Source organism: Virgibacillus halotolerans (assembly GCF_016908515.1).
In the GTDB taxonomy this organism is placed as follows: Bacteria; Bacillota; Bacilli; order Bacillales; family Amphibacillaceae; genus Virgibacillus_M; species Virgibacillus_M halotolerans.
The window spans coordinates 1-57,671 of record NZ_JAFBEA010000014.1; the positions used below are offsets into that span (position 1 = coordinate 1).

Annotated in this window: 46 protein-coding genes and 1 riboswitch (1 of these 47 running past the window's edge); of the genes, 33 read left to right on the forward strand and 13 right to left on the reverse strand. The window is 39.7% G+C overall.

Annotated elements, in window-relative coordinates; genetic code table 11:
- The first annotated feature begins 1,190 nt into the window (after window positions 1-1,190).
- From ilvB to allD (JOC34_RS20720), 10 genes are all read left to right on the forward strand, one after another.
- Window positions 1,191-2,915: a biosynthetic-type acetolactate synthase large subunit gene (ilvB, locus tag JOC34_RS20675; RefSeq protein WP_205138697.1), complete on the forward strand. Its 1,725-nt coding sequence runs from the start codon at window positions 1,191-1,193 to the stop codon at window positions 2,913-2,915.
- On the forward strand, window positions 2,912-3,430 hold the full coding sequence (ilvN, locus tag JOC34_RS20680) for an acetolactate synthase small subunit (protein ID WP_205138698.1): 519 nt from the start codon (window positions 2,912-2,914) through the stop codon (window positions 3,428-3,430). Before ilvB ends, ilvN begins: the two co-directional genes overlap by 4 nt.
- 53 nt (window positions 3,431-3,483) lie before the next feature.
- On the forward strand, window positions 3,484-4,527 hold the full coding sequence (gene ilvC, locus JOC34_RS20685) for a ketol-acid reductoisomerase (protein ID WP_205138699.1): 1,044 nt from the start codon (window positions 3,484-3,486) through the stop codon (window positions 4,525-4,527).
- Entirely contained in the window at window positions 4,514-6,064 is a 1,551-nt protein-coding gene (locus tag JOC34_RS20690; protein WP_205138700.1) for a 2-isopropylmalate synthase, read from the forward strand. Before ilvC ends, JOC34_RS20690 begins: the two co-directional genes overlap by 14 nt.
- Window positions 6,065-6,132: 68 nt before the next feature.
- Complete coding sequence (leuB, locus tag JOC34_RS20695; RefSeq protein ID WP_205138701.1) at window positions 6,133-7,239, forward strand: 3-isopropylmalate dehydrogenase; 1,107 nt, start codon at window positions 6,133-6,135, stop codon at window positions 7,237-7,239.
- Between the two features lie 17 nt (window positions 7,240-7,256).
- The gene (leuC, locus tag JOC34_RS20700) at window positions 7,257-8,663 is read left to right on the forward strand and encodes a 3-isopropylmalate dehydratase large subunit (protein WP_205138769.1); all 1,407 of its coding nucleotides are present in this window, start codon (window positions 7,257-7,259) and stop codon (window positions 8,661-8,663) included.
- Between the two features lie 12 nt (window positions 8,664-8,675).
- On the forward strand, window positions 8,676-9,260 hold the full coding sequence (gene leuD / locus JOC34_RS20705) for a 3-isopropylmalate dehydratase small subunit (protein WP_205138702.1): 585 nt from the start codon (window positions 8,676-8,678) through the stop codon (window positions 9,258-9,260).
- 87 nt (window positions 9,261-9,347) lie between these two features.
- Window positions 9,348-10,295: a threonine ammonia-lyase gene (ilvA, locus tag JOC34_RS20710; RefSeq protein WP_205138703.1), complete on the forward strand. Its 948-nt coding sequence runs from the start codon at window positions 9,348-9,350 to the stop codon at window positions 10,293-10,295.
- Window positions 10,296-10,603: 308 nt separating this feature from the next.
- On the forward strand, window positions 10,604-12,211 hold the full coding sequence (locus tag JOC34_RS20715; protein WP_205138704.1) for an esterase/lipase family protein: 1,608 nt from the start codon (window positions 10,604-10,606) through the stop codon (window positions 12,209-12,211).
- A gap of 540 nt (window positions 12,212-12,751) precedes the next feature.
- Window positions 12,752-13,801, forward strand: a complete 1,050-nt coding sequence (allD, locus tag JOC34_RS20720; protein ID WP_205138705.1) for an ureidoglycolate dehydrogenase — start codon at window positions 12,752-12,754, stop codon at window positions 13,799-13,801.
- A 112-nt stretch (window positions 13,802-13,913) separates the two neighbouring features.
- Here the strand turns inward: allD (JOC34_RS20720) and JOC34_RS20725 are convergent, their stop codons facing one another.
- Window positions 13,914-14,780: an alpha/beta hydrolase gene (locus JOC34_RS20725; RefSeq protein ID WP_205138706.1), complete on the reverse strand. Its 867-nt coding sequence runs from the start codon at window positions 14,778-14,780 to the stop codon at window positions 13,914-13,916.
- Between the two features lie 282 nt (window positions 14,781-15,062).
- On the opposite strand from JOC34_RS20725, the gene fdrA reads away from it, so the two are divergent.
- The 5 genes from fdrA (at window position 15,063) to JOC34_RS20750 (ending at window position 20,764) form a co-directional block, all read left to right on the forward strand.
- Entirely contained in the window at window positions 15,063-16,811 is a 1,749-nt protein-coding gene (gene fdrA / locus JOC34_RS20730) for an acyl-CoA synthetase FdrA (RefSeq protein ID WP_205138707.1), read from the forward strand.
- A gap of 94 nt (window positions 16,812-16,905) precedes the next feature.
- Window positions 16,906-18,168, forward strand: coding sequence for a YlbE family protein (locus tag JOC34_RS20735; RefSeq protein WP_205138708.1), 1,263 nt, complete (start codon window positions 16,906-16,908; stop codon window positions 18,166-18,168).
- A 14-nt stretch (window positions 18,169-18,182) separates the two neighbouring features.
- The gene (locus JOC34_RS20740; RefSeq protein ID WP_205138709.1) at window positions 18,183-19,079 is read left to right on the forward strand and encodes an oxamate carbamoyltransferase subunit AllH family protein; all 897 of its coding nucleotides are present in this window, start codon (window positions 18,183-18,185) and stop codon (window positions 19,077-19,079) included.
- Window positions 19,079-20,017 carry a carbamate kinase gene (gene arcC / locus JOC34_RS20745; RefSeq protein ID WP_205138710.1) on the forward strand — a complete coding sequence of 313 codons (939 nt, stop codon included), beginning with the start codon at window positions 19,079-19,081 and terminating at the stop codon, window positions 20,015-20,017. Before JOC34_RS20740 ends, arcC begins: the two co-directional genes overlap by 1 nt.
- Window positions 20,018-20,302: 285 nt before the next feature.
- Window positions 20,303-20,764 carry a hypothetical protein gene (locus JOC34_RS20750; RefSeq protein ID WP_205138711.1) on the forward strand — a complete coding sequence of 154 codons (462 nt, stop codon included), beginning with the start codon at window positions 20,303-20,305 and terminating at the stop codon, window positions 20,762-20,764.
- Between the two features lie 547 nt (window positions 20,765-21,311).
- Here the strand turns inward: JOC34_RS20750 and JOC34_RS20755 are convergent.
- The 8 genes from JOC34_RS20755 to rfbA form a co-directional block, all read right to left on the reverse strand.
- Complete coding sequence (locus JOC34_RS20755) at window positions 21,312-22,406, reverse strand: branched-chain amino acid aminotransferase (protein ID WP_205138712.1); 1,095 nt, start codon at window positions 22,404-22,406, stop codon at window positions 21,312-21,314.
- A 143-nt stretch (window positions 22,407-22,549) separates the two neighbouring features.
- On the reverse strand, window positions 22,550-24,244 hold the full coding sequence (locus JOC34_RS20760) for a DUF6044 family protein (RefSeq protein WP_205138713.1): 1,695 nt from the start codon (window positions 24,242-24,244) through the stop codon (window positions 22,550-22,552).
- Window positions 24,207-25,337, reverse strand: coding sequence for a dTDP-4-amino-4,6-dideoxygalactose transaminase (gene rffA, locus JOC34_RS20765; RefSeq protein WP_205138714.1), 1,131 nt, complete (start codon window positions 25,335-25,337; stop codon window positions 24,207-24,209). Before rffA ends, JOC34_RS20760 begins: the two co-directional genes overlap by 38 nt.
- Before the next feature lie 4 nt (window positions 25,338-25,341).
- Window positions 25,342-25,698 (reverse strand): EamA family transporter, encoded by a 357-nt coding sequence (locus JOC34_RS20770; protein ID WP_205138715.1) that lies wholly within the window; start codon window positions 25,696-25,698, stop codon window positions 25,342-25,344.
- A 3-nt stretch (window positions 25,699-25,701) separates the two neighbouring features.
- Window positions 25,702-26,391: an N-acetyltransferase gene (locus JOC34_RS20775; RefSeq protein WP_205138716.1), complete on the reverse strand. Its 690-nt coding sequence runs from the start codon at window positions 26,389-26,391 to the stop codon at window positions 25,702-25,704.
- Between the two features lie 63 nt (window positions 26,392-26,454).
- Entirely contained in the window at window positions 26,455-27,390 is a 936-nt protein-coding gene (locus JOC34_RS20780; protein WP_205138717.1) for a glycosyltransferase family 2 protein, read from the reverse strand.
- Entirely contained in the window at window positions 27,360-28,403 is a 1,044-nt protein-coding gene (gene rfbB / locus JOC34_RS20785; RefSeq protein ID WP_205138718.1) for a dTDP-glucose 4,6-dehydratase, read from the reverse strand. Before rfbB ends, JOC34_RS20780 begins: the two co-directional genes overlap by 31 nt.
- On the reverse strand, window positions 28,396-29,331 hold the full coding sequence (gene rfbA / locus JOC34_RS20790; RefSeq protein WP_205138719.1) for a glucose-1-phosphate thymidylyltransferase RfbA: 936 nt from the start codon (window positions 29,329-29,331) through the stop codon (window positions 28,396-28,398). Before rfbA ends, rfbB begins: the two co-directional genes overlap by 8 nt.
- Before the next feature lie 1,049 nt (window positions 29,332-30,380).
- Between rfbA and JOC34_RS20795 the strand changes: the two genes are divergently transcribed.
- From JOC34_RS20795 to JOC34_RS20825, 7 genes are all read left to right on the forward strand, one after another.
- Window positions 30,381-31,397 (forward strand): ABC transporter ATP-binding protein, encoded by a 1,017-nt coding sequence (locus JOC34_RS20795; protein ID WP_205138720.1) that lies wholly within the window; start codon window positions 30,381-30,383, stop codon window positions 31,395-31,397.
- Entirely contained in the window at window positions 31,384-32,316 is a 933-nt protein-coding gene (locus JOC34_RS20800; RefSeq protein ID WP_205138721.1) for an ABC transporter ATP-binding protein, read from the forward strand. The genes JOC34_RS20795 and JOC34_RS20800 overlap by 14 nt, the downstream gene beginning before the upstream one ends.
- A 7-nt stretch (window positions 32,317-32,323) precedes the next feature.
- Window positions 32,324-33,286: an oligopeptide ABC transporter permease gene (opp4B, locus tag JOC34_RS20805; protein ID WP_205138722.1), complete on the forward strand. Its 963-nt coding sequence runs from the start codon at window positions 32,324-32,326 to the stop codon at window positions 33,284-33,286.
- Between the two features lie 28 nt (window positions 33,287-33,314).
- The gene (locus tag JOC34_RS20810; RefSeq protein ID WP_239544641.1) at window positions 33,315-34,217 is read left to right on the forward strand and encodes an ABC transporter permease; all 903 of its coding nucleotides are present in this window, start codon (window positions 33,315-33,317) and stop codon (window positions 34,215-34,217) included.
- A 156-nt stretch (window positions 34,218-34,373) separates the two neighbouring features.
- On the forward strand, window positions 34,374-36,212 hold the full coding sequence (gene opp4A, locus JOC34_RS20815) for an oligopeptide ABC transporter substrate-binding protein (protein WP_205138723.1): 1,839 nt from the start codon (window positions 34,374-34,376) through the stop codon (window positions 36,210-36,212).
- 204 nt (window positions 36,213-36,416) lie between these two features.
- The gene (locus tag JOC34_RS20820; RefSeq protein ID WP_205138724.1) at window positions 36,417-37,313 is read left to right on the forward strand and encodes a chemotaxis protein; all 897 of its coding nucleotides are present in this window, start codon (window positions 36,417-36,419) and stop codon (window positions 37,311-37,313) included.
- Between the two features lie 53 nt (window positions 37,314-37,366).
- Window positions 37,367-38,350 carry a Gfo/Idh/MocA family protein gene (locus JOC34_RS20825; protein WP_205138725.1) on the forward strand — a complete coding sequence of 328 codons (984 nt, stop codon included), beginning with the start codon at window positions 37,367-37,369 and terminating at the stop codon, window positions 38,348-38,350.
- A 99-nt stretch (window positions 38,351-38,449) separates the two neighbouring features.
- Here the strand turns inward: JOC34_RS20825 and JOC34_RS20830 are convergent, their stop codons facing one another.
- On the reverse strand, window positions 38,450-39,301 hold the full coding sequence (locus JOC34_RS20830; protein ID WP_205138726.1) for a TPM domain-containing protein: 852 nt from the start codon (window positions 39,299-39,301) through the stop codon (window positions 38,450-38,452).
- Between the two features lie 126 nt (window positions 39,302-39,427).
- A riboswitch (PreQ1 riboswitch) is annotated at window positions 39,428-39,475 on the forward strand.
- Window positions 39,476-39,544: 69 nt separating this feature from the next.
- On the opposite strand from JOC34_RS20830, the gene queF reads away from it, so the two are divergent.
- From queF to JOC34_RS20865, 7 genes are all read left to right on the forward strand, one after another.
- Window positions 39,545-40,033, forward strand: a complete 489-nt coding sequence (gene queF / locus JOC34_RS20835) for a preQ(1) synthase (protein ID WP_205138727.1) — start codon at window positions 39,545-39,547, stop codon at window positions 40,031-40,033.
- Between the two features lie 276 nt (window positions 40,034-40,309).
- Complete coding sequence (locus JOC34_RS20840; protein ID WP_205138728.1) at window positions 40,310-41,248, forward strand: threonine ammonia-lyase; 939 nt, start codon at window positions 40,310-40,312, stop codon at window positions 41,246-41,248.
- A 263-nt stretch (window positions 41,249-41,511) separates the two neighbouring features.
- Window positions 41,512-42,993 (forward strand): allantoin permease, encoded by a 1,482-nt coding sequence (gene allW / locus JOC34_RS20845; RefSeq protein WP_205138729.1) that lies wholly within the window; start codon window positions 41,512-41,514, stop codon window positions 42,991-42,993.
- A gap of 26 nt (window positions 42,994-43,019) precedes the next feature.
- Window positions 43,020-44,384 carry an allantoinase AllB gene (allB, locus tag JOC34_RS20850; protein ID WP_205138730.1) on the forward strand — a complete coding sequence of 455 codons (1,365 nt, stop codon included), beginning with the start codon at window positions 43,020-43,022 and terminating at the stop codon, window positions 44,382-44,384.
- A 465-nt stretch (window positions 44,385-44,849) separates the two neighbouring features.
- A complete protein-coding gene (locus JOC34_RS20855) occupies window positions 44,850-46,187 on the forward strand; it encodes an allantoinase (RefSeq protein WP_205138731.1) in 1,338 nt (445 codons plus the stop codon).
- A gap of 287 nt (window positions 46,188-46,474) precedes the next feature.
- A complete protein-coding gene (locus JOC34_RS20860) occupies window positions 46,475-47,731 on the forward strand; it encodes an MFS transporter (RefSeq protein WP_338062705.1) in 1,257 nt (418 codons plus the stop codon).
- Window positions 47,732-48,054: 323 nt separating this feature from the next.
- On the forward strand, window positions 48,055-49,467 hold the full coding sequence (locus tag JOC34_RS20865; protein ID WP_239544644.1) for a YfcC family protein: 1,413 nt from the start codon (window positions 48,055-48,057) through the stop codon (window positions 49,465-49,467).
- Between the two features lie 41 nt (window positions 49,468-49,508).
- On the opposite strand, the gene JOC34_RS20870 is transcribed toward JOC34_RS20865, so the two are convergent.
- Entirely contained in the window at window positions 49,509-51,158 is a 1,650-nt protein-coding gene (locus JOC34_RS20870) for a PucR family transcriptional regulator (protein WP_205138733.1), read from the reverse strand.
- 304 nt (window positions 51,159-51,462) lie between these two features.
- Here JOC34_RS20870 and JOC34_RS20875 point away from each other — a divergent pair, with 304 nt between their 5' ends.
- The 4 genes from JOC34_RS20875 (at window position 51,463) to allD (JOC34_RS20890) (ending at window position 56,297) form a co-directional block, all read left to right on the forward strand.
- A complete protein-coding gene (locus tag JOC34_RS20875; RefSeq protein ID WP_205138734.1) occupies window positions 51,463-52,791 on the forward strand; it encodes a uracil/xanthine transporter in 1,329 nt (442 codons plus the stop codon).
- Window positions 52,792-53,083: 292 nt separating this feature from the next.
- On the forward strand, window positions 53,084-54,313 hold the full coding sequence (gene allC / locus JOC34_RS20880; RefSeq protein ID WP_205138735.1) for an allantoate deiminase: 1,230 nt from the start codon (window positions 53,084-53,086) through the stop codon (window positions 54,311-54,313).
- Window positions 54,314-54,361: 48 nt separating this feature from the next.
- Window positions 54,362-55,129, forward strand: a complete 768-nt coding sequence (allE, locus tag JOC34_RS20885; RefSeq protein WP_205138736.1) for a (S)-ureidoglycine aminohydrolase — start codon at window positions 54,362-54,364, stop codon at window positions 55,127-55,129.
- Between the two features lie 118 nt (window positions 55,130-55,247).
- Window positions 55,248-56,297 carry an ureidoglycolate dehydrogenase gene (allD, locus tag JOC34_RS20890; RefSeq protein WP_205138737.1) on the forward strand — a complete coding sequence of 350 codons (1,050 nt, stop codon included), beginning with the start codon at window positions 55,248-55,250 and terminating at the stop codon, window positions 56,295-56,297.
- A 60-nt stretch (window positions 56,298-56,357) separates the two neighbouring features.
- Here the strand turns inward: allD (JOC34_RS20890) and JOC34_RS20895 are convergent, their stop codons facing one another.
- Window positions 56,358-57,143 (reverse strand): HAD family hydrolase, encoded by a 786-nt coding sequence (locus JOC34_RS20895; RefSeq protein ID WP_205138738.1) that lies wholly within the window; start codon window positions 57,141-57,143, stop codon window positions 56,358-56,360.
- Window positions 57,144-57,295: 152 nt separating this feature from the next.
- Window positions 57,296-57,671: the 3' end of a M3 family oligoendopeptidase gene (locus JOC34_RS20900; RefSeq protein WP_205138739.1), read on the reverse strand. It continues 1,322 nt past the right edge of the window; 376 of the gene's 1,698 nt are visible here — the last part of the coding sequence; the start codon falls outside the window, past its right edge; the stop codon is at window positions 57,296-57,298.

The following is a 57,671-nucleotide window of genomic DNA, read 5'->3' on the forward strand; positions in this document are numbered from 1 at the left end:
ATTTACGTGAATGAGATCTTTTAGACATACAAAAACTCCCCTTAAGGAAAACAGATTTTATTTTTTAATCTGTCTACCTTAAGGGGAGCATATCATAATGACTGGGGTCTTTTTATCGCAGTTTGGCGGGTAGTAAAACCCCCACCTCAAAAATATAGGTAACCAAAAATTCTAGGTGGGGGATAAACTGCCCGCACAAGCCCTGCAAGTAGGGAACAAAGACGTTGCCACCTCCAGTGGCAACGTCTTTGAAACCCACGTTGTGTGGGCCTCAAACTAATATTCAGTGGGAGAGGCAGACTAAAATCGCGACATCCTGGGACTGCACCACAGGTTCGTCCCACCGAAGACATTTGTCGCAACGTCTGGGACTGCGCTAACGCTCGTCCCACCGAAAACCTTTGCACTAGCACATCCTGTGCGTCGAAACTCCCATTGAATGTAGTTTCACTTTATGTAACTCCGTATTTAGAACAAAAAGCTCGCCCCAAAAAAACTCATTTGCTAAATTGCGGTAAAAATCAAAATGTAATATAAATGTAATATTAAAATATTTAAAAATCAATTCATGATCATGTAGCCGTTGTAATCGCATACATTAAATTTAACTAATTCAAACTATCAAAAAACTTTAAAAAGGCTGTTGACCAAAAGGGAAATCCGTTATATGATAACCAACAATATTAATAAACCAAAACAGTCCTACTTTTTAAAAAGCAAACGTTAGACTCAATTATCAAAATCTTATAATAAGCATTTCGATAAATGCTCGCTAAAGTATCTGACTAAATAATATAATTCGATGACGGGAAAAAAGGAATATGTACCATTGTATTTTCAGAGATCCGGGGTTGCTGGAAGCCCGGAAATACAACATATTCTGACATCATCCCTGAGTGCGGAGTTGAACGGTTCAAACCCATTAGACTTTGCCAGGTGCATAACTTTGCACCTGTTATCAAACCAGGCTGTACGTTAGCCTCCTAAGGCAGTATTCGTGAGAGTACTGCAAACCCGGGTGGTACCGAGAAATGATAGACCCTTTTCTCCCCTACAATTCTGATTTTATGCAGATTTAGAGGGGCGAGAAGGGTCTTTTTATTTGCAGTTAGAAAGTATAAAACTTTCCAACTGCGTAAGCTAAAGCTGAATTTTCTAATTAATTTGATTACCAAAGGAGGCAAGTAGTAATGAAGGTTGAAGCAGAACATGAAATGGAAGTTACGAAAGAATTGAAAACAGGGTCTGATCTACTCATTGAAACATTGGTTGATCAAACGGTAGATACCATATTTGGCTATCCAGGTGGTGCTGTTTTACCCATTTACGATGCGCTCTATCGCAGTGAAGCACCATTTCAGCATATTTTGTCAAGGCACGAACAAGGAGCGATTCACGCAGCAGAAGGCTATGCACGCGTAACAGGTAAACCTGGGGTCGTATTTGCAACTTCGGGTCCAGGGGCAACAAACTTAATTACAGGCATTACGGATGCGATGATGGATTCATTGCCATTGGTTGTCTTTACTGGGCAGGTTGCAAAAAGTGTTATCGGCACAGATGCATTTCAGGAATCAGATATTATTGGCATCACGACACCGATTACAAAGTATAACTACCAAGTGAATCATTTATCCGATTTACCGAGAATCGTGAAAGAAGCATTTCATATTGCTTCAACAGGACGCCCTGGGCCGGTGTTGGTAGATATACCGAAGAATATTTCCTCGGAAATTGTATCCGGAGAATTTGACAGTGACTTTTACTTACCGGGATATCAGCCGACTGAAAAGCCGAATCCACTGCAGATCGTGAAACTGGCAGAAGCATTAAGCCGTTCGAAAAAACCATTACTACTGGCTGGCGCTGGCATTATCGCAGCAAAAGGTTCGGAAGCGTTACTTGCATTTGCTGAAAAATATCAGCTCCCTGTAACAAATACATTACTTGGGTTGGGCAGCTTTCCGGGAACAAATCCATTATCATTGGGGATGGCTGGGATGCACGGATCATACGCCGCGAACATGGCGATTTATGAATGTGATTTACTGATTAACATCGGCGCCCGGTTTGATGATCGTTTAACAGGGAATTTGGAACATTTCGCACCGCAGGCAAAGGTTGCTCATATTGATATCGATCCAGCAGAAATCGGTAAAAATATACCAACTGAGATTCCGGTCGTAGCGGATGCTAACGCAGCATTGGAAGCATTATTAAGAAGTGATGTTAAAATGCCTGACCACCAAGTGTGGAAGGAAAAAATAGAAAAGAATAAAATCAATTATCCGTTATGGTATAAACGCTCAGAGGAATTAATGTCACCTCAATGGTTACTGGAACAAGTTTATTGGGCTTCTAAAGGAGAGGCGATTGTAACAACAGATGTCGGACAGCATCAAATGTGGGCGGCGCAGTTTTATTCCTTTGATAAACCCAATCGCTGGGTAACATCCGGCGGGCTAGGAACGATGGGCTTTGGTTTTCCGGCAGCAATTGGAGCGCAGCTGGGAGCCCCGAACGATTTAGTTATTTCGATCGTTGGTGATGGCGGCTTTCAAATGACATTGCAGGAACTATCAGTGATTAAAGAAAGAAATTTACCGGTTAAAGTAATTATTGTTAATAACGAGGCGCTTGGTATGGTAAGACAGTGGCAGGAAAGTTTTTATGAAGAAAGATATTCAGAGTCACTGTTGACTGTAAACCCGGACTTTGTAAAACTCGCTGAAAGTTATGGCATCCGAGGGGAAAGAATTGACAAAGAATCGGACGCTGTCAGCGTACTTGAGGATGTTTTTGCTTATGATGGGCCGGTTGTTGTTGATTGCCGAGTTCTTCAACTAGAAACGGTTAATCCGATGATTGCACCAGGTAAAGGAATTCATGAAATGATTGGGGTGACGAAATCATGAGACGGATTATCATCGCCACTGTTCAAAACCGGGGAGGCGTATTAAACCGGATCACGGGTATGCTTAACAAGCGGCAATTCAATATCGAGAGTATCTCCGTTGGTACATCGGAACAAGAAGGGATCTCGAAAATGACATTTGTTGTCGAGGTCAGTGATAGTCAAAAGCTTGAACAACTGACGAAACAGTTGAATAAACAAATTGACGTTTTAAAAGTATCTGATATTACAGATAAAGCAATGGTTGCAAGAGAGCTTGCATTAATCAAAGTTGGTGGCAGCGGGCAATTACGATCTGAAGTCCAAGGGATTATCACACCGTTTCGTGCCTCTATTATCGATGTGAGCAGAGATAGCTTAACCATTCAAGTAACGGGAAACCCGGATAAGGTAGAAGCTTTAATTACGCTGCTCAGACCTTACGGCATTAAAGATTTAACGAGAACGGGGGTAACTGCTTTCCTGAGAGGGCAGCAACCGCAAGTTACAGAAATAAACTCAGCATTTTCCATTTAAGTAAAAAGCACGAACAAATCAACTAAAAACGAAAACAGAGAGGAAGATTTATTATGTCAAAAGTACTTTATGAACAAGATATTCAAACAGAGGTTTTACGAGAAAAGAAGATTGCTATTGTTGGTTATGGCTCACAGGGGCATGCACATGCATTGAACCTTCGTGACAGTGGTTATGATGTTGTGATTGGTTTAAGACCAGGTAAATCTCAGGCAAAAGCGGAAGAAGATGGCTTTACCGTACTATCTGTTGCTGATGCAGTAAAAGAATCGGATGTTGTGATGATTTTGCTTCCGGATGAAGGTCAAACAAAAGTATATTACGAAAGCATTCAACCAAACCTTGAAGCAGGAAATGCAATTGCGTTTGCGCATGGATTTAATATTCACTTTAGCCAAATCGTGCCACCATTTGATGTTGATGTTTTCCTTGTTGCACCAAAAGGACCAGGACATTTAGTACGCAGAACCTATGAAGAAGGCGCAGGAGTTCCTGCATTATATGGTGTAGAGCAAGACGTAACAGGCAATGCCAAAGCGATTGCACTTGCATATGCACAAGGTATCGGAGCCGGAAGAGCTGGTATCCTGGCAACAAGCTTTCAAGAAGAAACGGAAACAGATTTGTTTGGGGAACAGGCTGTACTATGTGGCGGTATTACAAGCTTGATCAAAGCAGGCTTTGAAACATTAACGGAAGCAGGCTATCAACCGGAAGTTGCTTATTTTGAGTGTTTACATGAAGTGAAGTTAATTGTTGACTTGATCTATGAAGGCGGATTGGAAAATATGCGCTATTCTATCTCTGATACAGCACAGTGGGGAGATTTCGTTTCTGGTCCACGTGTCGTGAATGAAGAAACAAAAGCGCGCATGAAAGATGTTCTTACAGATATACAGTCAGGTGAATTCGCTAAAGGATGGATTCTTGAAAACCAGGCAAACCGTCCGAAATTTAACGCAATCAATGCACAGGAAAATAATCATATAATCGAAAAAGTTGGAAAGGAGTTACGTGATTTAATGCCTTTTGTTAAAAACCCATTGCACAACAAACAAGAACAACAAAAGGATGTGAAAGTTAATGTCACAAATTAAGATTTTCGATACAACTTTGAGAGATGGAGAGCAATCTCCCGGCGTCAACTTGAACCAATTGGAAAAAATGGAAATCGCCAAACAACTAGAACGTTTGGGCATTGATCGGATGGAAGCGGGATTCCCTGCTTCCTCCAAAGGTGATTTTAATGCAGTGAAGGCGATTGCTGAAACGATTAAAGAAACATCTATCACCGGTCTGGCGCGATCCGTAAAATCAGAAGTTGATATCTCTTGGGAGGCATTAAAGTCGTCTGCTGAACCGTGTTTACACCTTGTGCTAGCAACGTCACCCATTCACATGACCTATAAGCTAAAGAAATCACCGGATCAAGTGATTGAGATGGCAGTGAACTCAGTGGCCTATGCAAGAAAGAAATTCCCACAAGTTCAATGGTCTGCAGAAGACGCGTCTCGTTCCGATTTGCCATTTCTGGCACAGATTATTGAACGTGTCATTGATGCAGGCGCTACGGTGATTAATTTACCAGATACAGTGGGGTATACAACACCGATTGAATACGGAAAAATGTTCCGCTATATTAAAGAAAATGTACCAAATATTGATAGGGTACACCTTTCTTGCCATTGCCATAACGATCTTGGTATGGCAGTAGCGAACTCATTAGCAGCAATTGAAAACGGGGTAACCCAGGTTGAGGGAACAATCAATGGTATTGGGGAGCGCGCTGGAAATACGGCGTTAGAAGAAGTAGCTGTTGCGCTGAAAATTCGTGGTGATTATTACAAGCATACTACCGGAATGAGATTGGAAGAAATTAAACGTACCAGTGATCTTGTATCTAAATTAACTGGTATGCAAATACAAGCAAATAAAGCAATCACAGGGCGCAATGCATTTGCACATGAATCTGGTATCCACCAGGATGGTGTCTTAAAACATGCCGCAACCTATGAAATTATTACACCGGAAATGGTTGGGGTAAATAAGAATACAATTTTCTTAGGAAAGCATTCAGGACGTCATGCGTTTACAGTAAGACTAAAAGAGCTGGGCTATGAGCTTACCGAAGAAAAATTGCAGGAAGCTTTTGAGGCATTTAAATTATTAACAGATCGCAAAAAGGAAATCACGGATGATGACTTGTTCACGATCTTAATGGAAGTGCAAACTGATACATCGGCAATCAATAAGTATGAGTTGGAAATGTTTCAGGTGCAATATGGAACTGAAAATGTACCAACAGCCACGGTTGTCCTGAACACGCCGGAAAATAAGCGAGTTGAAAAAGCCTGTACGGGTCAAGGTAGTGTCGAAGCATTGTATGAAACATTGGACGCAATCATTCAAGAGGAATTGCAACTTGTTGATTACCAACTTAGTTCCGTAGGACGTGGCAAAGATGCACTGGCAGAATCCTATGTACAAATGATTGTAAATGGGGAGCCAGTCAATGGCAGGGGTACTGCTCAAGACGTGATTGAAGCATCTGCCAATGCATTTTTAAATGCAGTGAATCGCTATGTGATTCAAGCACAATCGAAACAAAACCAAAAAACAGGAACAACGAAATAAGCATACGGACAGTCCGGAGATAAATGCTGAGACTGTCCAATAATGAGAAATAGGGGAGGGGAGTTTTTATGAATAAGCAAATTATTTTACTTCCGGGTGATGGTGTTGGAAAAGAGATTATGGACTCAGCCAAGCGCGTATTAAATGCAATCGCCAGCGAATTTGGTCATAGCTTTACATTTCATCAGCATGCCATTGGTGGTGATGCAATTGATCAATTCGAAACACCTTTGCCGGAAGATACGGTTAAAGCATGTGAAGGTGCAGATGCTATTTTATTAGGTGCTGTCGGAGGGAAGAAATGGGACTCCCTTCCAGCACATTTAAGACCGGAAAAAGGCTTGCTTGGCATTCGTAAAACATTGGGGTTATTTGCGAATCTTCGTCCTGTAAAAGGGTTCGCGCCATTACTTGATGCTTCACCATTAAAAGAATCAGTTATTCAGGGCAGTGATATTTTAATCATCCGTGAACTGACAGGTGGACTTTATTTTGGTCAGCCAAGTGAACGACGGGAAAATGGCAACGCGGTCGTGGATACCCTTTCCTATCATCGTTCTGAAATGGAACGAATTATTGATAAAGGCTTTCAAAGTGCGCAGTTAAGAAACAACCACTTGACATCAGTTGATAAAGCGAATGTTTTAGAATCAAGTCGTATGTGGCGTGAAATTGTAAATCAAAAAAGTAAAGAATATCCTGATGTAACAGTTGAACATCTGTTAGTAGACGCTGCAGCAATGAAGCTGATCACGCAACCTAACACATTTGACGTGATCGTTACGGAAAATTTATTCGGTGATATTTTAAGTGATGAAGCTTCCGTGTTAACCGGGTCACTTGGCATGCTACCATCAGCGAGTATTCGCTCTGATGGCGTCGGGTTATATGAACCGGTTCATGGTTCAGCCCCGGATATTGCCGGAAAAGGAATCGCAAATCCGCTTGGAATGATTCTATCTGCTGCAATGATGCTTCGGTACTCATTCGGCATGGAGGATGAAGCGGATGAGATTGAGGAAGCTGTCAATGATGCATTGGAACAAGGGTATTATACAGCTGACTTGAAAGTGACGGGTGGCAAGTTAGTTGGAACAGAAGAAATGACGAAAGTAGTACTAGATAATTTGACAACAAAAAGTGTTTCGAACAGCATTTGTAGTGTATACGTTTAAATGTGGAGGTGTGATGAATCGTGAAACCAGAAACAATTGTAAATAAAATATGGAATAAACATGTCGTACATCAAGAAGAGGGAAATCCGGATTTACTGTATATTGATTTGCATTTGGTCCACGAGGTAACCTCACCACAGGCATTTGAGGGGTTACGATTAAATAATCGTAAGGTGCGCCGACCGGATTTAACTTACGCAACAATGGACCACAACGTGCCAACAAAAAATCGTGATGTTATCAAAGATCAAATTGCACAAAAGCAAATGGAAACATTGAAACAAAATTGCTTGGAAAATGGCATCACACTGGCTGATATGTACCATCCGGATCAAGGAATTGTGCACGTGATTGGGCCTGAGCTTGGATTAACCCAACCGGGTAAAACAATTGTTTGTGGGGATAGTCATACATCAACACACGGTGCTTTCGGTGCATTGGCTTTTGGTATTGGTACGAGTGAGGTTGAGCATGTACTCGCAACCCAATCGCTATGGCAAGACCGTCCAAAAACATTAAAAATTCAAGTTGAGGGTGACCTTGGTCCCGGTGTAACTGCTAAAGATTTAATCTTGGCGATCATTGGTAAGTTCGGCGTAAAATTTGGAACCGGCTATGTAATGGAATATACAGGTAAAGCCATTCGTAACTTATCCATGGAAGAGCGCATGACAGTGTGTAATATGTCAATTGAGGCTGGCGCACGTGCAGGACTGATCAGTCCGGACGAAACAACGGTTGAATTCCTGAAGGGGAGAGCACACGTCCCGGAAGGAGAAGCTTTTGAATTACTTGCCGAAGAATGGTTGAGTCTGGCAACCGATGAGGGTGCTGTATATGATAAAACAGTCGTCATTAAAGCAGCGGAAGTCGAACCGCAAGTAACTTGGGGTACCAATCCTGGTATGTGTGTACCGGTAAGTGGTACCACGCCAGATTTAAGTCAGGTGGAGCACAAAGAAGATGTAGAACGGGCACTGGATTATATGGGACTAGTTGAGAATCAGCCGATCACATCGATAGAGATTGACCATGTGTTTATCGGCTCCTGTACGAATTCCAGATTAAGTGATCTGCAAAAAGCTGCAGCAATTATTGAAGGAAAACGTGTGAGTGATAAAGTAAGGGCAATTGTTGTCCCTGGTTCCTTTAGTATTAAAATGCAAGCTGAAAAAGAAGGATTGGACGAAATTTTTAAAGCGGCAGGCTTTGAGTGGCGCGAAGCTGGATGCAGTATGTGTTTAGCGATGAATAACGATGTCGTTCCACCTGGTGGACGTTGTGCATCCACCTCAAACCGGAATTTTGAAGGAAGACAGGGAAATGGTTCACGCACACATTTAGTAAGTCCAGAAATGGCGGCGATAGCTGCCGTTGAAGGTCACTTTGTGGATGTTCGTCAATTTACAGGAGTGCTTAACTAGGAGGTGTGATGCATGGAAGCAATTGAAAAGCATAGAGGGCTTGTTTATCCACTTAACCGAGCCAATATCGATACAGACCAAATTATACCGAAGCAATTTTTAAAACGGATTGAACGAACTGGTTTTGGCCAATTTTTATTCTATCATTGGCGCTTTGATGACGATGGAAATAAGCGCACCGATTTTAGTATGAATTATCCGGAATATCAAAATGCTTCTATATTAGTGGCGGGGGATAATTTCGGTTGCGGGTCTTCACGAGAACACGCACCATGGGCATTGCTTGATTATGGTTTTCGTGTGATCATCGCGCCGAGCTTTGCCGATATTTTTTATAACAACTCGCTTAAAAATGGCATCATTCCAATTCAGCTGGATCAGGAGCAAGTCGATCAATGGATGGAACGTGCAGAAAAAGGCACACTCACCCTTGATATCGATTTGAAGAATCAATTTATTGTGGATGAAGCCGATCAAAAAGTTCACTTTGATATACCAGAATATCATAAAGAAAAATTAATAAATGGTTGGGATGACATTGCACTGACATTACAGCATCAGGATGCGATCAGTGCCTATGAAGGAAATTTAGCATAACAGTACGTGTTCAAAAGAAGAGAACTAACAAATTAGGAGTGTGAAGCAATTGGGGATTGCCTAACTGGTGAAAAGGTTTATACCGCGATGAAAAGTTTAACACCCATCGTTCACCGAACACCATTATTAACATCGGAAACAACGAACAAATTAGTTGGTAAGAACGTTTATTTTAAAATGGAAAATCAACAAAAAACAGGCGCATTTAAATTCCGTGGCGCGAGCTTTAAACTGATGCAGTTATCTAAAGATGAATTGAATCGGGGTGTGATCACTGCTTCAGCGGGGAATCACGCCCAAGGTGTTGCTCATGCCGCATCGAAGTTAGGTGTAAAAGCAACGATATTTATGGCTGAAAGTACGCCCCACGCAAAGGTAAACGCAACGCGAAACTATGGGGCTACCGTCGTGCTGACCGGAGAAAGCTTTCAAGAAGCATATGAAGCATCACTGAAGCAGCAAATGCAAACAGGTGCTACTTATATTCATCCATTTGATGATTATGATGTGATGGCAGGTCAGGGAACCATAGCCATGGAAATGCTTAGACAAGAAGACCGGATCGACACCATCCTTGTCCCGATTGGCGGTGGTGGTCTGATTAGTGGTATCGCTGTCGCCGCCAAGCATGTCAATCGGAATATTAAAGTGATTGGTGTACAGGCAAGTGGCGCTGCTGCGATGTATAACAGCTATCATAGTGATCGTGTGAAAAACGATAAAACAGTAGCGACAATTGCAGAAGGAATCGCGGTGAAACAGCCTGGAAAACATACATTGCCAATCATTCGAGAATATGTCGATGATATAATAACCGTTACGGATGAAGAAATTGCGGCCGGGATTGTGTATATGCTGGAGCGCAACAAAACACTTGTGGAAGGCGCAGGTGCAGCAGCATTGGCAGCTTTATTTGCACACAGTAAACAAATAAAGTCCAGGCATTGTGGCATCATTGTGAGCGGAGGAAATATGGATATCAGTACCTTGTCAATGGTACAGCAACTGGCAGAAAGAGAGCACCAACCTGCTTAAGATAATATAAGATGAACAAAATACAAGCCGAATAGTACGAACCAGGTACCATTCTGTCGAAATATATAAGGAAGTCGCAAGCCCTAATATACTTGCATATTAGGGCTTGCGACATTTTTACTTCATAAATTATTAGGTACACGTTTCGCTTTTTGCGACTGCTTTTAGGGTAAGACATATACATATGGGTAAACAGACTACTTCAATTACACCTCAGACCTTTTCCATTCGCATGTTTTCATTGTTTATCACATTTATTTTAGCCTTTTAGTATATATGATACAAGGAAACGAAAAAGGAGGGAAATAATGATTAATAAGGTGAAATGTTTGTTAACTATTGTTTTCATCATGGCATTCATGCTAATGATTGGTTATCCGGTTGCAGCATCTGAACAAGCAGATAGCCAAAAAAGTCTAGCTGATCCAATGCCTATCAATCCTGGTGAAAAAAATGATGCAACAGGAAAGGGAGGAAATGAAAACAATGAAACACCAGGTGAATGGTATAAAGGAGAAACACCGAAAAATCTAGATGTAGACGCTCCCATCTTGTTGTTTGTCCCCGGACTGAACAATACAGCACAAATATTCTGGGAAGACAATGATATGTACCGAACGGCACACGATGCAGGGTATCAAACGGCATTTGTACAGTTGTATGATGCTGGGGGCGAATCAGCGGATATGTGGGATAACGGGGAACTATTGGCAGAAAAAATCAGTGAAATATCCGATTACTTTAATGGGAAACCGATAACACTTGTTGCTTATAGTAAAGGTGGCGTAGATTCACAAACCGCAACAACCTATTATGGCGCATGGAAAAATGTAGAAAACGTGATTACATTATCAAGCCCACATCATGGCTCACAGCTAGCAGATTTAGCATACAGCTTTTGGGCAGGTTGGCTTGCTGATTTAATTGGGATGCAGGGTGAAGGTACGTATGCATTGGAAACAGGATATATGGAAAATTTCCGTTCAGAAATGGACTCGGAACCTTTGGCATATCAAAATGATTATTTCACTTTAGGTGGAGAAGATTGGGGTTCTATGTTCTCTTCCACATGGTTTGGTGGTAACTATTTATCTAGTTATGGAGATAATGATGGGGTAGTCACGACCGAAAGCAGCAATCTCCCTGGTGGTCAAGAATTGGCTATTGGAGAGTGGGATCATTCGACGATCCGAACGGGCCTAACTTTTGATGTTTTTCAAAGTTATATAAATAATAGCGAACTTGTAAACTACCGCGATACAACGGAGAAGTCAAATCAGGCAGAACTGACAACTTCAGTAGGAAACCAGTGGATTCACGGTGGTGCGTTAGCAGCAAATGACGTTGAACGACTATCAATCCCGGTAGAGGAAAATGTAAAGGGGCTATCCCTTGATATTATGACAGCCACGCCTGTAGTGATTAAAGTTACCGATCCAGATGGAAAAGAGAGTAATTTGCATGTGAATCCCAGTAAAAATGTTGAAGGACTTTTCACAGGGGCATTTAGCAATCAAATTAAACTTGATCATCCAAACGTAGGGGAATGGCAAGTTGAACTTCAATCAAATAAAGAAAGTGGATATCTCCTCGTTGCAGATTATGAGGCGAATGCAAAGATCCAGTATTATCATGCAAGAGGGGAGAATCAAAACAAAGCATTAACGTTTGATCTGACAGCAAATGCATTTAATGTCCAGGAAGATTCATTACGTGCAACCTACCATGTAATAGAATCAGGTAATATGAATAATGTAAAAAAATGGTCTGTCAAGGGCAACGAGAATCTGTCACAAACATTAACGTTTGATAAAAAGAATAAAGTTTATAATATTTCAGTAGACATTACTGGTATAACAAAATCGGGATACCCATTTAAACGGACTGTAGTGGATTCAGTTTATAGTGGAAAATAGTTAGGTTAGAACTGCTTATCTGTTATTGAATCGTCTATTTCGCGGAAATAGCTTGCAAATTAAATGTCATTAAATATAGAGTTGGAAGCTTTTATTGTATATAGAAAAGTATTCCTGAACTTGAATAATATCATATAATTATATAAAGTAATAGTTATCCTGCTTTTAATTTCGAAAGTTCTAAGACAAGGGAAGATTTGCCTAGGAAAAGGAGTGACTTCCATATGAAAAAAAGGCACATCTAGGATTGGTCATTAATTTGGAGAATTTAAGTAGAAAATGAGGCGAGATTTTCCTTTATTTTGAACACTTTTTGAATGAATTTTTTGCCTTTTCGAAAAAATAGACATGTTATTTCACTAAAACACTTTACAAATCCCTTGTAATTCTTTAATATATGCTAATATTACCTTCGAATCTTCGAAGGTAATTTATTTTGTAGCAGAAAGGCTAACTATTTTCTTATTCTGCATAAGTGCAACTGTAAAATCAAGATGCAGGAAATGAAGCTTCATAACTATTTTGAGAGGGGTATGATTCATGCTAGTATCAAAACAGGATTTAAAGAAATTAATGAAAGACAAGCTACATAAAGCCGGTTTGAATGAATTACATGCAGATGGCGTGGCAGATGTATTGCTTCACGCTGATTTAAGAGGTGTTCATTCTCACGGTGCAATGCGAGTGGAGTATTATGCGGAACGAATTGCTAAAGGTGGTATTAACGTAGATCCGGAATTTACATTTAAGCAAACAGGTCCATCCACAGCAGTATTTGATGGGGATAATGGTGCCGGGCACGTTGCTGCAAAAGAAGCGATGGATGAAGCGATCAAAATGGCGAAAGAAAATGGCATTGCAACTGTTGGGGTAAGACGAATTAGCCATAGTGGTTCCCTATCCTACTTTGTTCAACAAGCTGCCAAGGAAAATATGATTGGAATTTCCGTTTGTCAATCTGATCCGATGGTTGTTCCATTTGGCGGTGCAGAACCTTATTATGGAACGAATCCGATTGCATTTGCCGCACCAGGTGAGGACGGGGAGCACATCACATTTGATATGGCGACAACAGTCCAGGCCTGGGGTAAAATACTTCATGCACGTTCTAAAAACGAAGCGATTCCTGAGGGCTGGGCGGTAGATGAAAACGGTGAAAATACAACCGATCCATTTGATGTGAAAGCACTATTACCGATTGCTGGACCAAAAGGCTATGGTTTAATGATGATGGTGGATATCCTTTCCGGTGTGCTACTGGGACTTCCTTTTGGAAATAAAACTTCATCCATGTACCATGATTTAAGTGAAGGAAGAAACCTTGGTCAGCTTCATATCGTAATTAATCCGGAATACTTTACGAATCTAAAAGAATTTAAACAGAATATCACTAAAACAATGAATGATTTAAACAGCATAAAACCTGCAAAAGGGTTTGACCACGTATCCTATCCAGGACAGCGTAGTGCAGAAAGAGAAAAGAAACAGGAAGCAAACGGAATTGAGATTGTGGATGATATTTATGAATATCTCGCATCTGACGTTGTTCATAACAACGCATACGATGATAAAGATCCATTTGCAAAATAAAGCATGAAAAAGAGGCTGTCCAAGTGGGCAGCCTCTTTTTCATGAACCATCGCGTCTAAGCGCTGAATGATTGTCCGCGATCGCCGAACTCGCGCGGCAGTCCCGCTAACTCCTATACGTTTTCTTTTAAAAACGCAATCACTTGTTCAAATGCTTCCTTCACGAGCGGATCATCCATATGCTGATCAAATGTATGCTTACCATTTGGAATGGTAATTAACTGAGCGCTCCCGTCAAGGGATTGAATTTTTTTATGCATGTTTACGGATTCCGAGTAAGGTACGTCCTCATCATGATCTCCGTGCAAAAGCAATGTCGCTGGATAATTGTCATCGACTTTTTCAATTGGACAATAGGCATGTAATTTATCCGCTTCCGTAAATGGATTCCAATTGGTGACGTAATCAAGCCAGGTTCCCTGCTGCCTGCAATATAAATAAATTGCGTAGCGCCTTTCAATGGGCGCCCGGGAGATGGGCTGTGGTTGAATGAGCTGATCGGCAAGCATTTTTGGTACAGTAGTCATGCTCGTAAAGTGTGGAGACGGCTTTGTGTACCAGTCACCTAAAATATTCCCATAACCATAAAAAGAAACAATTGCTTTTGGCTTGATGTCGAAGGTGCCGGCAAGTAAAGCTAAATAACCGCCAGCAGAGCTGCCAATCACAGCAATACGCTCAGGGTCATAATCGAATGTCTCTTTGCCAGTTTCTTTCAACCAAATAAGCGCGTCCGCAATGTCACTGGCGATATCCGGTAATTTACTTTCTGGTGCCAGTCGGTAATCGATTGAGCAAAAATGGAAGCCATGCTGATTATATAAGGCGATCTGTTCCTTATGCACATCTTCTCTTGTTCCCCATATAAGTCCACCGCCATGGATATACATAATTAGTGGTGCATTTGTTTCGTCTGTAGGATAAAAATCCCCCTTGATGTCGCAACCAGTGATGCTTTTGTATGTGAATGTTTTTTTCATGTATGTCAACCCTCTTTCTATAAACAGCCAGTCTATCATTTTGTAAATAGATTAACTGTCCCATTTAAAACTGTCAAATAGATGAAAAAACACAATACCGACAGTTTGCACAAAAAATAAAAGTATTATTGTCTTGTTTGCACAATGAATTTCATTGGAAAGTCAGATGTTTTCGTGTATAATCTATTAGTGGAAAACAAATTATACCCAATGATTATCCGATGGTAAGCCTTTTAGGAGAAACTAACCCGGACTAAAAAATAGATAAGAGGTGGTTTTAAAGTGATTCATACAATTATTAAAAAGAATTCATATCAGGATTCTATCAACTTGATGTTGCTTACGAACGCTGTATCTGCAACAGAAGGAATCAATAAAGTCCAAGTGATGATGGGAACGCCAGCCAATAAGGACATCTTTAAATCTGCAGGACTATATACAGAAGAACTGGAAAAAGCAGAATCCAACGATATGGCAATTGTCGTTGACACAGACGATGAAAGTAAGGTCGCTGAAATACTAGCAAAAGCAGATGAATACTTGGAGAACCAAGCGATCAGCGGTGACAGTGAAACATTTGAAACAGTTCGTACATGGGATAGAGCAACGAAAGCACAACCAAATGCTAACCTGGCACTGATTTCAGTTCCGGGTCAATATGCTGCAGAAGAAGCGGATAAAGCATTGGATTTAGGACTTCACGCTTTCATGTTCAGTGATAACGTATCACTTGAAGATGAAGTGAAATTGAAGAAAAAAGCACATGAAAAAGGATTAATGGTAATGGGACCTGATAGTGGTACAGGTATTCTTGATGGTGTACCAATCGCGTTTGCTAACGTTGTAAACAAAGGGAAAATCGGGGTTGTTGGTGCATCTGGAACAGGTATCCAGGAAGTAACAACCATCATTGACCGACTTGGTGAAGGTGTGAGTCATGCAATCGGTACAGGTGGACGTGACCTGAACGAAGCAATTGGCGCTATTACAATGATGGATGCTATTAAAGCGTTGGAAGCACATCAACAAACAGATATCATTGCTGTTATTTCCAAGCCACCAGCCAAAGAAGTTCGTGATGAAGTAGTTGAATTGCTTCATAACGTGTCTAAGCCTGTTGTAGCAATCTTCCTTGGTGAAAAGCCAACCCAATATGAAGGTAATGTATATCAAGCTTACACATTAGAAGAAACAGCTCGCATCGCTGTTGACCTTGCAAGAGGAAACGAAATTAAACCGGACTATAATGACGGAGACCATGAGGCAAAAACAATAAATCTTAAACCAGAACAGACGGCAATTAAAGGTCTTTACTCTGGTGGTACCTTAGCTTCTGAAGCTGCTGTATTAATCTCAGATGCAATGGGTCTTGGTTCAGGTATTAAAAATGAAGAAGGATTCGTTCTTAAACATGAAGGACACGAAGTTGCTGACCTTGGGGATGACATGTACACACAAGGTAAGCCACATCCAATGATCGATCCGGAAACAAGAGCTTCCTTCATCGAAAAAGCGGCAGAAGATGAGAAAACAGCAGTTATTCTACTCGACTTTGTGATTGGTTATGGTTCACATGCAGACATGCCAAGTGCGTTAATTCCTTCGATCAACAAAGCAGTTGCTGCTGCGAAAGAAAAAGGTCGCGAAATAGCAGTTATCGCATCTGTTTGCGGAACGAACAATGATCCACAAAACTACCAAGATCAAAAGAAACAACTAACAGAAGCAGGTATTATCGTAAAAGATAATAACAACCAAGCTGTACGTACTGCACTAAGCGTTATTGGTCTACAAGTGGAAGATGCACAAAAGGCACATGTAGATGCACCTGAAAGCACGAGAACATTTGATTTAACTGTATCTGAAGCAGTTCAAACTTTATTGAACAACAAACCAACCGTGATCAACGTTGGTGTGAAAAGCTTTACCGATGCGATTATAGGTCATGGTGGACGTGTTGTACAATACGACTGGAGACCAATCGCCGGTGGTAATGAAAGAATGAGAAAAATTCTTAACTTACTAAAATAAATCTTAGAAAACGAGGGAATAGTGGGGGGGAATCCCCCAGCTCCCTTTAATCATTATTTTTAATATAGTGCACGCAAAAATGAGGAGGATACAAATGAATTACAACTCGATGGACGAAGCAAACAGAGCGGTACTTGATAAAATTGTCGGTTCTGCACCATTCTTGGTTGACGTTGTCCCAGCAAAAGAAAAAATTAAAGAATTAAATGAAGGAAAAGTGATTCTACATGCAGGCCCACCAGTTGCTTGGGAAAATATGACAGGACCTATGCAAGGATCTTGTATTGGAGCAGCCTTATTTGAAGGATGGGCAGAAACGGGTGAAGAAGCAGAAAGAATGCTTGCAAACGGGGAAGTTAAATTTATTCCTTGTCACCATGTAAATACAGTAGGTCCAATGGGCGGTATTACATCAGCTAATTTCCCAGTTCTTGTAGTTGAAAATCGTTCTGATGGAAATGAAGCATATTGTATTATGAATGAAGGTATTGGGAAAGTACTACGTTTTGGTGCATATTCTGATGAAGTAATCAATCGTTTAAACTGGATGAGAGATATTTTGGGACCAACGCTTTCTAAAGCAATTAAATTAACGGAAGACGGTTTAAATATTAACGTTATGATGGCTAAAGCAATTACAATGGGTGACGAATTCCACCAACGTAACATTGCATCATCCCTTATATTCTTAAAAGAAATCAGCCCATTTGTGGTACAAGTAGATATGGATGATAATGATCGTAAAGATGTCATCCAATTCTTAGCAGATACAGATCAATTCTTCCTAAACATTGCAATGGCTGCAGGTAAATCTGTAATGGATGGAGCTAGAATGATTGAAGCTGGTACAGTAGTAACAGCAATGTGCCGTAACGGTTATGAATTCGGAATTCGTATCAGTGGTATGGGTGATCAATGGTTTACTGCACCTGTTAACACACCACAAGGTTTATTCTTTACTGGTTATGACCAAGACATGGCTAGCCCTGACATGGGTGACAGTGCCATTACAGAAACATTAGGTGTTGGTGGATTCGCTATGATTGCTGCACCTGGAGTAACTCGTTTTGTTGGTGCAGGTGGTTTCGATGATGCACTTAAAACAAGTAATGAAATGACAGAGATCTGTATTGACCACAACCCTAACTTCTCTATTCCTACTTGGGATTTCCAAGGTGCATGTTTAGGAATTGATGCACGTAAGGTAGTTGAAACAGGTATCGAACCGGTAATCAACACAGGTATTGCACACAAAGATGCTGGAGTAGGCCAAATTGGTGCGGGTACTGTACGTGCACCAAAAGCATGTTTTGAAAAAGCGCTAGAAGCATATGCTGAGAAATTAGGCTTAATATAATCGATGATATGCAAATGAAGCAGCTATTATTTGCAGAGGAATATAACCAACATATTCCTCTGTTTTTTTCAGAGAACAATTCAGGCTATGTGCATAGTGTGTTTAAAAACGGGTTGAACATTCGAATGGGGAACCATCTATTTTTTATTGGGACGACTAAAAACGGACAACTCCCATTTGGTATTCATATGGATGTGCAGCCGATAGAATTACTTGTATCCGCAACAAATGTTGATACACCGGTAGTTTGGCAGGAAGAGATGAAAGAGCTCTATCTGGAGAATGGATTGGTTATTAATCTGGAAAAGGGTAGATCCTATAGCAATAAGTTGAATGTCGTGGCAGATAGCAAAGGCACCATGCTACAACATCTCGAAACCTATTTAAGTCTGTTGGCGAACTACGGAGAACCGACAGGATTGGATGTGGATATCGAACAATTTATCATAGATTATGCTACAGAAGCGGCGGCTCCAAATGAAAATATAGATAAACTATACACACTCATGGGAGCAGTTTTTTCAGACGATGAAGAAAAGATAGACCGGGTACTGCGTTATTTTCTCGGGCGTGGTAAAGGATTAACACCGTCCGGGGATGACCATATTGTTGGTTTGCTTGCAGTACATGCTGTGACTGGCGCACTACATCCGGTATTTATCGAAACAGCTAAAAAAATAATTGAAAATGAATCGATCACAACAGATGTTGCGAAGGAGTATTTAATTTACGCACTTCAAGGCGAATTGGGTTCCCCTGTAGCTGACGTAATCGATCAATTGGTACAAAAAGGTTCCACTAATTTAGAAAACAATATGTTAAAGTTATTAACGATGGGTCATAGTTCTGGTGTAGATACAGCATTCGGAATACTGATCGGAATTTTAGCAATTCAGGAGGCTAACAAATAATGGGTGATAAAGTATTAATTGCACTAGGCGGAAATGCTATTTTGCAACCAAAACAGGAAGCAACATTTGAAAATCAATATGAGAACGTTCGTCAAAGTACAGCAATCATTTCAAAAATTGTACAAAACGGGCACAGTGTGATCATTACGCACGGTAATGGACCGCAAGTTGGTAACATTTTACGTCAAAATGAAGAAGCGAAAGATGTTGTACCAGCACTTCCACTCGACGCATGCAGTGCAGAATCTCAAGGATTTATCGGGTACATGATGGATCAAACATTAAAAAATGAACTAAACAAGCTTGGATTAGCCAATAACGTGGTTAGCATGCTCACACAAACACAAGTAGCTGAAGATGATCCGGCTTTTCAAAACCCGGAAAAACCAATCGGCGTATTTTATACTGAAGAAGAAGCAAAACAATTAGCTGAAGAAAAAGGCTGGGATGTTGCGGAAGATGCTGGACGTGGCTGGCGCCGGGTTGTTGCATCACCAACACCACAATCGATTCTTGGCTCTGACGTAATTAAATCTTTAACAGATGCTAAATCAATCGTTATTGCTGCCGGTGGCGGTGGCGTTCCTGTTGTTAAAGGTAAAGACGGTTCTTTAAAAGGGGTTGAAGCTGTTATTGATAAAGACAGCAGTGCCTTTAAACTAGCAGTAGAAGCTGATGCAGATGTGTTTATGATCCTTACTGACGTGCAAAATGTTTACGTAAACTATGGCAAGCCGGATCAAAAAGCGTTGAATGCTATTTCTCTTGAAGAAGCGAAAAAATATGTGGAAGAAGGCCAATTTTCTGCAGGTAGTATGGGTCCTAAAATGGCAGCTGCAATTGACTTTGCTGAACGTGGCGGTAAAGCAATCATCTGTTCATTGGATCAAGCTGACCTTGCAATGGAAGGAAAAGCAGGTACTTCCGTATCTAAATAAATATTAGTAGTAAGAACAAAAATGGTATCTAGTACATGCTTTAGCTAAAGCATGTAACCTAGGTACCATTTTTTTATTTTAAAAGACTTTCCTACCTACATAAGTGCAACGAGGGCAACCGTCATTAAATGCTTGGCCAATGCCAAGTTTTCAAACAGGAGATGTTCATATAAATCAAGATGGATAAAAGTTGGCCCTAGAAATAGCATTTTTTCTGATTAATAATTTCCGGGTGTCAGGAATAAAATGATACATAGCAGTCGTGAGAAAGGAGACCGCTTCTATATGAATAAAAAAGTGAGCGGCAAAGGGTTGGCCATCATACTATTATTTATCCTCATTATTGCAGCTGTCATCTTTTTCTTATTCAATAATGCTTCAGGACACCAAGCAGAAGAGGCGGTTAATGAATTTTACAGTTACGAACAGGATGGCTCCTACGCTGAGTCATGGGCGATGTTTCACCCATTGATGCAAGAAAAATTTCTCAAGGGAGATTATATCGAAGATCGCGCACATGTGTTTATGAACCATTTTGGTGTAACTTCGTTTACATATTCCTTGGATGACGTCTCAGAGGTACACAACTGGCAAATGGATGAGAAATCAGAAAAAATTGATCATGCATATAAAGTAACGGTAACACAGGTTTTTAAAGGAAAGTATGGGAATTTTATGATTGTGCAGGACGTATATGTAACATTAATGGATGATCAGTGGAAGGTGCTGTGGGACTATAATCTATAATAAGATAACTTAGTCGTGACAGCGCCTACTTGAATGGTGGGCTTTTGCATCGCGGCATGTGGTCGCTCGATCCTGGGGGCGAAGCGCCATACTCTTGCCCGCGAGCGCTGAACGTTCGGGTCTGATCGCCGAACCCTTGCCCGCGAGCGCTGAACCTTCGCATCCGACCGCCGAACCATCCCGCGAGCGCTGAACATCCTGGTCGGACCGCCGAACCAATGCCCGCGAGCGCTGAACATCCTGGTCGGACCGCCGAACCCTTGCCCGCGAACGCTGAACGTCCGGGTCCGACCGCCGAACCATCCCGCGATCGCTGAACATCTGGGTCCGACCGCCGAACCAATGCCCGTGAGCGTTGAACCTCTGAGTCCGACCGCCGAACCAATGCCCGTGAGCGCTGAACATCCGCGCCGGATCGCCGAACCGATGCCCGCGAGCGCTGAACCCCCGCGTCCGATCAACGAACCATTCCGCAAACGGCGACCCACCGCAAAACATAAATAAAAATCCCCTTCCGAGTCAAAGCGCGGAGGGGATTTCATCATTTTTATTGGCTGATTTTAGTTTGTTCTTTTACTTTCACAACCCAATCAAATGGATCGTTGATTTTGCCATATTGGATACCGGTCATGGTATCGTATAATTTACGGGATATTTCACCTGTTTTATTGTTGTTAATAATCATATCTTCGCCGTTCCAGGTTAATTGACCGATAGGTGAGATAACTGCTGCTGTACCAGTACCGAATGCTTCTTCTAGAAGGCCGTCTTTATGTGCTTGACGGAGCTCTTCCATTGAAATTCTTCGCTCGACGACTGGGATGTTCCAATGCTTTAATAGCTGCAGGGTAGAGTTTCTGGTAACACCTTCCAGAATGCTGCCATTTAAAGCGGGTGTAACAACTTCACCATTAATTTTGAAAAACACATTCATGCTACCGACTTCTTCAATATACTTCCGCTCGACACCATCCAACCATAATACTTGAGAAAACCCTTTGTCAGCACCGACTTCCTGTGCTTTAAGACTTGAGGCGTAGTTTCCTCCGGTTTTTGCTTCGCCTGTACCGCCAGTAACCGCACGCACATATTGGCTTTCAACTGCGATTTTTACGGGGTTAATTCCTTCTTCATAGTACGCACCAACAGGTGATAAGATTACAATTAATTTATAATGACTAGACGGTGCAACACCGAGATAAGGCTCAGTTGAAATAATAAATGGACGAATATATAGAGAAGTTCCGTCTGCTCTAGGGATCCAATCTTTTTCTAAATCGACAAGTTCCATAATCGCACGTAATATAAATGTTTCATCGATTGGTGGGATACAAAGTCTACTGTTAGAGCGATTTAAACGCTGCAGATTTTTTTCCGGGCGAAATAATTGAACACTATCATCGACAGCAACGTACGCTTTCATACCTTCAAAAACGGATTGCCCATAATGAAAGACCATTGCCGACGGATCGATGCTTAGTGGTTGATAAGGTGTAATTTGCGCATCATGCCATCCTTGTTCCACGGTGTAATCCATCGTAAACATATGGTCTGTAAAAAATCTTCCGAAAACTAACTCATCTGTCTTTGGCTTATCCTTTTTCGTAGCGCAAAGATCCCATTTAATTTGTTGTTCTTCCATGTGAATTATCCCCTTGTTGTGAAAATTACTTTCTTTTATAATTTATATAGTGTAACAGAATTATTATTCTTGTCAATTAATTAAGTTTATTAAAACTTCATTTAGATCCGGTCATGCCAAACTTGGCTGACCGGATATGTTAGTTATTTCTCTAGTTTGTATAAATATATCCTCCATGGATAATCTTTTTTTTCAAAGCTTTTTTCATATTGCAGTCCAAGCGTTTTGTAGTTATCGATAGGCAAGGCCGAGAAGATATAATCACCGCCAAGTGCCTCTAATGCGTCTGTATTAATATCCAGCTGTTCAATTGTTTTATCACTGTTTTTTGTAAACATATAGCTTTCCCCGAGTTGGGCTACATACATATACAAACGACCACCCCAGGTGTCAAAGTAATTTTCCAAGGAAGGGCTTTTTCCCAGTTCTGGTGCAATTACTTCCCGGAATTGATGTTTGTATGAAAGTGGGAAACTGTTGTTATACGTATCAAGCGTATAGAACCCGTTATATTGGGCAATTGTTGGGTGCATACCAATACTGACGACCCGGTAATCTGATGGATCTTTCCCGATATAATCCTCAATATCAGCAAACAGCTCCTCTGCATAGAATTCTTTGAATGTGGGTGTGCCCGCTTCGCTGTATTTGCTTTCTTCATTCAGATTAAACAGGTTTACACACTGTGCTACCAGCAGTACAACAACAATCACTTTACCGAATTTAAGATGTTTCCAAAGAATGACCAATGCCAACGCAAAACAGATATACCAAATAAGCGGAGTGAGAAAGTGAAATCTGCTGAAATTAAATGTGTTCAATACCATGATTTGGTCTTTCAGCACACGCCAGCCTTCCCAATACCAAAATGCGTACCAGAGCGACAAAGCCGCTGAGGACAAGAAAAGCCCCAATAATAATTTTGGTTTTAAGTTACGGTATGCTGCGACAATTAATGCGACCCCAATCACAGGGATAATAATAGTCAATTGTTCGGCCAGGTCATGTGTATGTCCATAGAAAAAGTTATGTAAAAACAAATTAAATGTACCAGGTATGTCCTTATGCCCCAGATCCAGTTCATCACGATGGGAAGTAAATCCTTCATTAAAAAACATCGAATAAATCAGCAAGTAATTTTGCACCAGATAGATAAAAGTCATAAATGCAATTGAACTGAAAAATATCCAATTCGACTTTTTGGTTCGTATCCAGTCAAACAGCCAAAGAAAGCCCATGATCGTTAAGAAAAACACAAAGGTTAAAACGAAATTGGATAGAAAGGGAATTAACCCAAGGATAATCCAGTTATATTTTGGTGTTTTCCCCCCATATTCCCGGAACGTCAGAAACACATGCAATGCCAATGGTAAGCCTGCGATGGATAACATACCTGACGGCCAGTATGGCAATAATGCAAAGCCCAGCGCAACGCCAACCGTAATAAAAGGCAGTTTTTGATTGCGCAAGATATGTCTGTTTAATAATAAGTACATCCCAAAGAAGGCAACAAAACGCATCACCGTCTGGCCAATCGCATAGGCGGTCATTGGCTCAAATAGAGCATACATCCAAACCATTGCATCAAGGCTGGACGCGAGTGTACTTCTTGGGAGTCCATTGATCACGTTTGGTAAGGCAACGTCTGTTAGAGAGAAAATATGTCCACTTTCAACGAGCAATTTATACCAGACAATATTTGAATCCATGTTGTCATGAACCCGAATATGTGTATCCTCTCCCAAAATATAGTAGGGGAGGAGGTACGCGATAATAACGAGACATGCAATAATTTTATATTTATGCTTCATAGAATTTGTATAGATGTTTGACCACATGTTCGATTGCCTCTTCTCCAATTCCAAAATAGATTGGTAAGCGTACCAATTTTTCACTTTCTATTGTTGTAAACACATCATCGCCAATAAACTTTCCATATATCCTGCCTGCATGGGCAGAATGCAATGGTACGTAATGTGTAACAGCCATCACGTCATTTTCCTTTAAGTAGTCTATTAAAGCGGTACGTTCTGTATCGTCCTTCGTTTTAACGTAATACATGTGTGCATTATGTTCACAGTTTTCTGGGACATAGGGTAGCATAACTTTCCCAGCCGCCATTAGGGGCTTCAGACTTTCATTGTATTGCTCCCATACGTCTAATCGTTGCCTATTGATCACGTCGGCATACGTCAATTGAACAGATAAGTAAGCTGCATTAATATCGCTTAATAAATAGGAAGAGCCAATGTCGCGCCACGTATATTTATCAACCATTCCTTTAATAAACTGTGAACGATTGGTGCCCTTTTCCTGCAAAATTTCCGCACGATCAATGGCATCCGGGTCGTTAATAATCAACGCACCGCCTTCTCCGGACGTATAATTTTTCGTTTCATGAAAACTAATGGTACCGAAATGGCCAATCGTTCCGAGCGGTTTTCCTTTATAAGTGCTCATCAGGCCTTGTGCAGCATCTTCAATAACCCATAGATGATGCTTGTTAGCGATGTCCATTATCGCGTCCATATCACAGGAAACGCCGGCATAATGGACAACGACGATCGCTTTTGTTCGCTCTGTTATCGCTGACGCCACTTGCTTGGGATCGATATTCATTGTTGCTGGATCAACATCAACGAATCGAATGGCAGCTCCCCTGAGGGCAAAGGCATTGGCGGTAGAAACAAACGTATAGGACGGGAGGATGACCTCATCCCCTTCTCCCATATTCGTCAATAGCGCAGTCATTTCAAGTGCAGCAGTACAAGATGGGGTGAGCATCGCTTTCGCGCAACCTAAGCGATTCTCCAGCCAATTGGTACATTTTTCTCCAAATGGACCATTTCCCTTTAATACTTGATTACTGATTGCCTCTTGGACCGCTGCACCTTCTTTTCCAGTCGTACAGGGTTTATTGAATGGAATCATTGTATCACCTCATAATAATGATGCCTAGCACAACACATGAAATACCAATGACGTTTTTCATTGTTATCGGCTCCCCGAACATAATGACAGAGAGTAAGAAAACAAGCACAAACGACAAGCTCATGAATGGGTAGGCATAGCTAATATCAAATTTCGTCATTGCCGCCATCCAAAACAAGGACGCGACAAATGCGGAAAGGAATCCCGACAATATCCAAGGATTCAACAATAGTTGTAATATAAAGACAAGTTTATCAAACCACAGTTCCGGTAAACTACCATATTGATCGATTTGCCATTTAAGGACAAGTTGGCCGAAAACAGTGAAAAAAATGGTGCCAAAGATAAATAAATAACCCATCTATTATCCTCCTACAGGCAATGAGCCATTTAATTTATGGTATACATCAATCGTATTTTTCAGTTTGAACCCCAAACTAAGAAATAAATTTAAAGAAGGCAAATTGGAGGGGGAAATCGACGTGATTAAAGTATCTGTTTCTTCCCGTTCAAATTGATCTTTACAGCTTTGGCTTGTAAATGCCTTTGTTAATCCTTTACTGCGAAACTGTTCTTTAATGCCAAGCAGGAGGACCTTATCCCCCTCGTAAGCATAAAATCCGGCTAATTTCCCATGATAGTTTAATGCGAAGATGAGATCCTTTTCAATCAAATCACTTACCCAGTTCATGTAACGTCGGTCTGCCATAAAGTCAGGGATGTTAAAGTCACGATGAAAACGTCCACCTTTAAAAGACTCCTTAGCAATCTCAAGAATGTCCTCCCTAACATAATCACGGGAAAGCGAAATGCCTTCCTGTTGGTAGATTTGCAGATTTTCTCTTTTACAAACAGGCTCTGTTAAAGTATCTACATAATAAAAGCCATATTTTTTTAGATTTTCCGTACTTTCCAGTGGGTCGATCTTTAATGTAAAATGGCCTTCCACCTCATTTGTTTGTTTTAAAGCATCTTCTGTTGCTGCAGTTAGTTGGTACGTATCAATGTGGAAATTCCGCTTATCCCATGGTGTTTCCTCTAAATAGTTTGTCATTGTGTTCAGCTCCTTCTAGTTCGTATTGTGTGTAACTAAAACTTGGTGAAAAGCATTCGTCTGCTACTCATCCGTTGTTTCACGAATAAGATATAGCGGTCTTGCTTTCGTTTCGTTGAAAATTTTTCCGATATAAAGCCCGATAATACCAAAATTAAAGAACATGAGACCAGCGATAAAATAGATGGAAACCATGACACTGGTCCAGCCCTGTACAGGCTCGTCAAGGAAAAAGTATTTCGCAAATAAATACAGGCCATAAATAAACGAGATGCTCGCAATGAGAAATCCAAGCTGGATGGATAATCTCAACGGCTTATTAGATTGCGATATAATAGCATCTGTTGCCAAAGTGATTAATTTCCCCAGGTTATAGGAAGACTTTCCTTTTTTTCTCTCACTATGTTCGATTTCGATCGATGCAGATTCATAGCCCATCCATTGGATAAACATTGGGAAGATGCGGTTTTGCTCGCGCATTTGTTTGAATCCATCGATTACCATTTTAGAGTTAATACTAAAGTTTGCAACCGAATGATCGGATGTAAGGCCTGTAAAGTAGTCATAAACACGATAAAAAGCTTGAGAAGATTTTCGTTTTAGCCATTTATCCTGACGATGGACTCTTTTACCAAAAACAACTTCGTATCCTTCCAGTGCTTTATGATACAAATTGGGAATTTCCTCCGGTCGATCCTGTAGGTCACAGTCCATCACAACGATCCAGTCTCCAATTGCATGATCCAAGCCAGCTGTAATTGCATAATGCTGACCAAAGTTGCGTGCTAAGTTAATTCCTCTGATTCGCTGATCTTCTTTGTTTAATTGCTTGATTGTTTCCCATGCATGGTCCGGACTAGCGTCGTTCACTAAAATAATTTCGAGTTGGGCTGGAATTTTTTCGACGGTTGTTGTAATCCGGCTACAAAGTTCAAATAAACAGGTTTTACACCCGTAGACAGGAACAACTACTGAGATAAGTGGGTAAGTTGTTTCCATTGCTTCACATACCATTCTACTGTTTTTTTCATTCCTGTCTCCAGTTGTTCTGCCGGTTTCCAGCCAAGTGTGTCTCTTAATTTCGTATCGTCCACTGCATATCTACGATCATGTCCTAAGCGATCTTCTGTTAATGTAATCAGCTGCTTAAAACTGTCTAAGGAAGCAGCCTGTTTTATTTCCGGTTTCAACTGATCCAATATGTCACAAATCGCAGTTGCTATTTCAATATTCGTTTTTTCATTTCCACCACCGATATTGTATTTTTCCATGGAACGTGCTTGATGGAAAATAAGGTCCAGCGCTTTACAATGATCTTCCACATAGAGCCAGTCTCTGATGTTTTTTCCATCTCCGTAAATTGGAATGGGTTCCGTCGCCAGTGCTTTGGAAATAATCGTTGGTATCAGTTTTTCCTGATGCTGCCGTGGACCGAAGTTGTTCGAGCAGCTTGTAATAACGACATTCATCCCATGGGTATAGCCAAAGCTTTTTACAAGCATGTTTGCACCAGCTTTGGAGGCACTATAAGGATTGCGTGGGTCATATGGTGTATCCTCGGTAAATTTACCTTCTGCACCTAAAGAACCATAGACCTCGTCTGTAGAAATATGGTGGAATCGTCTTTTGGCAAGTTCTCCTTTTTCTTTCCAATCATTTAGTGCAGCTTGCAGCAGGACCATCGTGCCAAGCATATTTGTTTCAACAAATGCTTTGGCATCCTTGATGGACCTGTCGACATGCGATTCGGCGGCAAAATGGATTACGCCGGTAATATCAAAGTCATCGAATATAGACTGGATGAATTGTTCATCGACGATATCACCTTGTATAAAATGATAGTTACGCAGATCTTCCACTTCTTTCAAGTTATCGGTAGAGCCAGCATAGGTCAGTTTGTCAACATTGATGAGTTGCATATCCGGATATGTTTCCATCATATGAATGATGAAATTAGACCCGATAAATCCCGCACCGCCTGTTACAAGTAATGTTGGCTTTTGTTTACTCATTTTCAATCATTCCTAACATGGGATTCTGATTAACCGCAGGGTCCCAATATTGTTTTGTATGTTTCCTATCTGCAATTTCTAATAAATATCTGCCATAATCATTCTTTTCCATAGACTTTCCCTTTTCATAGAGTGCTTCACGGGAAATATACCCTAGATAATAAGAAATCTCTTCCAAACAAGCTAGTTTGAATCCCTGACGTTGTTGGGTTATTTTTACAAACTCAGCTGCATCAAATAATGATTCATGTGTACCTGCATCCATCCAAGCAAACCCTCTGCCTAGCAGTTGGACATCCAATTGTCCTTTATCCAGGTATGCCTGGTTAAGGTCAGTAATTTCCAGTTCACCACGATCGGAAAACGGCAGGTTTTTTGCCTTTTGAACTGCATGGTGGTCATAAATATATAACCCCGTTACAGCAAAATCTGATTTGGGTTCCGCCGGTTTTTCTTCCAAAGAAATGACTTTTTGATTATCATCGAATTCTACCACACCAAATCTACTCGCATCTTTTACGCGATAACCAAAAACAGTTGCATGCTCATGATCCTTGATTGCCTTTCTGAGCAGTGTAGTAAACCCCTGACCATAGAAAATATTATCACCAAGAATAAGTGTAACATCATCTTTTCCAATGAAATACTCAGAAAGGGTTAATGCTTCCGGTATGCCATTTGGGTCTGATTGTTCTTTGTAGATTAATGAAATACCAAGTGAAGACCCATCGCCAAGTAACCCTTCAAACCGTGATTTATCTTCTGGTGTACTAATAATCATAATTTCTTTAATGCCACCCAGCATAAGTACAGATAATGGATAATAAATCATCGGCTTGTCATATACAGCCAATAAATGTTTATTGATACTGTCTGTACTTGGTGACAGCCTTGACCCACTGCCGCCTGCTAAAATTATCCCCTTCATAAAAATCCTCACCCCTCGTAGCAGCAATCATATCACTAGAACAGTGATGGATACTACCCCAATATTTTTGAATATTACTTATGCTTTAATAAATCGTAACACTTCCTTATATACACATTCCACAATTACGATGTATTTAATCTTACAATTATATTTCAATTTCATTTCGATTAACTTAAGTACTACCCATCAAGAACAAAAACAATACGAATCTGTATCAAATAAATGATCGTTATAATCCTACTCGATGTAAACGGAGGATTTTTGTCGCAGTTTGGCGTGCAGTAACCCCCCCACTCCAAAAATATAGGGAAATCGAAAATCTTAGTGGGGGGATAACTGCACGCACAAGCCCGATTTTGGCTCAACTAACATTCAGTGGAAGAAAAGAGAACTCCCACTAAATGAAGTTTCACTTTATCCTTTAACTTTCCTTAAAGACGAAAAATGTCGAAATGAATAATTTCCTTATATATATCACTTCAATTTACTACACTAATGCATTAGCAAATGAGCGAAAATGCTTCTGTGAATGAAACTGACTTTTATTATAAAAAAGGAAAATTAAGCATATTTTCCAAATAAATGAAAGTAGCTTACTACCTATTAATAGTAGGAATTCGAGCACTTAATTGACAATAATCTGGATATCACAACCAAAATTTTCAAAAAAGTTATTGCCTTTTTTGAAAATTTCACTTATAATTAGCTATAATACATTAAAATCTAATTACAGTTTGAATTCTAAATAGGAAGAAAATGTTAAAAACGTTAAATGAATAATATGGAAGAATCTACGAATCTATATCTATACGGAGAGAGTCGCTGGACGATTTGTGTTTTCTCGAAATGATGAAAGCCCTTACAAATGTGAGGAAGAAGAAAAGCTAGTGCATTTAAACTAGAAAATAATTTAAAAAGTAACTGTTTCATATTTAGTTATATAGGGTATAGATTAAGATTTGATTTTTTTAAAATATAATTATCAGAAGGTTTCGTTGGTACTCAAAATTAGAAAAAATAAATATACATACTTTAGGGGGATTAATTTGAGTAAAACCTTATTAGAAATTAAAAACCTAAAAACGTCATTTCGGATTAACGACGATTATTATGCAGCCGTTGATGATGTGTCACTAACTGTTAATAAAAACGAAATTCTCGGTATTGTCGGTGAATCAGGATCAGGGAAAAGTGCACTTGCTTTTTCTATTATGGGACTTCATAACCGAGCAAAAATAGAAGGATCTATTGATTTTAAAGGGAAAAGCATAGCGAATATTTCTACTGCTAAAATGAATAAATTACGCGGGAAAGATATGGCAATGATCTTTCAGGATCCGTTAACTGCTTTAAACCCATTAATGACGGTTGGAGAGCAAATAAGTGAAATAATATTTTTACATAACAAAGGGTTATCTAATAAAAAACGTAAAGGTAGGGTAATTCAATTAATTAATCAAGTGGGAATCCCACGCCCGGAACACACATATGAACAGTTTCCACATGAACTGTCTGGTGGAATGAGGCAACGTGTCATCATCGCAATTGCAATTGCGAATCAACCAGAGCTGTTGATTGCGGACGAACCGACAACAGCCTTAGATGTGACGATTCAATCGCAAATACTTGACCTGATTAAGGATTTGAAAAAGGACATGGATGCAGGAATTATTTTAATTACCCATGATTTGGGTGTTATAGCAGAAATGGCGGATCGGGTCGCTGTTATGTATGCAGGACAAATTGTCGAAATTGCAGATGTGCATACATTATTTGAAAATCCTTTACATCCATATACAAGATCACTATTCAATTCTGTTCCAAACACAAATGAACATCAAGATAGGCTGCATGTTATTCAAGGAATTGTTCCATCTTTACAAAACTTGCCCCGTACAGGCTGTCGTTTTGCAACAAGAATACCTTGGATAGATGAATCCGCCCATGAGAAAAACCCCGTACTGCATGAGGTGATACCTGGTCACTATGTACGCTGTACTTGTCATAGTCAATTTTATTTTCCGGATGAAAGCAAGGAGGATCAGAAGCATGGGGTTTCTTGAAATTAAAGATTTAAAGGTGCATTTTCCAATTAGGGCTGGTTTATTTAACCGCGTAGTAGGACACGTCAAGGCTGTTGATGGCGTTTCGTTTACAATTGAAGAAGGTAAAACGTATGGACTTGTTGGTGAATCCGGTTCCGGTAAGACGACAACTGGAAGGGCGATCATTGGATTGAACGATGTTACTTCAGGATCGATTACTTATGAAGGAAAAAGTGCTTTAGGTAAAAATAAATCTATTTTAAATACACATAAAGATGTTCAAATGATTTTTCAGGATCCATATTCTTCCTTGAATCCAAAGAAAAGGGTACTTGATATTATTGCAGAGCCCTTAAGAAACTATGAAAATCTCTCCAAACAGGAAGTGCGTAGGCGGGTGGAGGAATTATTGGATAAAGTGGGCTTAAGCCCTGAGTCGATATTCAAATATCCGCATGAATTTTCTGGCGGTCAGCGTCAACGTATTGGTGTTGCGCGGGCAATTGCATTAAAACCTAAATTAATTATTGCGGATGAACCTGTTTCCGCCTTGGACGTTTCAGTTCAGGCACAAGTATTGAACTTTATGCAGGATTTACAAAAGGAACTGAACTTAACGTATTTGTTTATCGGCCATGATCTTGGTGTTATCAAACATTTATGTGACAATATCGCGATCATGTATAAAGGCAGGTATGTCGAGCAAGGAACGAAAGCGGATATTTTTAATAACCCACAGCATATATACACAAAAAGATTAATTGCAGCAATACCTGATATTGAACCAGCCAACCGTGCTAAACAATTGAAATATCGTCAAGAAGTACAAGCGGAATATGAACATGCTTCTGATGAATACTTTGATAACGAGGGCTTGGCTTACGGTTTGCAACCCATATCTGATACACATCTTGTAGCTCTGCCAGAGAAAGGTTGATGAATATATGTGGAAATTTATCGTTAGGCGTATTTTAATCATGATACCGCAAATGATCTTATTAAGTATTTTAATTTTTATTGTCGCACAAATGATGCCTGGTGACGCATTAACCGGAATAATTGACCCAAACATTGACCCGGCTGCGATCGAAGCACAAAGAGAAGCCCTTGGATTAAATAATCCATGGCATATTCAGTATATTGATTGGGTAAATGCAACCCTTCATGGTGATTTAGGGCAGTCATTTCGGTTTAAAATGCCTGTAACGGAACTGGTGGGTCAACGACTGGTAAACACTGTATGGCTTGGTTTAGTTACATTAATCTTTACCTACTTAATTGCAGTTCCGCTGGGAATTACAAGCGGCCGTTATAATGATACATGGCTTGATCAAGGTATCACCACATATACTTATATTGGGTTTGCTATTCCGTTGTTTATTTTTGGATTAGTGATGCTTTGGGTGTTCGGATTCAAATTAAGTTGGTTCCCAACGAACGGAAGTGTGGCGCCTGGAACAGAGCCTGGGACAATGGCTTTTGTACTCAGTAAAATAAAACATCTATTGTTGCCAGCCTTATCCATGGCCTTAATTGCAACAGTTTCAACGGTTCAATATTTACGCAGTGAGATTATCGATACGAAACAAAAGGACTTTATTGTCACTGCAAGGGCAAAAGGAGCTTCTGAGCAAAGGGTTTATAATCGTCATATTTTACGGAATTCCTTATTACCAATTGCGGCCTTTTTCGGTTTTGAACTTACAGGGTTAATCGGTGGTACCGTTTTTATAGAAACGATCTTTAACTATCCGGGTATGGGACTATTATTTATAGATTCCATTACACAACGGGATTATAGTGTCGTTACTTCTGTAGTACTGTTATTCGGAATAGCTTCTATATTAGGTGCATTACTGTCAGACATCATTTTAAGTATTGTTGACCCGCGTATCCGGATTAAATAAGAACGCTATAGACTCTGAGGTGATTGAAATGGAAATGAGAAATGAAAACATAGATATACCGAAGCCGATTAAAAGTCCATCGACAATTAAAATTATTTGGCGTGAATTGGTCAGAGATAAATTGGCTTTAGTGTCATTGATATTTCTAGTGTTAATAACAGCTTTTGTATATGGCATTGCCCTTTTTCTCGACAAGTCTGAAATTGTAACAGTTGATTTATTTGCAATTAATGAACCACCGGGTGGGGAATTTATCCTTGGGACAGATTACGGTGGCAGGGATATATTTGGGCAATTAATTATTGGAACACGTAACTCACTTTCTGTTGCGATACTTGTTACATTGATGACTGGGGTAATTGGGGTTGTATACGGACTCGTTTCGGGATATATAGGCGGTACGGTAGATAATATCATGATGCGTATTCTTGACTTTTTCTTAATATTGCCATTTCTAATGATTGTTATTGTATTCGTGGCAATTGTTCCGAAGTATACTGTCTTTTCATTTTCATTAATTATGACCGCATTTTTATGGATGGGAATTGCTAGAATGATCCGTTCGAAAGCATTACAAGAAAAAGAACTTGACTATGCACAGGCATCCAGAACGCTCGGTTCTTCCAATTTGAAGGTCATGTTTAGACAAGTTTTACCGAATATTAGCTCATTAATTATCGTAACAATGACATTGAATTTAGCAGCGAATATCGGTCTGGAGTCTGGCCTTTCTTTTCTGGGATTCGGATTTCCGGAAAGTACACCAAGCCTTGGGACACTGTTAGGTTATGCAAGAAATCCACAGACCCTAGAGTTCCGCTGGTGGATTTGGGTGCCTGCAGCTGTACTTATTTTAGTATTAATGCTAAGTGTGAATAATGTTGGTCAAGCGTTAAAACGTGCGACAGACGCAAGACAAAGAAGGGGTTAATGAAAGGGGGTGAATCAAAAGTTAGAAAAAGTGATCTTAATAGGATACCTGCATGAATGCTGTTAAACACATTCGTGTTAAGTATAAATGTCAGTCAGGTATGAGTTGTATGACTGACGAAAACAAACAGTATGAATAAAAGGGGAGGTTAGAAGAATGAGAAAGAAAAGTTTGAGTAAAGCGTTTTTCGCGCTCATGTTGGTTTTGTTACTAGCGCTAGCCGCATGTAACAGTGAATCTTCTTCTGATGAAGGGTCTAAGGGCTCCGATGACGGGGATAAGGCAGAGGACAAAGATAAAGGGGGCGAATCGGAGGACGGCTTGTATGATATTAGTGACTTCGATAAGGTTGCGGCAAATGATGATGAAGCAATTGATGGCGGCGAACTAAATTTTGGTTTAGTGAGTGATACATCATTTGAAGGAACACTTAACTATGCTTTCTATTCAGGCAACCCTGATGTTGAAGTGATTAAATGGTTTGATGATGCACTATTAGATATCGATGAAAACTATAATTATACCCAGGATGGTGCGGCAACATATGAAGTAAATGATGATGGTAATGAATTCACATTTAAGATTCGTGACGAAGTGAACTGGAGTGACGGTGAACCCGTTACTGCAGAAGACTGGGAACTTTCCTATCTTGTCATTGGTGATCCAGATTACGATGGTATTCGTTATGGTTCTGATTTTACGATTATCGAAGGTATGGATGAATACCATGCTGGGAAAGCGGATGATATTTCCGGGGTAGAAGTGATTGATGAGAAAACATTGAAAATTACGTTTAAACAGGCTACACCATCTTTGGAAAACGGGGGTATTTGGCCATATGCTATCCCAAAACATATTTTTAAAGATATTCCAGTAGCGGAAATGGCTGAATCGGATGAAGTGCGAAAGAATCCAGTTGGATTTGGGGCATTTAAAGTCGACAGTATCGTACCAGGTGAGTCTGTCGTATTTACGAAAAACGAAGATTACTGGCGTGGTGAACCAAAGCTTGATAAAGTCACATTACAAGTAGTTAACCCAGATACTGTTGTTCAGGCATTAAAAGAGGGGAAAATTGACATGACGAGTGATTCTTTCCCGACAGATCAATATCCGGATAATGCAGATATGACCAATGTCCAATACCTAGGTGATGTGGATATGGCATACACGTATATTGGCTTTAAGTTAGGTACATGGGATGGCGATAAAGGCGAAGTTGTGCCTGATCCGGATATGAAAATGGCGGACAAAGATTTACGGAAAGCGATGTGGCAAGCGGTTGACAATGACGCAATTGGAAATAAATTCTATCATGGTCTGCGCTGGAATGCGACAACACTTATTCCGCCTTCCCATCCTGAATTCCATGATGATTCAAATGAAGGTGTAACTTTTGATCAGGAAGCTGCGAAACAGTTATTGGATAATGCAGGCTATGTAGATACAGATGATGATGGATTCCGTGAAGATCCGAACGGTGAGGAATTAGTCATTAACTTTGCTTCTATGTCAGGTGGAGATACTGCTGAACCATTAGCAAATTACTATATCCAATCATGGGAACAAATAGGTCTTAAAGTAGAACTTTTAGATGGTCGTCTACAAGAATTCAATACGTTTTATGATCGCGTAGAAGGTGACGACCCGGAAATTGATATTTATCAAGGTGCATGGGGTGTTGGTGATGATGTGGATCCTACCGGTCTTTATGGTAGAGATGCAGCATTTAACTACACGCGTTATGCGAGTGAAGAAAATGATAAATTGCTTGAAGCAGGTGTTTCTGAAGAGGCGTTTGATACGGATAAACGTAAAGAGATTTACGATGAATGGCAGCAATTGATGGTCGAGGAAATTCCTGCTTTTCCAACGTTATACCGTGCTAAATTAGTACCGGTAAATAACCGTGTGAAAGGCTGGGATGTTTCATCAGAAGCAAATCCTTATCATGAGGTTTCTGTAACAGAAGAAAAACCAGAAATAAATGAATAAAAACAAACATTAAAATAAGGAAGTCTGCTTTGGTACCAACCATAGCAGGCTTCTTATTTTTTCATCTATTTAGTCCCAAGCTTGTTGCACCTTCTATCTTTTCAAGATAGATCATCATTTGGGTCTAAAGAATCTTAATATTAGCTCCGACTTCGCGTATAATGTACATAAATTGAAGGCTATAAAATCCTAAGGAGGACAATCATGACCCAAAAAATTGGTGTAATTATCATTCATGGTGCAGGTACTCCAACTGAAGATTTTGCAGAAGCATTGATAGCACGTATTACTAAACAGTTTGTTAAGAAAATATCTTTTGACCAAGCAGCGAAGGAATTAGTCTTTGAACCTGTGTTCTGGTCGGCAATTTTTGAACAGGAACAATTGGATCTATGGGAGCGGGTACAGCAGGGGGCAGATTTAAATTACCAACTGCTAAGGAAGTTTGTGATTGATTTCATGGGGGATGCGGTGGCATATCAACCGACAGTGTTAGGAAATCAAAATTATGATAAGGTTCATTCGCTTGTTGCAGCAGCTATTAATAAGTTAAGAGCAAAGGTAGGTTCGCATGCTCCTTTATGTGTCATTAGTCACAGCCTCGGTACGGTGGTTGCTTCTAATTATTTCTATGATTTGCAGTATAAAAGGGAAAACATTGGAGCGGAAACGAATGCACAATGTGGCGATACACCACTTGAACAATGTCAAACACTCACATTGTTTTATACACTGGGGAGCCCGCTCGCATTGTGGGCATTACGGTACATGGACTTTGGTTCTCCTATCACCGTTCCCTCGGCCAGCATTCACAAACGCTATCCAAATCTAAAAGGCGAATGGTTTAATTTTTATGATAAAGATGATATCCTAGCCTACCCATTAAAAGGTATTAATGCTGCTTATCAACATGCTGTTACGAAGGATGTAGCAGTGAATGCAGGAGGTTTACTCACAAGTTGGAATCCATTGTCACATAACCAATATGACGAGGAAAGAGGTGTCATTCATCCGATCGTTAATGGGTTAGTGAGAACATGGAAGGAAATGAATGTAAATAGTAAATCATTAGAGCATCCGAGTCATTCATCCCATAGTTAACATTTACTGTTATAATGAAATTAGTTGAATGAAGAAAAGAGGGTGAAATAGCTATGAATCTAGCAACGGTTGGAACGAACTGGATTACCAGTTCATTTATTGAAGCAGCAAAGCAATCTGGGGCCTTGAATCTCGCTGCAGTATATTCACGCACGGAGGAGAAAGCAAAACAATTCGCAAGCGTTCATGAAGCAAAGGCGGTTTTTACGGACTTAGAGGCAATGGCAAACAGTGATTCGATTGATTGTGTGTATATTGCTTCTCCTAATGCTTTGCACTATGAACAAGCAATTATGTTTCTTCAGCATAAAAAGCACGTTATATGTGAGAAACCAATTTTCTCAAATATAAAGGAACTTGAAGCAGCTTATAAAGTAGCGGAAGAAAACGGAGTTTATTTATTTGAAGCGATGCGAAATATTCACATGCCTAATTTTCATCAGTTGAAAGCGCATTTAACAGCGATAGGAAATCGGCGCAGCGCAGTGTTGAACTACGTTAAATATTCATCTCGATATGATCAGGTCCTGAACGGGGAAGAGCCTAATATATTTTCATTGAATTATTCTGGTGGCGCGCTCGTAGACTTGGGAGTTTATCCACTTGCATTAGCTATCTCATTGTTTGGAAAACCAGAAAGAACGAGCTATTTCCCAGTCAAGATACGTACTGGTGTGGACGGAAGCGGAACATTAATTTTAAATTATCCTGATTTTACTTGTAGTATTATGTGTTCTAAAATAACAACTTCCTATGTGAATTCTGAGATTCATGGGGAAGAAGGTACGATATCAGTAGGTGATATTGGTACATTATCAGATTTAACATTAACTGATATTCATGCGGATGCGACAACAAAATTTGGTGATGAACAATTGAAAGCGGAAATGTTTTATGAAATCGAAGCTTTTACAACGATTATGGCATCTGGAAATCAGGCAGCCTATGAAACCTTAAAAAGTCTGAGTCATGACGTGCTTTCCATCACTGAATCAGCAAGGAAAGAAAACGGTATCCTATATTTAGGGGAGAAATAAGGCGGATTTTAAAAATCAAAATATGCCTGGAAAGCGCAACGCTAACCGGGCATATTTAACTAAAAACGCTTATTCTAGATTAGAATATGGACCACTAATTTACCATTTACGTCCGGTACTGCCGCCACCGGATGATGACCCACCGCCGCCAGATGTCTTGCGTCTACTGGAAGAACCCGAGGAACGGGAGATTGAACTTCGGTTTCTACTGTAGCCGCGATTTCGTCGGTTACTATATCCATAACCATCATCATAATTATTGTATCTGCGTCTACGTCTGCCGCCTCCAAGAAATCCTTTTAACATAAATAGAACTACAATAACCGCTCCGATCGAAATGATCGGATGATCACTAAAATATGTTTTCCCTTTATCAATGAGTCCTATCCCTTTATCGGCAATACCCTGTTCGGCTGCTTCTGGTTCAACAGAAGTGTCATCGGCATTCACAGTTACGTTGTAATGATCTGCTAGATCTGCCACAATTTGCTTGTATGTATTGGTTAATCCATCATCATATTGTCCCTCTTTAAAATAAGGGATCGCATATTCATCTAGAATTTCACCTGCGCGCTCATCGGAAATAATCTTTTCGATTCCTTTACCAGTGATGATTTGGATCTCGTGATCGTCTTCTGCAAACATAATTAATGTGCCGTTATTTACATCGCCTTCTCCAATGCCGTAGTGATCAAAGGCTTTTACAGCAAAGCTGTTAGCAGGATCGCCATCTAAGCTATCAATCGTCAATACGACAACTTGGGCAGTGGACTCATCTTGCAGGGACTGACCAATTTCAAGTAGATCATCCCGATTGGAGTCGCTGAAGATATCAGCGTGATCCTGTACAAAGAAGTTATTCTCATCTAAAGTTGGTACATCCGCAGCAAATGCTGGTGTCGTAAATAAGGTGAAACTTAAAAAAAGAATAAAAACCATAAGTGTGCGCATTGCTATCGCCTCCATATCTAAATATTCTTTAATATATCATGTTTACGACATTTGTAGGAGGGACTAAAGTCACATTTAGGCGAATTGACTTATACGATTATCCTCTATATAATAGATCCATTGAATACTTGAGAGGTTCTTAGCTTGCAACCCTCTATAAAAAACTAAGGACAGATGATGCGATTTAAAAGCCATGTGCCTTAGGGTGCGTGGCCTTTTTTAGTTACATGAGGAGGAATACATATGAAAGAACAGGATTTATCTGAATTGACGTTATTAGGTAACCAGGGCACGACGTATAATTTTGATTATGCACCAGAGATATTGGAAACATTTGAAAATAACCATCCAAACAGAGATTATTTTGTGAAATTTAATGTTCCGGAATTTACTACATTGTGTCCAATGACGGGTCAGCCTGACTTTGCGACCTTGTACATCAGTTATATTCCAGATCAAAAAATGGTTGAAAGCAAGGCGTTGAAACTGTATTTATTTAGTTTTAGAAATCATGGTGGTTTTCATGAGGATAGTATGAACGTCATTATGAATGACTTGATTGAATTGATGGATCCACGTTATATAGAAGTGTGGGGGAAATTCACGCCAAGGGGTGGAATTTCCATTGATCCGTACTGTAATTATGGAAAACCAGGTACCAAATTTGAACAAATGGCTGACCATCGGATGATGAACCATGACATGTATCCAGAGAAAGTGGATAATCGATAAAAAACCATTCATGAGGGTTGGCTAGGGTCTACCTGTTAAAGAAGATCTTTGGTTGCTTTATTATTGGTGAAGCTGGCTAGAAAAATTGGCACAGTCCAAATAGAATCGGAAGTTGTACGTCCTTCGTAGCAGAGGGGCGTATTTTTTTGTAGAAGTGCGTATTACAGATATAATAGAAAAATGATCTGTTATTAGGTGCATTTCCTGGGAAATAACATAACAAATGATGTCATGTTAAGTGTTGGATTCGACAATAACTATAAGTGGAGTGATTATTTGGTCTCTGTCAAAGATATTCAGAAAGCAAAAGAAAATATCGCAACTGTCATTAGTGAAACACCAATTTTTAGTTCTTCTCAATTAACTGAAATATGCGGTAATAATATGTTTTTTAAAGGAGAACATCTGCAGAAAACCGGTTCATTTAAGCTGCGTGGTGCTACCAATAAAGTGAAACGGGTTGTTAAAAACGGTGCAACCTTTATTACTGCTGCTTCTTCTGGGAATCACGGGCAAGCAGTTGCATATATTGCCAACTTACTCGGAATCGATGCAACGATCGTTGTCCCGGAAGATGCGAATCAAAGCAAAATCAATGCGATCCAAGCCTATCATGGGCAAATAGAGAAATACGGATGGACCTCAGCAGAACGATTACCACGAGCGGAAGCATTGGCGAAGGAAAATCAAGGAATTTATATACCACCATATGATGATTCATTCATTATTGCTGGGCAAGGAACGGTAGGCCTGGAAATATTGGAACAATTAGATAATGTGGATGTTATTGTCGTTCCCATCGGTGGTGGGGGACTTATCTCCGGCATATTAACAGCAGTAAAAGAAACAAAACCATCCATAAAAGTGATTGGAGTAGAACCGAAAACTGCGAATGATACGTTCTTGTCACTGGAAAATGGAACAATCACATCCATTAAAGAAACGAAAACGATTGCGGATGGTCTAAGAGCTAGTCACCCTGGAAATATGACATTTCCAATTGTCCAAAAATATGTAGATGACATTGTATTGGTAAGTGATGAGGAAATTCAACAAGCGCAATTTTTCGTCATGGAACGCATGAAGCAGGTGATTGAATTTTCTGGTGCGGTAACAGTTGCTGCGGCAATTTTTGGCAAACTAAGTGTGCAGCAGAAAAACGTTGTGTGTGTATTATCCGGAGGAAATGTTGATTTACATGAATGGCATGGTTAAATGAACGAGATGATAAGCTTTATGCCAAAGTTATCAATGAAAGTAAACCTACATGAAGAAATTTCTTTTTGTGCATTGTGAACAAATGACAGTTCATTATATACAACTTATTTCAATGAATCATGCAGTCTAGCTAACTCATGCTAGTCGTTTTGTCCAATCAACCTAAAGACAAAAGTGCGTTTATTGTTGTATACTGTTGAATGGTTTGAAAAAGTAAACAATAAACATAGTACATTTAATTGAATTTAGGGGGTATTCCTTTGGACAATATTAATCGTGAAGCCTTTAAGGAAGCGGGCTTCAGTGAAGATGTTTTACCAACAAAGGACAAGGATAGGACTTGGAATATAGGAAATTTCGCAACTGTTTGGATGGGATCTGTGCATAATATCCCTAATTATATTGCAATCGGTGGTCTCTTTGCAATTGGGTTATCGGTCGGACAAGTATTTTCGGCAATAATGGCAGCATCTATCATTTTGGCATTGGTGATGGTGATGAATGGACATGCTGGATCAAAGTATGGATTGCCATTTGCAATGCTTCTCAGATCTTCTTACGGGAATAAAGGATCGATGATACCTGGCGTACTAAGAGGTGTTATTGCAGCAATTATGTGGTTCGGTTTCCAGACTTATGCGGGAAGTCAGGCATTATCTATATTAATCGGGAAAATGTGGCCATCGTATTTGGCATTAGGCGGCGATTGGAACTTTTTCGGATTGACATTACCTGCACTCATATCATTCCTTCTATTCTGGGCATTTAATGTTGCGTTAATTTATGGAGGAATGGACTTTTTAGGTAAATTTACCAACATTCTTTCTCCGCTGGTATATATTGTTTTTGGTGGAATGGCGATCTGGGCTATTAACTTAGCAGGCGGTATTGGTCCAATCCTAAGTTACAGTGGAACAGGAATTAGTGGGAATGGTTTTGTTGTCTTTATCGGTGCAATCACTGCAGTTATTGCAGCATGGGCAGCGCCAATGGTCAGTGTTTCGGACTTTACGAGGTTGTCTCGTTCCACGAAGGAACAAGCGATTGGACAGCCGTTAGGGTTAATTGTGACCTATTTATTATTTGCTGTTGCAAGTATTTCTATTATTGTAGGTTCCGAAATTGCTTTTGGTACACCGATTTGGAACGTGCTGGATGTTGTAGCTCGATTTGATGGTGCGTTTGCAATTGGAATATCTGTACTGACATTATGTTTAACAACATTATCTGTAAACGTGACTGGAAATATTGTTCCAGCAGGTTATCAATTGGCTTCATTATTTCCAAAAAAACTTACCTTTAAGTCAGGTGCAACAATTGCAGCTATCATCGGTATACTCGTTATGCCATGGAAACTAATGGAGAATTCAACTAGTATCTTTACATTCTTAAACATTGTCGCGGGTCTCTTGGCACCAATTACTGGCGTAATGCTGGCGCAATATTTTATGATATCAAAAAAAGAAATCGACTTAAAAGAATTGTATTCACATAATGGGAAGTATAATTATCAAAATGGCTTTAACGTGAATGCGATCGTAACAACAATTGTTGCGGGTGTGCTTTCTTTAATTGGCATGTTTGTACCGTTTTTCGATGCGCTTTATCAGATGTCATGGTTTGTAGGGATCATATCAGCCTTTATTCTCTACACAGTTCTTGAACGCGCAAGGTTAAAAAAAAACTTGCAAAAAACACCATTAAACAAAGTTGAAAAACCTGATAAGGTAATGCAAGGTTAAAATAAATATACCAAAGGAGAATGAATATGACTTACGATTTAGTTATTAAAGGTGGAAATGTTGTATTACGTGATAGCGTGGTAACAGCAGATATTGGAATAAAAGATGAAAAGATTGCCTGCATCGCTGAACAAATTACAGATGATGCTAAAGAAGTAATTAATGCAAATGGTCAATTTGTTATGCCTGGTATGATTGATACCCACGTTCATATTAGTGAACCTGGGCGGACAGAATGGGAAGGCTTCGAAACGGGCTCTAAGTCACTTGCAGCAGGTGGAACAACAAGTTATGTAGAAATGCCTTTAAACGCGTTGCCAGCAACAACAAATAAAGCAGCTCTCGATCTTAAATTGGAAGCAGCAATCGATCAGAACTATGTCGATTACTCCTTTTATGGTGGACTTGTTCCAGATAACTTGGACAAGCTACAAGAATTGTCTGATGCGGGTGTACAGGCTTTCAAATGCTTCCTATCAGATATCACGAGTGATATTCCGGATGACTTTGTAAATGTAGACGATTATACGTTATATAAAGGAATGCAAAAATTAGCTGAATTGGGTCATATACTTTGTATTCATGCAGAAAACCCTTCGGTAACTTCAAAACTCTCGGAAGAAATGATGAGGGAAGGTAGAACAACTGCGATGGATTATGTGGATTCACGTCCGATATTTACGGAAGTAGAAGCAGTTCAGCGTGCATTGTTATTTGCCAAAGAAACAGGATGTAAACTACATCTAGTGCATATCAGTACATCCGAAGCAATTCAAGCTATTACACAGGCACGAAGAGAAGGTGTCGATGTTACGGTAGAAACGTGTACACATTACTTAGCGCTTACTGCAGAAGATGTAGCGGAAATTGGTCCACGAGCGAAATGTCAACCACCATTAAGAAAAGCAAAAGATCAAGCAAAACTATGGGACGAGCTAATGGCTGGTAATATTGATTGGCTAACATCCGATCATTCACCATGTACGGAAGACTTAAAAGAAGGTAACCTTTTCGAGGCATGGGGCGGCATCAGTGGCGCACAAAATAACGTGGATATTATGTTTGATTTAGCAGTAAAACAGCGTGGGTTATCCATTAATAAATTTGTTGATTTAATTGCAACGAATCCGTCAAAACGTTTCAATTTACCAAATAAAGGTGAGATCTCTGTTGCGAAAGATGCGGATATTATTTTAGTAGACCCGAACAGTTCTTACACATTGAAAAGAGAAGACCTTTACTATAAAAACAAACACAGCGCGTACGAAGGTAGAGAAATTGACTGTCGCGTGACAAAAACAATCCTACGTGGAAATGTTGTTTATGATCTTGAACAAGGTATCGTTGGTAACCCGAAAGGTAAATTAATGTCCGCTAACGATAATAAATAAAGACTGTTTTCCAATAGAGTGCGGTGGGTTCGGCCCATCGGAAAATTTGTTGTTTATATAAGTAATGAAACTTAAAACTTAAAAGAGGTATGAACTGCGAAGTATATGCCAGTTATTTTCCGCTACGGACCGTTGCTTTCCGCGGGCACGGCTTCAGCCTCCTCGAGCAAACCACTCTGCGGGGTCTTCAGACACGTGCTGTCCCGCAGGAGTCAACGGTCCTTCGCTCCAAACAACTATCATCATAGTTAAGAGCAATTTAATTATTGTCAAAAACTATGTTAGCGAAGGAAATACACGTAGACTCCTGCGGGAAAGCTCAGAGCGAGCCCGCGGAAAGCGTAGTGTATTTCCGAAGCGATAAGCAAGGAACGCAATGATGTCGCAGTTTATATCAATAGCAACAAGGTATACGAAAACAGCTTAAGTAAAACAGTAAAAAACGAATAAATGGAGGAGTGCCACATGGCTGATTATGATTTAATTATTAAAAACGGTACGATCGTTACTGCTGATGCAACGATAAAAGGATCTATCGCTGTTAAGGACGGAAAAATTAAACAAGTAGCTGCTGATCAAACAATTGAAGCAACTGCTGATAAGGAAATTGATGCAGCAGGACTTCACGTTTTTCCGGGGCTAATTGACTCACATGTCCACTTTAATGAACCTGGAAGAGCCGAATGGGAAGGTCTTGCAACAGGTAGTAGAGCGTTAGCTGCTGGTGGTGCAACGACATTCTTTGATATGCCATTAAATAGCACACCACCAACCATTAATAAAGAGAACCTGAAACTGAAAAGTTCACTTGCTGATGAAAAGTCGATCGTAAATCCAAGATTCTGGGGTGGACTTGTTCCGCAAAATATTGCGGATTTAAAAGAACTACATGAAAATGGTGTGATCGGATTTAAAGCATTTATGTCACCAAGCGGTATTGCTGATTTTGATAATGCGGATGATGAAACCCTTTATAAAGGGATGAAAGAAATTGCTTCATTCGGTTCACTACTTGCTGTACACGCTGAGAGCACTGTTATTTGTGACCAGCTTGCAGCAGAAAAACAAAGCCAAGGTAAAACAACTGCGAGGGACTTTGTCGAATCAAGACCAGTTATTTCTGAGATTGAAGCGGTAAGAAGAATTATTTCTTATGCAGAAGCAACAGGTTGTAAATTGCATATTGTACATGCAAGCAGTCGTAAAGTCGTAGAAGTCATCAATCAGGCTAAAGCACGTGGTGTCGATGTAACTGTGGAAACATGCCCACATTATTTAGCGTTGACAGTAAAAGATTTAGAAGAAAAAGGTGGTCTGGCCAAATGTATGCCACCACTGAGAGACGAAGATGAAGTAGAAGACCTATGGGCAGCTGTAGCAAATGGCGAGATCAATGTTATTGGATCAGATCATTCACCAGCACCAGCAGATATGAAAACTATAACAGATAACTATTTTGAGGGCTGGGGCGGTATTTCTGGTGCACAGTCACTTTTAAATATTTTGTTAACAGAGGGTTATTTCAAACGAAATATTCCGCTTGAAAAGATAGTCGAACTTACTTCAGCAAATCCAGCAAAACGATTTGGAATTGCTAATAAGGGAACGATCGCTGTTGATTATGATGCCGATCTAACACTTGTTAATCTAAATGAAAGCTTTGAACTGAAGAATGAAGATCTATTCTATCGTCATCAACATTCTGCCTATGTAGGAAAAACATTCAAAGGAAACGTGAAAACAACAATCGTAAATGGTGATGTTGTTTATAATGATGGAAAGATAATCGCTGATCAACAATAATACACAAAAAGATTCCAACATCCTCTTATGGGATGTTGGAATCTTTTTAATTAGATAGATCTATGTGCAAAGTGAACAATTAACTGTCCATATACAACAACATATATCACATGGTGGTTTAGAGTGGAAGGTTCCCGAAGTACGTTTTGTTCATTACAGATAATGATCTTCTGACGATTTTCAATTAAACTACTATTATGGATAAATTTTCATGGGGTAGACTTGATGAAAGTTAACCCCATGAAATGAGAGAATATGTATTTCAATCAAAGGGGGAGCATTACATAGTGAAGGAAGCAGAAGAGATAGAAAAAACGCAGCATGAATCTAAATCTAAAATGCCATATTGGTGGAAGGCAGTAATTGCTTTTACTTTTGGGTGGATGTTATTGAATGCGAGCAAATACTTTCTGAATCCCATTTTAGGGAATATTGGACTGGAGTACGACCTTAATAATACGCAACTAGGGCTTGTCAATAGTATTTTCTTTTTAACTTATACGTTTGCACAAATCCCTGCCGGCTCATTAGCGGATAAATATGGGAAGAAAAGGTTTATTGTAATTGGTTTCATTTGTTTTGGATTATTTACAGGTTTAAGCGGATTAATGGCAGGATTTACAGGCTTTATTGTTGCGCGAGCGCTTGCGGGACTTTCGTCGTCCACCTATTATGGTCCACAGTTTGCCCTGTCTGCAGAGGCGATACCAACGAAACATAGGACTCTAGGGAGTGCAATTATTAACAGTGGCGCAGGAGTAGGGATTGCCTTAGGGTTTGTAGTGTCAAGTACATTAGTATTGGACTGGGGTTATGACTGGAAAATAGCTTTTTATATTTTCGGTACGTTGACTGTTTTGGTAGGGATCTTGATCAATGTTCTGGTAAAGGACGATAGGAAAAAGCAGCCAGAAGTCGTTGGAGAGGAATCTCCAACACCGAAACCAAAGGGATCCGTAATTTCCTTATTTAAAAATCGCAACTTGCTTGTTGTATTTTTAGTATTATTTTGTTCCATCTATGGTTTCACGGTTATTGTTACATGGTTACCGCTATATTTGGTGTCTGAACGTGGTTTTTCAGGAAGTCAGGTTGGATTAATCTCTGCACTGGTGCCCTTGACGTCGATTCCGAGTGCATTACTATTTAGTCATTTTATCGATAAGATGGGTAAGAAAAAACCATTTGCCTTTTTTATGCTTCCAATGGCTGCCATTGCGTTATGGGCAACAGTGTATATGGAAAGTATTCCACTACTTATCGTATCATTGATTTTTTATGGTATTTTTGGAAAGCTTGCTTTAGACCCGCTTCTCATTGCTACTGTTTCTGAGAATGCAGAGCCGGAAATGTATGGGGTTGCTTATAGCACATATAACTTTATCGGGATGATTTCTTCTGTAATCTGCCCGTTCTTTACTGGTATTCTTGCAGACATGACGGGAAGTATGAGTTCTGGGTTTTATTCTGCCGTTGTTGTGCTTGGAATAGGGATGGTCATCATGATGTTCCTGAAAGAAACGCCACGTAAAACAGCAGCATAAACATAACTATATAAAAAACAAGAAGGTTGTTCCATATATATTGGGACAGCCTTTTTGTTGTTTCTAAGCTACATGAAAGGAACGATTTTGATTTAATTTGTATAACGCATTGTTTATAGTGAACAAAAAGGGGTTAACGGCTGTCCAGCTTGCAACATTTCCAACTCGAACTTTGGCTTATCAGCCATTTACTTGAAAGTCAGATTACATTAAGCTATATATACCTGTCTGGAATCGCATACATAGTGTTTCTATTATGCAGCATTTATAGAAGGAAGGTCTTGGGAGAAGGCTCATTCAATATAGCAAAAGGGTGAAATTATATGCAAAAGGAAGCGAAGAAGAAAAAGAAGTTTGAAATGCCGCATATTTATGTTATTTTATTTCTGTTTAGCGCAATTGCGGCCGTTGCGACGTATATTATACCTGCCGGTGAATATGATCGCGTTCCTGGGCCAGAGGGGCGCGAAACGATTGATGCGAATTCCTATACGGTAGTAGAGCAAAATCCGGTAGGTCCTGTTGATTTTCTAACCGTCATACCGAGAGGGCTAATCGATGCAGGAGAAGTTGTATTCTTTACATTTATTATTGGCGGCATGTTCATGGTGTTGCGTCGTACCGGAATTATTGAGATCGGTGTGGATAAGTTAGCGAAGAAGTTTGCGAGTAAAAGTCTGTTGCTTATACCATTGCTTACGGTGGTCTTTGCGGCGATTGCGACAGTAATTGGCACACCGGAATTATGTTTGGTTTATATACCGGTCATTTTGCCACTGATGATTGCGCTTGGTTATGACTCGATTGTTGCTGCAGCGATCGCGTTATGCGGAACAGTGATTGGTTTTACTGCAGGGGTACTTAATCCAATTAATACTGGGTTGGCACAAAAAATATCTGGATTACCTGTTTTCTCAGGTGCAGGTTTTCGTTTGACGTTATTTATTGTAGCCATCGCGTTAGCTGTTTTATTTATTATGCGTTATGCAATAAAGGTTAAGAAGGACCCAACTGCAAGCTTTGTTTATGAGGATGATCAAGAAAAAAGAGCACTTCATCAGCATGCGAATCAAGTTGAGGAAATGACAATGTCAACGAGACAAAAATATGCTGCTATGGCGACATTTATTTTCTTCGCTATTTTAGTGTATGGTGTACTTGCCAAGGGCTGGTTTATGATAGAAATGGCCGGATTGTTTATTATTATGGGAATTGTCGTTGGTCTAATTGCTGGCTTAAATACGACTGAAATTGCGGAAGGATTTAATAAAGGATTTCGAGATGTATTAATGGGTGCTATTATCATAGGAATAGCACGGGCAGTTGCTGTTGTGTTGGAAGATGGTCAGATCATGGACACGATCGTACACAGCCTGGGTTCAGCGGTTGGTGAGCTACCTGCAGTATTTGGTGCGGTCGGGATGTATTTGGTACAGTTGATTATCAACTTTATCATCCCATCCGGAAGTGGACAGGCATTAGTCACTATGCCGATTATGGCACCATTATCAGACTTGATTGGTGTCACAAGACAAACAGCAGTACTTGCGTTCCAATTAGGTGATGGATTTGCACATATTTTGTTTCCAACATCTGGATACTTTATGGCGGCATTAGCTATTGCTGGCGTTTCTTGGCAAAAATGGGTTCGATTTTATGGTCCGTTGTTCTTATGTTTTATGGGACTATCGATTGTTGCCCTGATTATTGCACAGCTTACCCAGTGGACAGGTTAATTAAAAAATGGCCATTTACCTAAGTGTAAATGACCATTTTTTTATGCTTCTTCCTCTTCTTTTAGAATCGTTCCAATCATTAAAGCAACGCGTACTTTCAATGAGTCGGCTGGATCCCGGAATGAACAATGGAGCATTTCTTCCGTCTTCTGGATTCTGTATTTTACCGTATTACGATGAATGAAAAGTTTTCTGGATGTTTCCGAGATTTCACATTGACAGTCCAAGTATACCTCGATCGTTTTCACTAATTCTAATTCCTCTTTTGTTTCTGGATACGCCAGTGACTTCAGCGTATTTTCATACAACGATTTGATATCTTTTCTGGGAATGGTGTTGAGTAATTCCTTGATTTCCCTTGTTTTATAAAAGTTGATGAAGCCCTTCATTTTAAGTTCGTAGCCATTTGTTATTGCTTCAACTGCTTCCTGATAGGCGACAGGAATGTCCGTAAGTGTATGAATTAAGTTACTTACCCCGAATGAGACAGAAAAGTCTTCCTGAATATTTCTTTGCGCCTTTTCGATGAACGCTGTAACCTTTTTCATTTCTTCCTCTGTATAATTGGTAAATTGTAGCATCATCACAAAGTATTTTTCCTTTGTAAATAAGGTTGCTTGCATTTCTCCATCAATGATTTCGTCCTCAAGCTGGTCATAAATGCTGTTGTGTAATTCTCCTACCTTTTTTTCGTGTAATCGCAGTGTTTCATATTTTTCGTCTTCCGTATCCACGTTACATACAATGCATATACTTTCCATATTTTTTTCTAGTCCATAATAACTTGCCCGGCTTGTGATCTCTTCCTCTGATACAATTCGTTTTTCGATTAAATCAGCAAAAAAGTTATTTTTCAATAGCCTGGAGTTTTCTTCGATAGATTGTTCTTTAATCATTGTAAATGAAATGACGTTTCCAGCCTGTTCAATCGCCATTTGCGACGATGGATAGGGCATTGTTGCTGAATCAATAATAACAAGCATGCTTGGATACTGACGTTTTGTTTGCACCGGGAAAGTCGTAACCGATTGTAGTTCATCGGATGGTAGGTTAAACGTAACTCCTTTTCGAGCACGAGCGAGATCATCCTTCGTATGTTGAATGATTTCCTTTTCCACCAACTGCATCGAATCCTTACGAAAATCATAGCTATGGGCAATTAGTTCTCCGCGGTGGTTTAATAAAATAGTTGGTCGCGATAGAAAATGTCCAAGCTGTTCTACAAGTGAAGGCAAGCTATATCCTCTAATCATCATGTTTGAAAATTCCCTTTGAACATGGATGGCATAATATAGCTGCTCCGCCTCATGGTCATTTAAATAGTTTAAGATATGACGGGATACATCACCTAAAGTATTTTCCGTAGGTAAATCGATGATAGGAAAGGCTAGGTCATCTGCAAGTAACTTCACTTCATTTGGCAATTCCTTTAAAAATCGATAAACTTTAATGACGATACCTGAACAATTTAAATCATGCATCTGTTGGATTAAATCGAGTAGCTTTTGTGTATCATCTTTAAAAGCATAGGCAGTTGTTAGTAATAAATCATTTTTGTTTAAAAAATCAATCACGTCTGGTGTATCAGATATATTTACAGATTGTACGTTTCGCGTCAAGCCTCTGTGGCCCGCCAAAACCTTGCAATCTTTCATCCCTTCTAGTATGAACAAATCGTTTACTGTTTTCATATTATATCCCCCTTGATAAAGGTCGTCCAAAGGAATTATAACTTGTTTAATGTAACAAGTAAACAAAAGAGGTTAATTGAATTATGCACTTTAACCAATGACTTATTTGTTCAAACGCATTATAATTTGAAGGTCGGTGTAAAATAGATTATAATTATTTAGCTTATTTTACATACTTTTTAACAATAGAATCACACCTCGCTAAACTTCCAATATGTAAGTTACGATGGTGTTTATTTTGTTGTATACTTTTACTATTGATTTATTTACTTAAGGTTTTTCGAATAAAAGGCTGGTGTCTATTATGAAAGAATTATTAAAATCAAGTAACTGGTTTTCAGGGTTACAATGGCTCTTTTTCATTTTTACCAATATCATTGTTATACCGATCACAGTTGGGGCCGCATTTAATCTTCCACAGGAAACGATTGTTTCCATGCTTCAACTTTCCTTTATTGTGACAGGGATTGCTTGTATGCTTCAGGCATTTATAGGTCATAAGCGTGCAATCATGGAAGGACAATCCGGGCTGTGGTGGGGTGTGATTTTAACACTGGTTAATACTGCCGTTGCTCAAGGTGTACCATTGCAAGAGCTTGGAGGTAGTTTAACGGTTGGTGTATTGATCTCTGGGGCGATAACAGTGATCATCGGATTATCTGGCGCAGGTCCACATCTGGCAAAGCTATTTTCACCTGCTGTCATGGGCGTATTTATGTTTTTATTTGGTGTTCAGCTGGTAGGTATTTTCATGAAGGGAATGCTTGGAATTCCCTTTGGGAACGATGCTGAATCGGGAGCGATAGATGTATCTGTTTCTTTATTGTCGATTGTAATCGCAATTATTGTCATTATTATTAGTGTGAAAGCACCGTCGGCAATAAAACGTTACAGCTTGCTGATTGGTATCGTTCTTGGATGGATTTTGTTCGTTATCTTTTTTGATTCGGAACCTGCTGCAAAAGCATCATCATTTAATTTTGAACTGTTTCCTTTAGGGCACCCTTCATGGAATACCGGTATCATTATAACGGTTGTTTTAACTGGTTTATTAAACACGGCAAATACATTTGGGGCATTAAAAGGGACGGATGCAATGTATCAGTCGATGACAACGAATAAGCAGTATCGTTCATCCTTTACGATTACCGGTGTTTTAACGCTTATAGCCGGACTGTTTGGACTTGTACCTTATTCACCATATGTGTCATCGATCGGATTCTTAAACCAAACGGGTATTATTAAGCGAATTCCGTTCATACTTGGTGGTTTCATGTTCTTATTGATGGGATTAATTCCGTCAGTAGGCGGATTTTTCTCCGGGCTGCCATTGAGTATTGGTAGTGCCGTATTGTTTGTAAGTTATCTGTTACTATTAAATTCGTCATTTCAGTTTTTTAACCAAGTATCATTTAATACGACGAATGTCTATCGGTCATCTGTTCCGCTCTTTGTAGGAATCATTATTATGACCATGCCGGCGAGTTATTTTCTAACATTGCCAAGCGTGATCCGGCCGCTTGTAAGTAGTGGCTTGTTAGTCGGAATTGTTTTAGCGCTTATCCTGGAAAATTTATTTCCATGGGATCGTTATGGGACTGAGAAAGAAAAACCAAAGAAAGCGCGCAGCTAGCGTATTATGAAAAAAGCCAAAGCGTCCATTCTAGTCGCTTTGGCTTTTTAAATTAAGCAAAGGTGCTCAATTACTAAGGTTAAGACAGGCATATTAAGGGTAAAGTAAGATGGGTCGTTTAAAGTGTATAAAAGTGACAATGGGATGTTGGGAAAAGTCATTTTTTTATTCAAAATGAACAATAACGATTTTGGTTTTTATCCAGATGTTACATAGGATTCAGGCATAGAAAAGGCTATAATAGTAGTAGAAAAGTAGTTATATGAAGACGAAGCAAGAAAGGGTGACAAGAATGGATTTGAGCAAGGATATCGTAAACATGCTTGAAATGCTGGGTTCTCATGGAAAAGACCCTGCTGGCGGCATTACCCGCTTCCTTTATTCGGAGGAATGGGTCGAGGCCCAGAAGTACTTGGAACGGGAGATGGAAAATGAAGGCTTAGATGTCTCATTTGATGCGATTGGAAACCTGTTCGGTACATTAAAAGGTTCGAAGTTTCCTGAGGAAACAGTTTTGTCTGGATCCCATGTGGATACAGTTAGAAATGGTGGCTACTATGATGGACAGTATGGTATTGTAGCAGCCTTTATCGCAATTAAATATTTAAAAGAAAAATACGGTCAGCCACTCCGCAATCTCGAAATGGTTTCCATGGCAGAAGAAGAGGGAAGCCGTTTTCCATATGGACTCTGGGGGTCGAAAAACATTGTCGGTATAGCGAAAAAAGCAGATGTTGAAAAAATGGAGGATTCAGATGGGGTTCCATTTGTTAATGCCATGACCAGAGCCGGATTTGCATTCCGCGATGAAGAGGTCGGTATGCGGGACGATTTAAAAGCATTTGTTGAACTTCATGTTGAACAAGGTAATGTCCTTGAAAGTGAAAAGAAATCTGTTGGTGTTGTTCATAGTATTGTCGGTCAGAGAAGATTCAATATCGAATTAACCGGACAGGCAAACCATGCAGGTACGACACCAATGGGCTATCGAAAAGACGCGGTTTATGCTGCGAGTCAGATGATATATGAAATTATTTCTGCAGCAAGAGTACATGGTGATCCACTGGTCGCTACAGTTGGAGAAATTGATGTGACACCAAATGTGGTTAATGTTGTTCCAGGAAAAGCATTATTCTCATTGGATATTCGCCACACGGATAAAGACGCACTGGTCAGCTTTACAGATGAATTGAATGAGATTTTAAGTAAAACGGCAAAGGTGCACGGTGTGACGCTCGATGTGAATATGTGGATGGATGAAGATCCTGTGCCAATGGATCAAGAGATTGTCGATATAATGGAAGGCTATTGTAAGGAAAATGGCTTAAATTATAAATTGATGCACAGTGGTGCAGGACATGATTCGCAAATATTTGCTCCACAAATACCAACAGCTATGCTATTTGTACCAAGCCGTGATGGTATTAGTCATAATCCAGCTGAATTCACGGAACCCGCTGATTTAGCGGAAGGGGTTAAAGCTCTTATTGGTACGCTTTATGAATTAGCTTATAAAGAATAGATAGAAAACCATTCTATTAAAAAGAAAAACTAAAGGAGAGATATTATAATGGGTTATCCACAAGATTTATTATCATCAAGATCAATTATTAAACACGGTAAGTATGCGTTGATCGCACCAGAAGGTCTAGTGAAAAACGTTGTTCCAGGCTTTGAAGAATCTGACGTATCTATCCTATCTTCACCAAAACTTGGTGCAAGCTTTGTCGATTATATTATCACGATGCACAAAGGTGGTAAAAACACAGGATTTGCTGGACAAGCAGATGTACAATCATTTCTTTATGTGATCGATGGTAAATTAAAAGCTACTGCAGACAATGAAGAATATGAGTTGGAACAAGGTGGCTATATTTACTGCCCGGCAGGAACAAAATTGGCATTTGAAAACCTTGTTGATGGGGATTCAAAAGTATTCCTTTATAAACAGAAATATACGCCACTAGAAGGTGTTGCAAAACCAAAAATTGTTACAGGTAACACAAACGATATTCCTGAAGAAGATTACGATGGTATGACTAACATGCGCTTGCAGGATTTATTACCAACTGATGATTTGGCTTTCGATATGAACTTCCATATCTTAACGTTTGACCCTGCTGGTTCTCATCCGTTTATTGAAACACACGTACAAGAGCATGGTGCATATCTGTTATCTGGTGAAGGATTGTACAATTTGGATAACGAATGGATTCCAGTTAAAAAAGATGACTACATCTTTATGGGACCATACGTACAGCAAGCATGCTACGCTGTTGGTAGAGAAAAGCTATCTTATATTTACTCCAAAGATTGTAACAGAGATCCAGAACTTTAAAATGTAAAATGAATTTGACTTAGATGAAAATGGTAAAAATATCTCGGTATTTTTACCATTTTCAATGTGTATTAGGATAAAATACACGCGATCAAAAAGAAAATAAGAGGTGTCACGTATGAGAGTTTCAAAAGAAGAGCTGAATAAATTAATAAAAAATAAACTGCAAAAGGCCGGGTTACAGGAAGAACATGCGGCTGTTGCAGCAGATGTGCTTGAACATGCAGATTTACGAGGAATTCATTCCCACGGTGCAATGCGGGTCGAATACTATGCAGAACGGATCGCTAAGGGCGGTATCAATACAAATCCTGCATACAAATTTGAAAAAACTGGTCCAAGTACCGCTGTCTTTGATGGTGACAATGGTGTCGGTCATTTCATGGCAGATAAGGCAATGGATGAAGCGATTAATATGGCCAAGGAAAATGGCGTTGCGGTTGTAGGTGTAAAGAAAATGAGCCACAGTGGCGCACTTTCTTATTTTGTACAAAAAGCTGCTAACGAAAAAATGATTGGTATTTCTCTTTGTCAGTCGGATCCAATGGTTGTACCATTTGGCGGAGCTGAAGCTTATTATGGAACAAACCCGATTGCATTTGCTGCACCAAGTAAAACAGGGAAAAATATTATTGTAGATATGGCAACAACTGTACAAGCATGGGGTAAAATCCTACATGCTCGTTCTAAAAATGAATCCATTCCAGATAACTGGGCTGTTGATAAAAATGGGGAGCCGACAACAGATCCATTTAACGTACAAGCATTGTTACCAATAGCTGGACCTAAAGGCTATGGATTGATGATGATGGTTGATATTTTATCTGGTGTATTATTAGGACTCCCATTTGGTAAAAATGTATCTTCCATGTATGAGGACTTAACGGCCTACCGTAATCTTGGACAGTTGCACATTGTAATTAATCCAGAATTCTTTACAAGTATGGAAGGATTTTTGGAAAACATTACGACAACAATGGATGACTTAAACAATATTAAACCTGCTGCAGGTTTTGATAAAGTATTATATCCTGGGCAACCAAATGACATTCAACAGGAAAAATATGAACAAGATGGTATTGAGATTGTTGATGATATTTATGAATATCTCGTTTCTGACGTCATTCACAATAACGCATACGATCATAAAGACCCGTTTGCAGAGTAAGTGAACAAATAAACTTTAATAAAAAAAGGGATATCGCTATGATATCCCTTTTTGCTACCACTACTTTACCAATCCCAACGTTTTTAATCCGTTAAATATACCCGAATTTGTAACAGCTGACGTGGTATGTTTAGCATATTGAAAAAGCTCAGGATCACCATTCTCCATTGCAAACCCTTCACCGACAGACAACAGCATTTCTTTATCGTTCATGCCGTCACCAAAGGCAATGGCTTGTTCTTTTGTGATGTTTAAACGTTCTAGAATACGGTCAACCGCTTCGCCCTTATTTACGTTCGTGCGGATGATATCGTAACTGTTCTCGATGCCCGCAATGTTGACTTGAGACATGCGAAGGTTGGGCGCAATCTCGTAAAGATTTTCTTCGGAATGATTTATATTCATAACCGTAACACCTAATGTTTTATCCGCGGTTTCATTGGTATACAATTCGTTATGTTGGAGCTGAAATGTATCAATAAAAGTTTGGACAAATGGCTGATCAAGGGATGTGAAATAATTTTTCCCATTTGTATATAGAACCATTTCATGATTGTTTTCTTTAGCAACTTGTAGAAATTGTTCCACAGATTTAGCATCCATTGGCGCGTCAATAATTGTCTCATTTTGATAAACAGCATAGGCGCCATTGTAGCCAATGTAAGAATCAACATGAAGCTCTTCAGCAAGCTCCATGACTTCATGAAGCGGCCTTCCTGTACAAATGAAGACTTCTATTCCCTGGCTTTGTAATTGCGTAATGGCTTCTTTTGTGGAATCATCATATGTATGATCCGGTTTTAAAATAGTTCCATCGATATCGAGAAAAAGTATCTTGTATGTCATAGTGATCTCCTTTGTATGTATACTATATAGCATAATATCATATTTTGAATGGATATGCTGTGGGGGAGGAGCAAACTCGGGAGAGAACAGCGCAAACTCGCGCGCCACAAAATGATGCCAGACACTCACCCGGTGTCTGGCATCATTAAAAGTTATAACGCTTTATCATCAATGGCATCTAACCAATCGTCAACTGCTTTTACAATAGATTCGACTGTGCCTTCTTCAAATGGAGAACGAAGATTTGCTGCTTCCACCAATTCGAGAAACGGTTTTGATCCACCTAGTTTGCATAAGTGATAATAGTCATGCCATGCACTTTCCTGATCATCACGTGACTTTTTCCAGAACTGAAAAGCACAGACTTGTGCGAGTGTGTAATCAATATAATAAAATGGAATTTCATAAATATGGCTCTGTCGCTGCCAGAAAGCTCCTGCCTCTAAATAGGTGATCCCATCATAATCACGATGTGGGAGGTACGTTTCTTCTAATTTCTTCCATGCAACCTTACGTTCATCTGGTGTC

Coding starts and splice junctions, on each gene's coding strand:
- JOC34_RS20820 (WP_205138724.1), top strand. CDS start 36,417: ATGACCCAAAAAATTGGTGTAATTATCATTCATGGTGCAGGTACTCCA.
- JOC34_RS20725 (WP_205138706.1), bottom strand. CDS start 14,780: ATGAAAAAAACATTCACATACAAAAGCATCACTGGTTGCGACATCAAG.
- JOC34_RS20735 (WP_205138708.1), top strand. CDS start 16,906: ATGAATTACAACTCGATGGACGAAGCAAACAGAGCGGTACTTGATAAA.
- JOC34_RS20740 (WP_205138709.1), top strand. CDS start 18,183: ATGAAGCAGCTATTATTTGCAGAGGAATATAACCAACATATTCCTCTG.
- JOC34_RS20760 (WP_205138713.1), bottom strand. CDS start 24,244: ATGTGGTCAAACATCTATACAAATTCTATGAAGCATAAATATAAAATT.
- allD (WP_205138737.1), top strand. CDS start 55,248: ATGAGAGTTTCAAAAGAAGAGCTGAATAAATTAATAAAAAATAAACTG.
- JOC34_RS20800 (WP_205138721.1), top strand. CDS start 31,384: ATGGGGTTTCTTGAAATTAAAGATTTAAAGGTGCATTTTCCAATTAGG.
- allC (WP_205138735.1), top strand. CDS start 53,084: ATGGATTTGAGCAAGGATATCGTAAACATGCTTGAAATGCTGGGTTCT.
- JOC34_RS20825 (WP_205138725.1), top strand. CDS start 37,367: ATGAATCTAGCAACGGTTGGAACGAACTGGATTACCAGTTCATTTATT.
- rffA (WP_205138714.1), bottom strand. CDS start 25,337: ATGATTCCATTCAATAAACCCTGTACGACTGGAAAAGAAGGTGCAGCG.
- JOC34_RS20780 (WP_205138717.1), bottom strand. CDS start 27,390: ATGGAAACAACTTACCCACTTATCTCAGTAGTTGTTCCTGTCTACGGG.
- JOC34_RS20750 (WP_205138711.1), top strand. CDS start 20,303: ATGAATAAAAAAGTGAGCGGCAAAGGGTTGGCCATCATACTATTATTT.
- JOC34_RS20775 (WP_205138716.1), bottom strand. CDS start 26,391: ATGACAAACTATTTAGAGGAAACACCATGGGATAAGCGGAATTTCCAC.
- JOC34_RS20770 (WP_205138715.1), bottom strand. CDS start 25,698: ATGGGTTATTTATTTATCTTTGGCACCATTTTTTTCACTGTTTTCGGC.
- ilvN (WP_205138698.1), top strand. CDS start 2,912: ATGAGACGGATTATCATCGCCACTGTTCAAAACCGGGGAGGCGTATTA.
- queF (WP_205138727.1), top strand. CDS start 39,545: ATGAAAGAACAGGATTTATCTGAATTGACGTTATTAGGTAACCAGGGC.
- JOC34_RS20855 (WP_205138731.1), top strand. CDS start 44,850: ATGGCTGATTATGATTTAATTATTAAAAACGGTACGATCGTTACTGCT.
- allD (WP_205138705.1), top strand. CDS start 12,752: ATGCTAGTATCAAAACAGGATTTAAAGAAATTAATGAAAGACAAGCTA.
- JOC34_RS20870 (WP_205138733.1), bottom strand. CDS start 51,158: ATGAAAACAGTAAACGATTTGTTCATACTAGAAGGGATGAAAGATTGC.
- JOC34_RS20875 (WP_205138734.1), top strand. CDS start 51,463: ATGAAAGAATTATTAAAATCAAGTAACTGGTTTTCAGGGTTACAATGG.
- JOC34_RS20830 (WP_205138726.1), bottom strand. CDS start 39,301: ATGCGCACACTTATGGTTTTTATTCTTTTTTTAAGTTTCACCTTATTT.
- JOC34_RS20690 (WP_205138700.1), top strand. CDS start 4,514: ATGTCACAAATTAAGATTTTCGATACAACTTTGAGAGATGGAGAGCAA.
- rfbA (WP_205138719.1), bottom strand. CDS start 29,331: ATGAAGGGGATAATTTTAGCAGGCGGCAGTGGGTCAAGGCTGTCACCA.
- leuD (WP_205138702.1), top strand. CDS start 8,676: ATGGAAGCAATTGAAAAGCATAGAGGGCTTGTTTATCCACTTAACCGA.
- ilvB (WP_205138697.1), top strand. CDS start 1,191: ATGAAGGTTGAAGCAGAACATGAAATGGAAGTTACGAAAGAATTGAAA.
- JOC34_RS20865 (WP_239544644.1), top strand. CDS start 48,055: ATGCAAAAGGAAGCGAAGAAGAAAAAGAAGTTTGAAATGCCGCATATT.
- allE (WP_205138736.1), top strand. CDS start 54,362: ATGGGTTATCCACAAGATTTATTATCATCAAGATCAATTATTAAACAC.
- JOC34_RS20810 (WP_239544641.1), top strand. CDS start 33,315: ATGGAAATGAGAAATGAAAACATAGATATACCGAAGCCGATTAAAAGT.
- JOC34_RS20895 (WP_205138738.1), bottom strand. CDS start 57,143: ATGACATACAAGATACTTTTTCTCGATATCGATGGAACTATTTTAAAA.
- allB (WP_205138730.1), top strand. CDS start 43,020: ATGACTTACGATTTAGTTATTAAAGGTGGAAATGTTGTATTACGTGAT.
- rfbB (WP_205138718.1), bottom strand. CDS start 28,403: ATGAGTAAACAAAAGCCAACATTACTTGTAACAGGCGGTGCGGGATTT.
- ilvC (WP_205138699.1), top strand. CDS start 3,484: ATGTCAAAAGTACTTTATGAACAAGATATTCAAACAGAGGTTTTACGA.
- opp4B (WP_205138722.1), top strand. CDS start 32,324: ATGTGGAAATTTATCGTTAGGCGTATTTTAATCATGATACCGCAAATG.
- opp4A (WP_205138723.1), top strand. CDS start 34,374: ATGAGAAAGAAAAGTTTGAGTAAAGCGTTTTTCGCGCTCATGTTGGTT.
- leuB (WP_205138701.1), top strand. CDS start 6,133: ATGAATAAGCAAATTATTTTACTTCCGGGTGATGGTGTTGGAAAAGAG.
- JOC34_RS20715 (WP_205138704.1), top strand. CDS start 10,604: ATGATTAATAAGGTGAAATGTTTGTTAACTATTGTTTTCATCATGGCA.
- arcC (WP_205138710.1), top strand. CDS start 19,079: ATGGGTGATAAAGTATTAATTGCACTAGGCGGAAATGCTATTTTGCAA.
- ilvA (WP_205138703.1), top strand. CDS start 9,348: ATGAAAAGTTTAACACCCATCGTTCACCGAACACCATTATTAACATCG.
- JOC34_RS20755 (WP_205138712.1), bottom strand. CDS start 22,406: ATGGAAGAACAACAAATTAAATGGGATCTTTGCGCTACGAAAAAGGAT.